Origin of the sequence: Aeromonas sp. 11P (assembly GCF_051920165.1) — a bacterium.
Taxonomy (GTDB): domain Bacteria; phylum Pseudomonadota; class Gammaproteobacteria; order Enterobacterales; family Aeromonadaceae; genus Aeromonas; species Aeromonas veronii.
The window spans coordinates 4,519,823-4,575,325 of the sequence record NZ_JBQBDJ010000004.1; the positions used below are offsets into that span (position 1 = coordinate 4,519,823).

The window sequence follows — 55,503 nt, forward strand, 5'->3', positions numbered from 1 at the left end:
GGGCATGTTCGCCTGCGCCATACACGCTGAAGGTGAAGTCCGGTACCGGTACATCGAAGTGCTGTACTGTGCCTTCCATACGGGGGCTGAGCAGGATCTGGTCATCCGGTTTGGCGACGCAGCGGGTGCATGCCAGCAGCTCCGGCACATCCATGTATTTGGGGGTCAGACCGGCACGCAGCACGTTGTCTGAGTTGGCCATGATCTCGAGGCCAGTGCCGTGGATGTAGGCGTGGGGGGTCTGGGCATCGAGGAACATCGCCTGACCCGGCTCAAGCGTCACCACGTTGAGTAGTAGCGGCGAGAAGAGTCCCACATCCCCCGGGTACTGGTTGGCCAGATTGCTGATGGTGGCGAAGGTCTCTTCATCCTGATGGGCGGCGGCATAGGTCAGCAGGCCAGCCAGCGCCTCGTCCTTGCGCGCACCGCTTAAGATCAGCAACTGGTGGAAGAAGTGCTGCAGGCCAGCTTCATCCTGGGACTGGCGCAGCGCCGCGGTCAGATCGGCCAGCGCGGGAAGTGCCATGCGATCGAACAGGGCTAGGATGGCCGGGATGGCGCGAAAGCCGTTCATCGCCTGATAGCGGGTGAGGGCAAAGACCAGCTCCGGCTTGTGGTTCGGATCCTTGTAGTTGCGGTTGCTCGCCTTGATATCGATGCCAGCGGCCTCTTCTCTGGCAAAACCGGCCTCTGCCTGTGCCTTGCTCGGGTGTACCTGAATGGAGAGCGCCTGCTCGGCGCAGAGCACCTTGAACAGGAAGGGGAGTGAGCCGAAGCGAGCCTGGGTTGCTTCGCCCAGCATGGCGACTGGGTTGGCGTCAATCAGGCTGGAAAGCTTCACGGTCTCGCCTGCCAGGGTCACTTCGGAGCAGCCATTGGGGTGAGCGCCCATCCACAGTTCAGCTTGTGGTTTGCCTTCGGGATTTTTGATGCCAAACAGCGTGGTCAGGGAGTCACGACTGCCCCAGACATAATCCTGGATCGGGTTGCACATTAGAAAAAACGGCGGGTAGCTCATGGATGGCTCCTTGTATCAGAACGATTTTTTGGGAATTTCAGTCTGGCGCGGACTATAGCATGGCAGGGGCAGCGCACCGCAATCGGTTGCTCTCTGCATCTTGATCAGGATCATTCATGAGTATCATCTTTACCCAGCTGTTGGATGGCTTTCTAAGTGAGGGGGAAGGCTTTGAGAAGGTGCTGTTTGCCTCTGACAAAGGGGTACCACCCTGCTTCAGTTATCAGGTCAACTTCCCGCGTCTCGAGCTGGTCTTCAGTGGCCACTATCTCAACCAGATCTGGTCCCCTGAAGGGGATGTACAGTCGGTTCAGATGGGGCAGCGGGAGGCGATGTACATTCCCCCCAACGGCTGGAACAAGCCGGATTGGGACAACGACTGTTCCGTGCTCAGCCTGTTGTTCGGCAAGCGCCAAATCGGGTTCAGTCTGGTGAGCAAGCACAAGGGGGACACCGGCTTCTTCGATGTGCAGAAGCACAGTATTCAGGCCGGTGCCGGACGGGCGCTCGATCATATCCTGCTCTCCCTCAACACCCTTGCGCAGGAGCCGATAAGGGCACCGATGGACAATCACCTGCTGCAGGCGCTGCTCAGTTACTCACGGCAGTTGTTGGTGGAGTCGGAGAGCGGTCGTCCTCGTGGCTCCGATCTTTTTCACGGCATCTGCATCTACATTCAGGAAAATTTCCACCGCCCCATCAGTCGCGAATGCATCGCCGCCCGCTTCAATCTTTCCCCCAGCCACCTCTCACGCCTGTTCCGCCAGCAGGGGCACATGCGGCTAGCGGACTACATCAGCTGGGTGCGGCTGGAGCGGGCCAAGTTCATGCTGAAAAAGTATCGCTTCCGTCTCGAAGAGGTCGCCAATCGCTGCGGGTTTACCGACGTGAACTACTTCTGCCGGGTGTTCAAACAGAAGACCGGCTTGACCCCTTCCCAGTACCGTTCCCTGAGTCAGCCGCAGGCGGTGGCCAGCGAGCTGGAGGGATAACGGGGCTGGGTCGGGAAGGCGTGGTGACGGCGCACTGGCGGGTGGCTACCTCTTTGGTCTGACATGCTTTCTTGTCGTTTTATTATGAAAATGAATGGGCTAAGATGGCCGCGCGCAACAAACAAGTTGATAACAAACGGAAGTTAGGAGATGCCGATGGAAAGCAAAGTAGTAATCCCGACCCAGGGTCAGAAAATCACAGTCGATGCCAACGGCAAGCTGCAGGTTCCCAACCATCCGATCATTCCGTTTATTGAAGGGGATGGCATCGGTGTTGACGTAACCCCGGCCATGTTGAATGTGGTGAATGCTGCGGTCGAGAAAGCCTACAAGGGCGAGCGCAAGATCGCCTGGATGGAGATCTATACCGGCGAGAAATCGACTCATGTCTATGGCGAAGGTGCCTGGTTGCCGGCCGAAACCCTGGATTTCATTCGTGAATATTGCGTGGCCATCAAGGGCCCGCTGACTACTCCGGTCGGTGGCGGTATTCGCTCCCTCAACGTAGCCCTGCGTCAGGAGCTGGATCTCTACATCTGCCTGCGCCCGGTGCGTTACTACGACGGCACCCCGAGCCCGGTGAAACGTCCTGATCTGACCGACATGGTGATCTTCCGCGAAAACGCCGAAGACATCTACGCCGGTATCGAGTGGAAGGCCGACAGCGCCGAAGCGAACAAGGTGATCGCCTTCTTGCAAAACGAGATGGGCGTGAAGAAAATTCGCTTCCCCGAGTCCTGCGGGATCGGCATCAAGCCGATGTCCAAGGCTGGTACCGAGCGTCTGGTGCGTGCCGCCATCGAGTATGCCATCGACAACGATCGCGACTCCGTGACTCTGGTGCACAAGGGCAACATCATGAAGTTCACCGAAGGTGCCTTCAAGGATTGGGGTTATGCTCTGGCCCAGAACGAGTACGGTGCCCAGCTGATTGACGGCGGCCCTTGGTGCTCCTTCAAGAACCCGAAAACCGGCAAGACCATCGTCATCAAGGATGTCATCGCCGATGCCTTCTTGCAGCAGATCCTGCTGCGTCCGGCCGAGTATGACGTCATCGCCTGTATGAACCTCAACGGCGACTACATCTCCGACGCGCTGGCCGCTCAGGTAGGCGGTATCGGCATAGCACCGGGTGCCAACATCGGTGACGGCGTGGCCCTGTTCGAAGCGACCCACGGTACTGCACCTAAGTATGCCGGACAGGACAAGGTCAACCCGGGCTCCCTGATCCTCTCCGCCGAGATGATGCTGCGTCACATGGGTTGGGTCGAAGCGGCCGATCTCATCATCAAGGGGATGGAAGCGGCGATCCGCAACAAGACCGTCACCTATGACTTCGAACGTCTGATGGAACGGGCCACCCTGCGCTCCTGCTCCCAGTTTGCTCAGGACATGATCGACCAGATGTAATCTGCTGCTTGCCAGAAAAGACAAAACCGGCGCCATGAGCGCCGGTTTTTTTATCGCGAAAGAGTGCAGGGGCTTATTGCGCCTGCTCTACGTGTTGCTGATAGCGTTGCTGCCATTTGCTGGTTTCTGCTTCATCACCCTGGGCCTTCCAGAAGGCGCAGATGGTGTTGGCAAGTTCCGAAGCCATCGCGTGATCTCCGTCACGTCGACTCATCAGATAATCTCCCAGCCAGCTTTGATATTGTTTCATTACCCGATCTCCTTATCTCATGTGCCCTTGAGGGTGCCCACCTTGACGGGAGCCTGTCGGCTCATCCTGGGGGGAACATCATCAGGCATGATGGTGCAAAGCCACGACCCGAGCAGAGAGCCAGATGGGCAATCTGGCGGCGAACGTGACGCGAGATGTCAAAAAATGAGCGCCATTTTAGCACAAACTGACCAACTTGGGGAAATTGTCGCCATGGATTGCGACAGAACAGCCCCATCCCCTTGTTCCCAAAACAGAAAACCCGCCGTGATGGCGGGTTGATTTGCAGATAAATGTGGCAAAACAGCCTAGATCTTGGCGCTGGCCAGGTACTTTGCCATCTCTTCGGCGGGCACCATGCCACCGCCGGTGGCCCACACCAGATGGGTGGCCTGTGCCATGGTTGCAGCATCGAAACCGCGCCCGGTGAGCCACTCTGGATTGGCAGCCACCCGCCACGGGCCGGCCATACCTGCCAGAGCGGAGGGCTCGAGTGTGATCTGCTCATCGCGCGCCAGCAGTCCCAGCAGGTCATACATCTCCTGATCGCTCAGGGTGTAGAAGCCATCGAGCAGCCGTTCCATGGCGCGGCCGACGAAGCCGGAGGCGCGTCCTACCGCGAGGCCATCGGCTGCGGTGAGGTTGTCAATGCCCAGATCCTGCACCGCAATGGCATCGTGCAATCCGGTGTGGACCCCCAGCAACATGCAGGGGGAGTGAGTGGGCTCGGCGAAGAAGCAGTGGACGTTATCCCCGAACGCGAGCTTGAGACCAAAGGCCACGCCGCCCGGGCCGCCACCCACGCCGCAAGGCAGGTAGACGAACAGCGGGTGGTCGGCATCCACCTTGATACCCATCTGGTCGAACTGATTTTTCACCCGCTCGCCCGCTACCGAGTAGCCGAGGAACAGGGTGCGGGAGTTCTCATCGTCGATAAAGAAGCAGTTGGGATCGCGCTCGGCCTCTTTGCGCCCCTGTTCCACCGCCACCCCGTAATCTTCGGCATATTCGACCACTATGACGCAGTGTTCGCGCAGCTTGCGCTTCTTCCACTCCCGCGCATCGGCCGACATGTGGACGGTGACGGTAAAGCCGAGCTTGGCGCTCATGATGCCGATGGACATGCCGAGGTTGCCGGTGGAGCCCACCGCAATGCGGTACTGGCTGAAGAACTGGCGAAACTCGTCGCTGAACAGTTTGCGGTAGTCATCTTCTTCTCGCAGCAGACCGGCCTTGATCGCCAGCTGCTCGGCATGGGTCAGCACCTCGTAGATACCGCCGCGAGCCTTGATGGAGCCGGAGATGGGCAGGTGACTGTCTTTTTTCAGCAGCAACTTACCGGTCACTTCGACCCCGTAGCGTTCATTGAGGGTGCGTTGCATCGCCGGAATGGCGGCGATCTCTGACTCCAGAATGCCGTTGCTGGCGCGGGTCTCCGGGAAGGCTTCGCACATGTAGGGGGCAAAGCGGGCCAGGCGGGCTGAGGCATCCGCCACATTGCGGCTATCGAGCCCGACATAGGGCAGACCGACTGCCAGGGTGGTGGCGTTGGGGTTGAACCAGCTGACCGGCTCGAGCGAGATCAGGGATTGTATCAGCGGGAATTGGTTGGTGAGCTGTTGTACGTCGATGTTTTTCATAGTGTTCTCGGTCTTGTTACACGATACAGGAGAGCAGGAAGGTACCGGCCAGTGCCATCAGGGAGGCGACCAAGGTGGCGGTGGTGTAGTACTTGAGCGTTTCGTTCAGGGTGGCGCCGCAATACTGCTTGACTAGCCAGAACAGAGAGTCGGTCACCATGGTGCAACCAATGGCGCCGGAGCCGATGGCCAGGGTCATGATCTCCGGGCTGATATCCGGGTAGTGCACCATGATGGGGGAGACGATGGCAGTGGCGCCCATCATGGCGACGGTGGCGGAGCCCACGGCGGCGTGCAGCACGATGGCCACCAGCCAGGCCAGCAGAATCGGGTGCATATCCAGCTGGGAGAGGATAGTAGCCAGACTATCGCCCAGCCCGCTTGCCTTGAGCACCCCGTTGAAGGCGCCGCCCGCTCCGATAATGAGCAGGATATTGGCGATGGAGGAGAAGCACTCCTCGGTCTTGTTGAGCAGCCCTTCCATCTTCATCTGCTGGCGGATCCCCAGCACGTAGTAGGCGGTGAAGGCGGCGATAAACATGGCGGTGATGGGGTTGCCGATAAACTCCAGCACGGTGTAGAGGTGGCTGGCGTGCTCCATATTGAGCTCGGCGACCGTCTTGGCCAGCATCAGCAGGATGGGCAGCAGCACGGTGAAGAGTGCGGCGCCTAAAGTCGGGAGAGTTGCTTCATCGCGGGCCTTGATGTCGGCAAAGGCAGCGGGCACCTCCTTGAACGGTACCCGTTTGCCCAGTAGTTTCAGGAACAGCGGGCCGCCCACCAGCGAGGCAAACAGCCCCACCGCCAGGCCATAGACGATGACGGAGCCGATGTCGGCACCCAGCTGGTTGGTGACATAGAGCGCCGCCGGGTGGGGTGGCACGATGCAGTGCACGGCCATCAGGGCGGTGCAGAGCGGAATGGCCAGCGTCAGCAGCGAGGTTCTGGTTTTACGGGCGATGGAGAAGGCGAGCGGAATGAGCAGTACCACCCCCACTTCGACAAACAGGGTGATGCCGCACACCAGACCCACCAGCACCATGATGACCTGGGGCGAGAGCCAGCGGCATTGCTGCAGGGCGAGACCGATGCGCTCCGCTGCCCCCGACACCTCCATCATCTTGCCGAGTATGGTGCCAAGGCCGATGACGGCGGCGAGAAAGCCGAGCGTGCCGCCAATCCCCTCTTCCATGGCATTGACCATCTTGAGGGGCTCCATCCCCATCAGGGTGCCCACATAGAAGCTGGCCAGCAGCAGGGCAAGAAAGGGGTGGATCTTGCCCTTCACTATGGTGACCACGATAAGAACGATGCTACTTAGCAAGGTAGTGATGACCCATACCTCTGAACTCATACTGCGCCTCGACATCTGTTGTGTGTGATTGTTTATGCGCTTATTGAATGAAAATGAGACGGGGCTGACAAATGATGAAATCAGTCTCTTGAGTGAGCTGAGGTGATTCAAATACGCTACATTGGTCACAATTTATCGAAATCACACTCTTTGGGTCTTTTGGCTTCATCCTGAAGGTGGCCTACGGGTGTATCATCGGCGGCCATTGCCAAGAGGGGGATGAATGTATAACGGGGATAATTACATATCGCGCAACAAGCTACTGAGTGGTTACCAGCTGGCCAAGCTGCATACCTTCGAGGCGGCCGCCCGTCACGGATCCTTTGCCATGGCGGCCGATGAGCTATCCCTCAGTCCCAGTGCCGTGAGTCACCGGATCAGCGCGCTGGAAGAGGAGCTGGGGTTCAAGCTCTTTGAGCGTTTCCACCGCAAGGTGGTACTGACGGCGGAGGGGCAGCGAGTCTTCTGGGCGCTCAAATCCTCGCTGGAGTTCATCAATCAGGAGATCCTGGAGATCAAGAATCAGGAGCTCTCCGGTATTTTGACTATCTATTCTCGCCCCTCCATCGCCCAGTGCTGGCTGGTACCCAGGCTGGCGGATTTCTCCCGCCTGCATCCGCAGATCGAGCTCAATATCATCACCGGAAACGAGAACATCAACCTGCATGGTTATGGCATCGATTTAACCCTCTATTTCGATGAGAAGAGCCCGGATCGACTCGCCATCCACCCGCTGATGGATGAGTACATGCTGCCGGTCTGCAGCCCGGAATATGCCGAGCAGCACGGGCTTGTCGGTAATCCCGCCAACTTGTCCTTATGCCGTCTGCTCCATGATCGGCAGGCATGGGGATTTGACTCGGATACCGACGAGTGGAGCTGCTGGGCCCGCCAGACGGGGGTTAGCCTTGAGGCATGTAAGCTGAGCATGGGTTTTGATCGTTCGGATCTCGCCATCATCGCCGCCATGAATCACGCCGGGATCGCCATGGGGCGCAAGAATCTGGTGAGCAAGCGGCTGGCGCGCAACGAGTTGGTGGCCCCTTTTGCCGGGCTGGAGGTCAAGTGCGAGCAGCGTTATTACATGGCGACCCTGCCCAACCGCGAGTGCCCCAAGATCCAGGCCTTTATCGACTGGGCGCAGGAAATGGCTGCCGAGATGGAATGAGCTGCGGTTGTCAGGCGAGAGAGCAGGCAACATGCGAGTTAACGGAGGTAGCGGTTTAACATGGCGGGAAAATTGGGGGAGAGAGGTTGGCTGATGGTGGTTGGTCGCGAGTGGCCTTGCTGCCAACACCGGATGGCTGGCAGCAAGGCACGGTCGGGATCAGGTGGTCTTTTCCAGATGGTTCTGGTAAATCTGCTGCCACTTGTCCAGTTCGTTTTCATCCCCCTGCTGTTGCCAGAACTCGCAGATGGAACTCGCCATCTCGCATGCCATGGCGTGGTCACCGTCACGGCGACTCATCAGGTATTGCCCCAGCCAGCTTTGATACTGTTTCATTGCACGATCTCCTTATCTATTTAACCCTTGATACTGCAGCTGTGGGACACCCGTCCGGCAGTGTTGCGCCACACTCCACTTTCGCCGTGCGTTGCTTGTTATCGCCGCGCTTGTTGTCAATCAGGACAGAGAGCGTATGAGAAAAAGGCGAAAGTGTTAAAAAATGGCCACCACCTTATCACAAAATGGTGTGATATGCAGGCTTTGGGGCCAATTGAGTTATAAGCGTGGGCTGAGTGCCTCGACATAACGACAGGGATTGACGGAGGACGTTGGCACGCAACTTGTACTGCGAGCAGGCGTGTGGGCGGTTACTGGGTCACCCGACGTGCCTGCCAGTAGCGACTGTTCCAGTAGACGTTGTCTAGGCGGGAGCGGATCACCCCCTTGCTGGTGGAGGCGTGAATAAACTCGCCAGCACCTGTGTAGACCCCCACATGGTATTGCCGCCAGCCGGTCTTGAAGAAGACCAGATCCCCGTGTTGCAGCCGGTAGCGCTCCACCGGTTTGCCAATGCTGGCCTGAGATTCGGTGGTTCTTGGCAGGTTGAAGCCCAGTACCTGACTGTAGGCGAGCTGGGTGAAGGCGGAGCAGTCTAGCCCGGCGCGGCTGGCGCCGCCCATGCGGTAGGGAACACCGCGCCACTGTTGGTAGAAGCCATCAAAGGCACTGCTCTGCCGGGGGGCCGGAGGTGGCTCCGGCGTGCTGGAGCAGGCGGCCAGCAGCAGAGTCAGCAGGGATAGCAGCAGCTTGCGATACATCGGGCTCTCTCCACGGACGGGTCTACCAAACGAGACATTGATCGAGCGCCATATCCTGCCAAATCGTTCTGGCGGTAGGGGGCGCGACAACTTTTCCATCATAAACAGGGATCTGGCTCCAGACCTAGTCTCCGAGAGGAAAAATGTGGTGGGGAACTGAAAAACGCCAGCCCGAGGGCTGGCGTTTGTTGTCACTCGTTGTGGCTGATCAGCGGTTTAAGCAGCTCGGCCAGCTTGTAGAAGGTCTGTACCCGGGTGGTGCTAGGGCGCCAGACCAGCCCGATCTCTCGATAGGAGGTCTCTCCCGGCAGCGGGATGGCCACCAGATCGGAGTTGGCAAGAATGCCGGCATCGATGGCCATCTGCGGCAGGAAGGTGGTGCCAAGACCCGCTTCCACCATCTGTACCAGGGTGTGCAGGCTGGTGGCGGCGAACGGGTTGATCTTGCTCTTGTCCCGCAGGCGACAGGCGCTCACTGCGTGCTCGGTGAGGCAGTGCTCCCGTTCCAGCAGGAAGATGCTCTGGTTGGGCAGCTCCTTGTAGTCGAACGGGGTATGCAGACTGGCCGCCATGCTGGCGGGCATCACCATGTGGAACGGATCCTGACCGACGGTCTTGCAGTGAAATCCACCGATCTCGATGGGCAGGGCGAGGATCAGCAAGTCGAGCTGACCCTGTTCCAGCTGCTTGAGCAGATTGCTGGTGGTGTCTTCACGCAGCAACAATTCGAGGTCAGGATAGGTTTTGCTGCACTCTTTCAGCAGCTTGCTGAGCAGGAAGGGGGCGATGGTGGGAATGCAGCCCAGACGTACCGTCCCCTGCATCACGCCCCCCTGATGTTGCCCGAGCTCCATCAGATCCCGTGCATCGGAGAGCAAATTGCGAGCGCGCTCGACGATTTCCATGCCGACCGGGGTCATAATGAAGCTCTTGTGGTCCCGCTCCACCAGTTGCAGGTTCATCATGTCCTCCAGCGTCTGGATCCCGGTACTCAGGGTCGACTGGCTGACATGACAGGCCTTGGCGGCGCGGTTGAAGTTCTTGTGCTCATCGAGAGCGACCAGATATTGCAGCTGTTTGAGGCTGGGCCAACGTTGCATAGAAAAAACCGATTAATGCTATCTATTTAATTTGATTTAACTAATCTACCACCGGGTCTATAGTTTGTCGCTTGAATTAGATGGACTTGGCTCTAGGTAGCCCAATCCTCACCGGATTGTTCACTTCACATAAAGAGGAATTGAATATGGTATTGGTAGGCCGTCCCGCACCCGATTTTACCGCCGCAGCTGTTCTGGGTAATGGCGAGATCGTTGATTCATTCAACCTGTCATCCCACATCAAAGGTAAAGCTGCCGTTGTCTTCTTCTACCCGCTCGATTTCACCTTCGTCTGCCCGTCCGAGCTGATTGCCTTCGATCACCGTTATGAAGAGTTCCAGAAGCGTGGCGTGGAAGTGATCGGTGTTTCCATCGATTCCCAGTTCTCCCACAACGCATGGCGTAACACCAAAGTGGAAGATGGCGGTATCGGTCAGGTCAAGTACCCGCTGATCGCCGACGTGAAACACGAAATCTGCAAAGCCTATGACGTTGAGCATCCGGAAGCCGGTGTGGCGTTCCGTGGTTCCTTCCTGATCGACAAGAACGGTGTTGTTCGCCATCAGGTTGTCAACGATCTGCCGCTGGGCCGCAACATCGACGAGATGCTGCGCATGGTCGATGCCCTGCAATTTCACGAAGAGCACGGCGAAGTGTGCCCGGCTCAGTGGGAAAAAGGCAAAAAAGGTATGCAAGCCTCTCCGGACGGCGTTGCCAAGTACCTGTCCGAGAACGCTGACTCCCTGTAATCGGATCGTACTCTCCTTGAAAAACCGGCGTCTTGGCGCCGGTTTTTTTATATCTGAGATTTATCTATCCCCTGAGATAGCGGTCACACTCTTCTCGCTCCATCGCTCCATCGCTCCATCGCTCCATCGCTCCACGCTATCCCAAGCTGCCGTTCGCTGGCGTACTCGTCGTTTCGAAATGAGGTGCTGCCCCTATGGCTGGATGGGGGATATGCCGACAGACAATCGCCATAAAAAAGCGCGCCATAGGCGCGCTTAGTTCACAAGCGAAGAAGTTATTCCTCAAAGATCCCGAAGTGATCCTTGGCGAAATTGACCCGCTGCTCCACGTTCATCTTCACCTGCCCCAGCTTCTCGATGGTCTTGAGGTTGGGCACCAGGCCGCGACCGTTGGCGATCTGGATGGCAAGACCAGGACGGGCGTTGAGCTCCAGCAGCATGGGGCCACGGAACTTGTCCAGCACCATATCGGTACCGATATAGCCCAGACCCGACATCTCGTAGCAGGAGGCGGCCAGAGTTAGCAGGGTATCCCAGTGTGGGACCTTGAGCTCATAGAGATCGAGGCCGGTGTCCGGATGGTGGCGCAGCGGATTGCCAAACTGTACCGCCCGCAGGGCACGACCGGTACGCAGGCACAGACCCACCCCCACGGCGCCCTGGTGCAGGTTCGCCTTGCCATCGGAGGCTGCGGTGGAGAGGCGCATCATCGCCATCACCGGGAACCCTTTGAAGATGATGACTCGGGCATCGGGTACCCCTTCGAAGGAGTAGCCGTCGAACACATCATCAAAGTTGATGAGGCCTTCCACCAGCGCCACGTCGGGCTTGCCGCCGAGCGAATAGAGCCCCGCCAGAATGTTGGAGACATGGCGCTCCAGATCCTGACCGTTGGAGGCGCTGCCGTTGGGTTTATAGAAGAGGCCATCTTCCTGACGCAGGATCACCAGGATCCCCTTGCCGCCCGAGCCACGGGCCGGCTTGATGCAGAAGCCCGGCCAATCTTTTACCAGCTCGGTGATGCGACCCACATCGTGCTGGGCACGGATGGTACCGATCAGCTCAGGCACGGTAACACCTGCATCCAGCGCAATTTGCTTGGTCTGCAGCTTGTCATCCACCAGCGGATAGAGGCTGCGAGGATTGTAGCGGCTGATGTAGGAGTGGTTGCGTTTGTTCATGCCGAGGATGCCTGATTGGGACAGGCTCCACGGGGTGGTGTATTTTTCCCAGAACCACATCGGTTACTTGTCCTTACCTGGGGTGACGCCCGATTTCATCTCGTCCACCAGCGGCTTGAAGCGCTTCAGTTCGCTCAGCTTGTAGCCGGTGTAGTTACCCATCAACAGCACGGTCGCCATCAGCACCAGCTGCAGGCCGAGGAAGTTGAAGGTGAGGTGACGAATAAGCTCGTTATCCATGGCCAGATAGGCGATGACAGCCACCAGCAGAGAGCCACCGCCTTGGCGGAACACCTCTTTCGGGCCCTCTTCTTCCCACAGGATGGACATCCGTTCGATGGTCCAGGAGAGGATGATCATCGGGAAGAAGGTGATCTTCATACCGTCGGTCAGCCCCAGCTTGAAGGCGAACGCGGAGAAGATACCGATCATCGAGATAACCATGATGATGATGGCCGATATTCGGGCGACCAGCAGCAGGTTAAGCCGCGACAGATAGGAGCGGATGATGAGACCGGTACCGACGATCAGCAGGAAGCCGATGAGACCGGTGACCAGCGAGGTCTGGATAAAGGCGACCGCGATCAGCACCGGCATGAAGGTACCTGAGGTCTTGATCCCCACCAGAACCCGCAGGAACACCACCATCAGCACGCCGATTGGGATCAGCAGCAAGCCCTTGAACAGGGTCTGCTCTTCCAGCGGCAGGCTGTGGATGGAGAAGTTCATCATCTCCGATTTTTCGAACTTCTGCGCCAGTGCCACGCTAACCGGCTGCTCCTGCTCGATCATCGAGAAGCTGACACGGGAGTTGTGACCACCGGTTACGTCCAGCAGGGCGCCGGAGTTGTATTCCCACAGCAGCAGGTTGGCCGGACGACCCTGTTCACCGGTTTGCGGGTTGAACAGCTTGTAGTCGGTCGGGCTGTTGAATACCTGCAGGTAATCCACCAGCTCCTGACGACGGCGGCCATCTTCCAGATTCAGGGCATGCACCACGCGGGTGGGGACGTCAGCATTGTTGAGCAGCTCGGCGATCAGGTTGGCGCGGCTCTTGTGCTTTTTCAGCAGCTCGGCGTTCTGCTCCTGCTTCTCGATCTCTTTGATGATCTCGCGAGTCAGGGTGTAGCCGTCGGCAGAGCGCTCCTGGGCCCGCTCGAGGATCTGCTTCATCGCGGTGGCGTAAGGCTCACTCTCGATCTGCTTCTCGATGGCAGGCGGCTGCGGATTGGCGGCCGGTTTGGCATGGGCATCCGCCATCATGTCGACGCGGTAGTAGAGCTCCTGACGGCCAGATGCGGTGCGGATGGACCACTCGGCGCGGGCATCGCCATCTTTCTCGACGAAGGAGAGGCCGTAGCCCGGGCTGGCGGCGTTCTCGTTCATCAGGGTGAAACCGGGCTGGGTGCCCGGAATGGCCAGAGAGGCGATCACCGGCTCACCGGTCGCCTCAAACTCCAGCTTGGCTTCGATGGACCAGATCTGGCGCTTTTCACCGGGCGTCAGGGGTACATCCAACGCGATATGGTGATAGATCGTCATCCCCAGGCCGACAATGTACAGCAGGGCTACCAGCAAATAGAACGGCTTACGGGAAACCATGGATTATTTCACATCCTTGAGCTTGGGTTTGGGTTGGATATATTCGCGGGCCACATCAACCACGGCGATGTCTTTCAAAAATTCGCGACCCAGCAGCACAGGGAAGGTCATGTCGCTACGGTCTTTCAGGGTAAATTCGGCTTTCTCGGTCATGTCGCCAATGCGCACGGCCAGACGCACTACCGGACGGCGGTCCAGATCGTCGGCAGAGGCCTGACGCACCCGCACATGGCGTACCAGCGGCGCTTCGATCTGGATCTTGTCGTCCACTTCCTGATGGCTCAGGAAGAAGCGCACCCAGTTTTTGCCGTTGCGCTCGAAAATGGTGATCTCCTGCGCACTGATGGAGGAGGTGGTCGCCCCGGTATCGACCCGCGCCTGGAAGGCGTCGTTGGCCGCATCAACCCAGATCCACTCGGCTTCACCGACCATCAGTTTGCCATCGATGGTGTGACCCTGATTGGGGGCCGGGCACTTCTCGGTGGGGATGGCCATCGGTTTGGGCGGCTCGGAGGGGAGGGTGGCGAGCTTGTGGTCTACTTGTTTGACGGACTCTTTCATATTGGTGACATCTGTGTTGAGCTGAACCAGCAGGTGCTGTTGCTGCACATACTGCTTCTGTTGCTGTTCCATGGATGTTTGCAGGCGCTGCTCGCTCTGGCTCAGCTCGCTACGAAGCTCGGCCAGCGTCAGAGCAGGGACCTGAGGCGCTTTTTCCATATTGACACACCCGCCGAGACTAAGCAGGGAGAGCAGGGTCATTCCTTTTAATTTGCTTTTCATGTCATTCATTTAACTGTGCTTCCTGGAATTGGGTCAGTGTAACTTCCTGAATCGCCATCGGCTAGTCTTTGGCCTTGCGGGCAATCAGTACGGCACGTTTCGGCGCCGGGTGTCCTTCTACCGTGAGTGCCGGATTGTCTGGATCCAGATAGTCACTCAGGGATTCATTAATCATCCAGTCGGTACGACGCTGTTCGTCGGTGCTGGTCATATTCTCGTCTACTATCCGCACGTCGGTGAAGCCGCAGCGCTCGACCCACAGCTTGAGGGCGCGGCTTGAGGGAATAAACCAGACGTTGCGCATCTTGCCGTAACGGTCGGTGGGCATCAGTACGTCGTTGACCCCGCCATCGATCACCAGGGTCTCCAGCACCAGCTCGCCATCATCTTTCAATTGATTGCGCAGCTGCTCGATGTGCTCGATGGGGGATTTGCGGTGATAGAGCACCCCCATGGAGAAGACGGTGTCAAACGCCCGCAGCTCCGGCAACTCCTGAATACCGAGCGGCAATAGATGGGCACGCTGATCATTGCCCGCGAAGTGGCGAATGGCCTCGAACTGGCAGAGGAACAGTGGGCTTGGGTCGATGCCGACCGCAAGCCGAGCTCCTTCACCGACCATGCGCCAGAGGTGGTAGCCGCTGCCGCAGCCCACATCCAGCACGTAACGGCCTTCGAGCGGGCTGATATGGGGCAGCACCCGATCCCACTTCCAGTCAGAGCGCCACTCGGTATCGATGTGGATGCCGTGCACGGTGAACGGCCCCTTGCGCCAGGGCATGAAGTGGCGCAGCAGGCTCTCGACCTTCTTGCGCTCCCCTTCGCCAAGGCTCTCGGCCGAGCCTATCTCGACCCGGCTTTTCAGCTCGACGTTGCCGGGCGATACCACCGGCAGCTTGTTGAGGGCGCGGTTCCAGCGCGGCAGGTCGCCATGCTGGTTGTCATGTTGCCAGGCGTGCAGCTGGGCAGGCAGGGTATGCAGCCAGTGGCTCAGCCGGTTTTTGGCAATCAGTTGATAGAAATTGGCAAAGTCGATCATGGCTGGGCGTCGCTGGATTTGATGGCAATCATGGAGCCGAAGTTGAAGCACTGGAACCAGAGATCCTGATGGATGAAACCGGCGTCCCGCAGACGGGCCTGATGCACCTGCAGGCTGTCGGTGCGCATCACGTTCTCAAGGGCAGTTCGTTTCTGGCTGATCTCCAGCTCGCTGTAGCCATTGGCCCGCTTGAAGTCGAGATGCAGATCGATGAGCAGCTCGTTGACCGGTTCATCTTCGAAGCGGAACTTTTCGCTCAGGATCAGGATTCCGCCCGGGCGCAGCCCATCGTGAATGCGCTGGATCAGGGCGGCCCGTTTCTCTGGCTCGACAAACTGCAGAGTGAAGTTGAGTACCACCACGGAGGCGTTCTCGATCTCGATGTCGCAGATATCCGCCTCTACCAGCTCCACCGGCACCTCGGATTTGAAACCGGAGAGGTGGGCGCGGGCGCGCTCGATCATCGGATGGGAGAGATCCACCGCGGTGATGCGGCAGCCGGGCTGGCTGACATGGCGACGCATCGCCTGGGTCGCGGCGCCCAGTGAGCAGCCGAGATCATAGAGTCGACTCTCGGGTTGGGCGTAGCGGGCGGCCATCATGCCGATGGCGGAGATGATGTTGCTGTAACCCGGCACCGAGCGCTGGATCATATCGGGAAAAACGTCGACGACCTGTTCGTCAAAACAGAAGTCTCCCAATCGGGCGATCGGGGCGGCAAAAATTTGATCTTTGGTATGCATGCTGGCGCAACCTGACAGTCGGGACATCACCCGGCTGTATTGTTCAATTGAGTCGTTGGGTGACACCCATCAGAGTAGATTTATCACCTGTTTACGAACGGGGTGGCTGGTCGTGAAATCCTTTGGACCTGTCCTGTTCGTACGGGCCATGTTCCGGACCCTTACTTGGGGCGGTAGTGTAGAGGATTGATGGCCGTTTGTCTTGACGCCAGGGCTTGCCACGCCACAAAAAAGCACTTTTTTTGCTGCGAAACGATGGCCGCAGAATGGGTTGGCTAAAAGCGCAGCACTCCCTGCCGTGCGCGATCGTTTTCCCCCGGCCAGGGGGCCATCTCCTGCTCCAGCAAGCGGGTGATCTGGCGGGCCAGCTCAGGTGCCTGGACGTTGTCGGCAGTATGTATATAGAGGTAGAGATCCTTGCCCTCGGAAAGCCACTGGCGCCAGTGGGGGAGCCAGCTGGGCAGGAAGGGGTGATTGGCCGCCGGATCCGGCAGGCCGATAAAGCGCACCATGGGGGCGTTGGCGGTGGCCAGCAGATGCACCGGTAGGCGCGGTTTCTTGCCCTGGGCATCGACAAGGGCTGGTGTGGTTGCTTGCACCGAGAAGAGTGGCCGGCTGTCGAGCATCACCCGGTTCACACCCTGTTCCATCAGCAGCCGGTTTAATGCCCGCTCGGCCTCCCCCTTGGCGAAGAAGTCAGGGTGACGCACTTCAATGGCGTAGCGAAACTCCCGCGGCAGCCGCTCGATAAAGGCCGCCAGTCTGGCCAGCCCCTCTGGCCCGAAACGGGCGGGCAACTGCAGGGTGAGCAGCCCCAGCTTGTCGCGTAGTGGCGCAAGCAGCTTGATAAAGTCGGCAACCTGTTTGTCTGCGCTCACCAGATCGCTCTGGTGGCTGATGGTTTGCGGAAACTTGAAGTTGAAACGAAAGTGATCGGGCACCGCATCGGCCCAGCGCTGTACCGTATCGGGGGTCGGCAGGGCGTAGAAGGTGGTGTTACCCTCCACCGAATTGAACACGGCCGCGTAGTGGGCAAGGTGTTCGGCAGGCTTGGCGCCAAGGCCCAGCAACTGGCCGGGCCAGCTGGGGTGGGACCACTGCGGCAGGCCCAAATAGAGGCTCATGATGGCTATTCTCTTCGCTCTTGGTGCATTCGTGCCGATTTTTTGCCCGCTTTTTGCCATCGAGTGCAAAAAACTGGCGAAAGGAGGCTGCTGGCCATTTTACCCAAAAGGGGGTTTTCCTCTATAATGCCAGCCCTTTTGTTTTTCAATTTCTTGTGACCCATGCCTATCTACGAATATCGTTGCGACGTCTGTGGCCATGAATTGGCAAAACTGCAAAAGCTTTCCGATGCCCCCCTGACCGACTGTCCGGCCTGTAGCAAGCCGAATCTGGTCAAGCTGATATCGGCGGCAGGCTTCCGGCTCAAGGGAACCGGATGGTACGAGACTGATTTCAAACCGGGTAAGAAAAAGAATCTGGCCAGCTGTGAGACAGACGGTGCTTGCCAGTCGTGCCCGGCGGCCCAAGGTTAACCGTCTCTCTACAATTTCGAAGGAAGAAGTCCATGCGCTCTATCTATTGCGGACAGGTCAATGAGGCCCATGCAGGGCAGACCATTACATTGTGCGGTTGGGTTCATCGTCGTCGTGATCTCGGCGGTCTGATCTTTATCGATATGCGCGACCGGGAAGGGATCGTTCAGGTGTTCTTCGATCCGGACAAGCCGGAGGCGTTCGCCCTGGCCTCCGAGCTGCGCGGCGAGTTCTGCATCCAGGTGACCGGTGTGGTGCGTACCCGTCCCGAGTCCCAGCGCAACAGCGACATGGCCACTGGCGCCATCGAAGTGTTCGCCCACGAACTCAACATCATAAACCGTGCCGAGCCGCTGCCGCTGGACTTCAATCAGGTCAACAGCGAAGAGATCAGCCTCAAGTATCGTTACCTGGATCTGCGTCGTCCCGAGATGGCCAAGTACCTGAAGACCCGTGCCAAGGCCAGCGCCTTCGTACGCCGCTTCATGGACGAGCACGGCTTCCTCGATATCGAGACCCCGATGCTGACCAAGGCCACCCCGGAAGGTGCCCGTGACTATCTGGTGCCGAGCCGCGTGCACAAGGGCAAGTTCTACGCCCTGCCGCAATCCCCCCAGCTGTTCAAGCAGCTGCTGATGATGTCCGGCTTCGATCGCTACTACCAGATCGTCAAGTGCTTCCGTGACGAAGACCTGCGTGCCGACCGCCAGCCGGAATTCACCCAGATCGACGTGGAGACCTCCTTCATGACCGCGCCGCAAGTGCGTGAAGTGATGGAAGAGATGATCCGCAAACTGTGGCTGCACATCCTGAACGTGGATCTGGGCGACTTCCCGATCATGACCTTCGACGAAGCCATGCGTCGCTACGGCTCCGACAAGCCGGACCTGCGTCTGCCAATGGAGCTGGTCGATGTGGCTGATCTGCTGACTGCTGTCGAGTTCGCCGTGTTCGCTGGCCCCGCCAACGATCCGAAAGGCCGTGTGGCTGCCCTGAAAGTACCGAGCGGCGCCGAGCTCTCTCGCAAGCAGATCGACGAGTACACCAAGTTCGTCGGCATCTACGGTGCCAAGGGCCTGGCCTGGATGAAGGTCAACGAAGCGGCCAACGGTATCGAAGGCGTGCAGTCTCCGGTTGCCAAGTTCCTCTCTGACGCCATCGTGCGCGAGATCCTGGCCCGTACCGGTGCTGCCGACGGCGACATCATCTTCTTTGGCGCTGACAGCAAGAAAGTGGTCTGCGATGCCATGGGCGCCCTGCGTCTGAAAGTGGGTCGCGATCTGGGCCTGCTGGAGAACAGCTGGAAACCGCTGTGGGTCATCGACTTCCCGATGTTCGAGGAAGATGGTGAAGGTGGTCTGGCCGCCATGCACCACCCGTTCACCGCGCCGAGCAACATGAGCCCGGCCGAGCTGAAAGCCAATCCGGTGGGGGCTTACGCCAACGCCTACGACATGGTGATCAACGGCTACGAAGTGGGTGGCGGCTCTGTCCGTATCCACAACAGCGAGATGCAGTCCACCGTGTTCGACATCCTGGGTATCACCCCGGCCGAGCAGCGCCTGAAGTTCGGCTTCCTGCTGGATGCGCTGAAGTACGGTACCCCGCCGCACGCCGGTCTGGCCTTCGGTCTGGACCGTCTCAGCATGCTGCTGACCGGCACCGAAAACATTCGGGACGTCATCGCCTTCCCGAAAACGACCGCGGCCGCCTGTCTGATGACAGACGCCCCCAGCCTTGCCAACGCCGCCCAACTGGGTGAGCTGGCGATTGCAACCACCGTCAAGGGCGACGAGTAAGCCGATACCGGCACCGGAGGCCGCCGCCGTGCGGCCTCTGTGTTTCCCTTGAGTTAGTCATGATCAGTGTTACTGACATTTAAAAAATAACGGAGAGTCTCTATGGCAGGTCACAGTAAATGGGCCAACATCAAACACCGCAAGGCCGCTCAGGACGCCAAGCGTGGCAAGATCTTCACCAAACTGATCCGCGAAATCACTACCTCCGCGCGTCTGGGTGATGCCGATCCGGCCAACAACCCGCGTCTGCGTGCTGCGGTGACTGCCGCCCTGACCAACAACATGACCCGCGACACCATCAACCGTGCCATTCAGCGTGGCGCCGGTGGTGGCGATGGCGAGCAGCTCGAGACCATCGTATACGAAGGTTACGGCCCGGCTGGCTCTGCCGTGATGGTAGAGTGCCTGACCGACAACCGTAACCGTACCGTAGCCGAAGTGCGTCACGCCTTCAGCAAGTGCGGTGGCAACCTGGGTACCGACGGCTCCGTTGCCTATCTGTTCAGCAAGAAAGGTCTGCTGACCTTCGTTGGCGTAGACGAAGATGCCCTGATGGATGCCGCGCTGGAAGCGGGCGCCGATGACGTGGTCACCGAAGAGGATGGCACCATCGAGGTGTACACCACCCCGAACGACTTCGGTACCGTGCTGGACGGTCTGGAAGCTGCCGGCTTCAAGGCCCAGAGCGCCGAAGTGACCATGATCCCCTCCACCGAAGCTGAGCTGGATGCAGAAACTGCACCCAAGCTGATGCGTCTGATCGACATGCTGGAAGATCTGGACGACGTGCAAGAGGTTTACCACAACGGCTCCATCTCCGATGAAGTCGCTGCGACCCTCTGATCGCTGAATTGTGCTCTCCCGATGGCAGCCTGATGGCTGCCATTTTTTTATCTTTGCATCGTGGCAACTGCTGATGTGTCGGTTGCGCAACTGGTACTGCAACTCTCTTCACTGACAGTCTTTCCCGCTTTCTCTGCGCATTATCATTGCTCTATTCATGCCAGTCGGTTGGCCCTGTACGTACGCCAGTCGGCAGTTCTGCTGCGTTGCGTTAGCGAGGCTCCGCTTATCCTGTTTATCACACCTTTAGCTCTTGAGATGGCGTCGACTGCTCACATCTGCCCGTCAGGGTAATTCGTTGGGGGTAGGGGAGAGGAGGTGATGGAGCGTGCTCTTGTTATCACAGGTGCCCATCAATACAGAGTCACAGGTTGGGATGTTGATAGCGGATTGGCTGGGGCGAGTTGGTTGGTTGGTTGGTTGGTTGGTTGGTTGGTTGGTTGGTTGGTTGGTTGGTTGGTTGGTTGGTTGGGAAGAGAGGGGCTGCACTACCGCAATCGGCAGGGAGATGATGGCTGTGATTAGTGGCAGATAAAAAAGCCCGCGCAGTGCGCGGGCTTGTTATCACAGGACTGGTTATCAGGCCTTGGATTTCTTCTTGCCTTCAACCTTGGCTTCAACCGGGGCAGCAGTTACCGGAGCGGCTTCGGTGAACGGACGACCGTAGTAGGAGTCCAGCAGAACCTGCTTCAGCTCGCTGATCAGCGGGTAGCGCGGGTTGGCGCCGGTGCACTGGTCATCGAAGGCTTCGATAGCCAGCTGGTCAACCTTGGCCAGGAAGTCAGCTTCAGTCACGCCAGCTTCGCGGATAGAGGCCGGAATACCCAAGGTAGCCTTCAGCTCGTCCAGCCAGGTCAGCAGCTTCTCGATCTTGGCTGCGGTGCGGTCACCGGCAGCAGTCAGACCCAGGTGGTCAGCGACTTCGGCGTAACGACGACGAGCCTGCGGACGGTCGTACTGGGAGAACGCAGTCTGCTTGGTCGGGTTGTCGTTCGCGTTGTAGCGGATGACGTTGCTGATCAGCAGGGCGTTAGCCAGACCGTGCGGAATGTGGAACTCGGCACCCAGTTTGTGAGCCATGGAGTGGCACACACCCAGGAAGGCGTTGGCGAACGCTATACCGGCGATGGTGGCAGCATTGTGCACCTTCTCACGAGCGATCGGGTCGTTGGCACCGTTCTGGTAGCTGGATGGCAGGTACTCTTTCAGCATTTTCAGGGCTTGCAGCGCCTGACCGTCGGAGTACTCGTTAGCCAGTACGGAAACATAGGCTTCCATGGCGTGAGTCACGGCGTCGATACCACCGAAGGCGCACAGGGACTTCGGCATACCCATCACCAGGTTGGCATCAACGATGGCCATGTTCGGGGTCAGCTCGTAGTCAGCCAGCGGATACTTCTGACCAGACACTTCATCGGTTACTACCGCAAACGGAGTGACTTCAGAGCCGGTACCGGAAGTGGTGGTGATACAGACCAGTTCGGCCTTCACGCCCATTTTCGGGAACTTGTAGATACGCTTGCGGATATCCATGAAGCGCATGGCCAGATCTTCGAACGCAGTGTTCGGGTGTTCGTACATCACCCACATGATCTTGGCTGCATCCATCGGTGAACCACCGCCCAGCGCCAGGATAACGTCCGGTTTGAAGGAGTTGGCCATCTCGGCACCCTTGCGAACTACAGCCAGGGTCGGGTCAGCTTCTACTTCGTAGAACACTTCCACTTCCATATTCTGTGCTTTCAGCAGGCTGACCAGTTCATCGGCGTAGCCGTTGTTGAACAGGAAGCGGTCAGTTACGACCATGGCACGCTTTTTACCTTCCAGGTCGCTCAGAGCGATCGGCAGGGAACCACGACGGAAGTAGATGGATTTCGGAAGTTTGTGCCACAGCATGTTTTCTGCCCGTTTTGCGACTGTCTTCTTGTTGATCAGGTGCTTCGGACCCACGTTTTCGGAGATGGAGTTACCGCTCCAGGAGCCGCAACCCAGGGTCAGGGACGGAGCCATTGCGAAGTTGTACAGGTCACCGATACCGCCTTGGGTAGACGGAGTGTTGATCAGGATACGCGCGGTCTTCATCTTGTCGCCGAAGCACTTGATGCGGTCAGCGTTGCGGTCCTGGTCGGTGTACAGACCGGAGGTGTGGCCGATACCACCGATGTTGACCATGTCACAGGCCATATCAACGGCGTTTTCGAAGCTGCTAGCACGGAACATACCGAGCAGCGGGGACAATTTCTCGTGAGCAAACTCATCTTCTGCACACAGCTTGACGCCTTCACCGATCAGGATCTTGGTATCAGCCGGCACAGTCACGCCTGCCATCTCGGCAATCTTGGTGGCTGGCTGACCAACGATGTTGGCGTTCAGGGCACCGTTGATCAGGATGACTTTACGTACCTTGTCAGCATCTTCTTTGGAGAGCACGTGGCCCTTGTGGGATGCAAAGCGCTCTTTAACCTGGTCGTAGATGGCATCAACAACGATGACTGCCTGCTCGGAAGCACAGACCACACCGTTATCGAAAGTCTTGGACATCAGGATGGAGGCAACGGCACGCTTCACGTCGGCGGTTTCGTCGATAACGATAGGTACGTTACCGGCACCTACACCGATGGCAGGCTTACCGGAGGAGTAGGCTGCTTTCACCATGCCCGGGCCACCGGTGGCCAGGATCAGGTTGATGTCTTCGTGCTTCATCAGGGCGTTGGAGAGCTCAACAGACGGTTGGTCGATCCAGCCGATGATGTCTTTCGGTGCACCAGCGGCAACAGCTGCATCCAGTACCAGCTTGGCAGCGGTATTGGTGGAGTTCTTGGCACGGGGGTGCGGGGAGAAGATGATGGCGTTGCGGGTCTTGAGCGCGATCATGGATTTGAAGATCGCAGTAGAGGTCGGGTTGGTGGTCGGAACGATACCACAGATGATACCTACCGGCTCGGCGATGGTGATGGTACCCATCTGATCATCTTCGCTCAGAATGCCGCAGGTCTTCTCGTCTTTGTACTTGTTGTAGATATATTCGGAGGCGAAGTGGTTCTTGATAACCTTGTCTTCGATGATACCCATACCGGATTCTTCCACGGCCATCTGGGCCAGGGGGATACGGGCGTTGTTGGCGGCCAGGGCGGCGGCACGGAAGATCTTGTCTACCTGCTCTTGAGAGAAGCTGGCGAATTCACGCTGTGCTTCCTTAACGCGGGCGACCAGTGCATCCAGTTCAGCCAAATTGGTTACTGCCATGTTTATCTCCTGATTATTTGAAAACTGTTTAGTAAGACGTTGGCAATGCCCGGCAATTATAGTCGCCTTGTCAAGACGGTATCGTTGCAACAGCTTTTTCACATGCCTTACTAAATCGCTTTCTGAGTCGATTATAGAGCGGGGCTGACTCAGAAAAACTTGATCTGGATCATGTGTAACAAAAGAACAAAAGAAATTTTATTTCACAATCCTTGTTTGACTGATGTTATCGGAATGTGCATCAAAGGGAAAGGTGAGAGACTTGTTAATGCAGAGTAATAAACCACGTTTATCAAGTGGTTAATTGCACTTCGCCATCAGATAGTAGGGCCGTTTTGGCTGTGCAGGTTAGCAAATATGAGTGAATTGGTTTCAAAATCACCGACAAACGCACTTTATTCCAGCGTTTGTTGCAAAAATGATTGTTGTTTTAATCCATGACTAATCCGCTTTATTCCCCAAGGGGGCCATTTCTGCCCGCTTTCCCGGTTTTTGCATTGTGGCTCTCTTGCCGAGTCAATGAAGTGATGTCTGGCCTGAAATAGTGGGAAGGCAAAGCTTGGATTCTCTCGAGTCGCTTTGTCATTCGGTCAGTCATCGTCGGACTCTCTGGTCATGATTAAGCAGGCTTGCGTTCACTTTTCTGGCGCGTGTCGGGCGGTAGAAAGGGCTTTTGGCATCGGTTTATGCCAGTTAGCGCGGATGCATTAGATGAACTAACTAAAAAACCCTCAAAATGGTGAGATTATTTGATTGGTGCCCGCTCTGGCTATGATGTAAATTTACGCACGAAATTAATGGACTGGCCCGCTGGGCCCGAAACTCTATTGGAAGGCGCCTATGGCAGCAATTGACGTCTCGTTGTATCTGAAGTTTTTTGTCGGTTTGTTCGCAATTATCAATCCGCTTGGTTTGTTGCCGGTGTTTGTCAGCCTGACCAGCCACCATACCCAGGCCGAGCGGATGAAAACCAATACCACCGCCAATATCGCGGTGATGGTGATCCTGCTGGTCTCCATGTATATGGGGCAGCTGATCCTCGATGGCTTTGGCATCTCGCTGGCGTCGTTCCGGATCGCCGGTGGGTCGCTGATTACCCTGATTGCCTGGTCGATGCTGCAGGGCAAGCTGGGCGAAGTGAAGCACAACAAACAGGAGAAGGGTGAACTGGCGGTGCGCGAGTCTATCGCCGTGGTGCCGTTGGCGCTGCCGCTGATGGCGGGTCCCGGTGCCATCTCCTCGGTGATTGTCTACGCCAGCCAGAGCCACTGGCAGCAGCTGCTCGGCATGTCAGTGGTTGTCGTGGTCTTCTCCTTCTGCTCCTGGCTCATCTTCCGTGCCGCGCCGCTGCTGTTCAAGATCATGGGCAACACCGGCATCAACGTGGTGACCCGTATCATGGGTCTTATCATGATGTCGCTGGGTATCGAGATCATGGTGGCCGGTATCAAGGGGGTTTTCCCCAGCCTGATGTGAGCCAGCTCCGCTTTATGAAAGCCGGTCCTCGTGACCGGCTTTTTATTGGTTGCTTTTTGCCCTGTCTTTTCTAGAATCGGTCGTTTGTGTGAAAAATGAGCGCTTTGCTGGTGTTTTAATACTGAAAAAGCGCACGCTAGCTGATTTTTTGACCAGAAAATGACGGTTACCCTGACAATATCTGTTGCATTATCGGAATTGGCAGGGAATTATGCTGGGAGCGGGTTTTAACCCCGTCACTTTAAAAAACGCATGGAATGTTCTTGTTGGAGTAGGGAAATGACTCATAAAAAAACAATGATTAACACATTGCTGGTGGCTGCACTGTTTGGTGGCGTCAATGTGGCTCAGGCTGCCGATGTCCCGGCGGGAACCAAGCTGGCTGAAGTCCAGCAACTGGTAAAGGGCAACGGCTCCGAGCCTGCTACCCTTGACCCGCACAAGACCGAAGGAACGGTCGAATCCAATATCCTGCGCGACCTGTTCGAGGGTCTCGTTGCTTCCGGCCCGAAAGGGGAAATTCTCCCGGCGGTGGCTGAATCCTGGGAAACCAAGGATAACAAGCACTACGTCTTCCACCTGCGCAAAGATGCCAAGTGGTCCAACGGTGACCCGGTCACTGCCCACGATTTCGTTTTTGCTTTCCAGCGTGCCGTTGATCCGAAAACCGCCTCTCCTTACTCCTGGTATCTGGAGATCCCGACCATTGCCAATGCCTCCGAGATCATCGCAGGTAAAAAGCCGGCTGATACGCTGGGCGTGAAGGCGACCGACGACTACACCTTCGAAGTGCAGCTCGAGAAAGCGATCCCTTACTTCGTCAGCATGCTCTCCCACACCACCACCTATCCGGTACCGAAGAAGGTGATCGAGAAGTTCGGTGACAAGTGGACCCAGCCGGAAAATATGGTATCCAACGGTGCCTATACCCTGAAGAACTGGGTGGTGAACGAGCGCGTCGAAGTGGAGCGAAACAAGCACTACTGGAACGATGGCAAGACCGTCATCAACAAGGTGGTCTATCTGCCCATCCAGTCTACCAACGCCGACCTGAGCCGCTATCTGGCGGGCGAAGTGGACATCACCTATCAGATGCCCATCGAGCGCTTCAAGCAGATGAAGAAAGAGAAGCCGGACGAGCTGAAAGTGACCGGTTATGTTGGCACTTACTACTACCAGTACAACGTCAAGAAGAAGCCGTTTGACGATGTGCGTGTCCGTACTGCGCTCTCCTATGCCATCGATCGCGACGTGATCGCCGACAAGGTGATGGGTCAGGGTCAGACGCCGGGTTACACCCTGGTGCCGGACTTCGTCGATGGCTTCAAGCCGGTAGCGCCCGAGTGGTCGAAGATGACCCAGGCCGAGCGTGATGCCAAGGCCAAGGCGCTGCTGCAAGAGGCCGGTTTCGATGCCAGCAAGCCGCTGAAGTTCGAGCTGCTCTACAACACCGACGACAACCACAAGAAAGTGGCTGTGGCTGTGGCCTCCATGTGGAAGAAGCTGGGGGTGCAGGTGAGCCTGGTCAACCAGGAGTGGAAAACTTACCTGGAAACCAAGAAACAGGGTCAGTTTGACGTAGGTCGTGCCGGCTGGATCGCCGACTACAACGAAGCCTCCTCCATGCTGGATCTGATGCAGACCACCCACGGCAACAACGACGGCAAGTACTCCAATCCGGAGTTCGACAAGCTGATGGATTCATCCCGTGATCAGGTCGATGTGGCTGCCCGTAACAAGCTCTACGTCCAGGCTGAAGAGATCCTGGCCAAAGACATGCCGATCGCCCCCATCTACCAGTACGTGACTGCCCGTATGGTCAAACCCTATGTAGGCGGCTACCCGGCCAACCCGCTGGATAACCTCTACAGCAAAGATATGTACATCATTGCTCACTGATTTAAAGCAACAAGTCGCATAACAAGCAGGGCCCGCCGGACGGCGGGCCTTTATTACAACCGCGACCCTTTGGAAGCAGTACAGGACAGGAAATGTCTATGTTGAAATTCATTTTTAAACGGCTATTGGAAGCGATCCCGACTCTGCTGGTCTTGATCACCGTCTCTTTCTTCATGATGCGTTTCGCCCCCGGTAACCCCTTTACCAGCGAGCGTTCACTGCCCCCCGAAGTCATCGCCAATATCGAGGCCAAATATGGGCTCGACAAACCCATTGGCATGCAATATCTCACCTACCTGGGCAACCTGGTGCAGGGTGATTTGGGTCCCTCTTTCAAATACAAGGATTTTACCGTCAATGATCTGGTGAGCCAGGCGCTGCCTGTTTCCGCCAAGATCGGGACCACGGCCTTCTTCTTCGCCGTGTTGCTGGGGGTCACCTTCGGCACCATAGCGGCACTGAAACAGAACACCATCATCGACTATCTACTGATGTCGTCGGCCATGGCCGGGGTGGTGATCCCGGGCTTTGTGCTGGCGCCCTTGCTGGTGCTGTTTTTCAGTATTCATCTGGGTTGGTTCCCTGCCGGTGGATGGCAGGGTGGTGGCATCCAGTTTATGGTGCTGCCGGTGTTCGGCATGATGATGTACTACATCTCCGCCATCTCGCGGATCATGCGGGGCAGCATGATCGAGACCATGAACTCCAACTTCATCCGTACCGCCCGTGCCAAGGGCTTGCCGCTGCGCCATATCATCCTGAAACACGCGCTGCGTCCGGCCATGTTGCCGGTGGTCTCCTATCTGGGCCCGGCCTTTGTCGGCATCATCACAGGTTCCGTGGTGATCGAGACCATCTTCGGTCTGCCGGGGATTGGCCAGCTGTTCGTTAACGGTGCCCTTAACCGTGATTACTCCATGGTGCTCGGTCTGACCATTCTGGTCGGTGCCCTGACCATCACCTTTAACGCTGTGGTCGATATTCTCTACGCCTTTATCGATCCCAAGATCCGTTACTAATTCGGGAGTGCATCATGGTTGTTTCAACTGAAAAACGCGATGCCGTCGAGGCGTTCGCGCAAAAGGTCGAGGTGGTGGAGGGGCGCTCCCTGTGGAAGGATGCCCGTCGCCGTTTCCTGCGCAACAAGGCGGCACTGACCAGCCTGATCATTCTGACCATCATCGGTCTGGCGGTCATCTTTGGCCCCCATTTGTCCCAATACACCTTTGACGATCCGGACTGGGGCGCCATGCAGTCGCCGCCGGATATGGAAGCGGGTCACTACTTCGGAACCGACAGTCTGGGGCGCGATCTGTTCGTACGCACCCTGCTGGGCGGTCGCATCTCCCTGATGGTTGGCATCATGGGCGCCATGGTGGCGGTCATCATCGGCACCCTGTATGGTGCGGCCTCCGGTTTTATCGGCGGGCGGGTCGACAGCCTGATGATGCGGGTACTGGAGATCCTCAACGCCTTCCCCTTCATGTTCTTTGTCATCATGCTGGTCACCTTCTTTGGCCGCAATCTGGCACTCATTTTTATCGCCATCGGGGCGGTGAGCTGGCTCGACATGGCGCGTATCGTGCGGGGCCAGACTCTCAGCCTCAAGAGCAAGGAGTTTATCGAGGCGGCCCACGTCTGTGGCGTCTCCAAGTGGAAGATCATCACCCGTCACATCGTACCGAACGTACTCGGTATCGTGGCCGTCTACGCCACCTTGCTGGTGCCGGGGATGATCATGTTTGAATCCTTCCTGAGTTTCCTGGGCCTTGGGGTTCAGGAACCGATGACCAGCTGGGGTGCCCTGCTGGATGAAGGCTCCAAGTCGATGGAAGTGGCCATCTGGCAACTCCTGTTCCCCGCCTGCTTTATGGTGGTGACCCTGTTTTGCTTCAACTTCCTCGGGGATGGTCTGCGTGACGCCCTCGATCCGAAAGATCGTTAATCGAGCATCGGATCGACAGGAAAGCATCACGAAAGATCGATAAGGAGTTTTTATATGAAGTTACTGGATGTGAAAGATCTGCGGGTCGAGTTCAAGACCCCGGACGGCAATGTGGTGGCGGTCAACGACCTCAACTTTTCTCTCTCTGCGGGTGAAACTCTGGGGATCGTCGGTGAATCCGGCTCCGGCAAATCCCAGACGGCCTTTGCCATCATGGGGCTGCTGGCCAAAAACGGCATTATTACCGGCTCTGCCAAATTTCAGGGGGAGGAGATCCTCAACCTGCCGGAGTCCAAGCTCAACAAGATCCGCTCCGAGAAGATCGCCATGATCTTCCAGGACCCCATGACCTCGCTCAACCCCTACATGAAGGTGCAGGATCAGCTGATGGAAGTGCTGATGCTGCACAAAGGGGTGAGCAAGGCGGAAGCGTTCGAAGAGTCGGTACGGATGCTCGATGCGGTCAAAATTCCTGAAGCACGCAAGCGGATGGGGATGTATCCCCACGAGTTCTCCGGCGGTATGCGTCAGCGGGTGATGATCGCCATGGCGCTGCTCTGCCGGCCGCAACTGCTGATCGCCGACGAGCCGACCACCGCGCTCGACGTGACCGTGCAGGCCCAGATCATGACCCTGATGAACGAGCTCAAGCGCGAGTTCAACACCGCCATCATCATGATCACCCACGACCTTGGCGTGGTCGCCGGTATCTGCAACAAGGTGCTGGTGATGTATGCCGGTCGTACCATGGAGTACGGCAAGGTGGACGATATCTTCTATCGTCCGAGCCACCCCTATACCGAAGGTTTGCTGCGCGCCATTCCCCGCCTCGATACCGAAGGAGAAGTGCTGCCCACCATCCCGGGTAATCCGCCCAACCTGCTGCGTCTGCCGACCGGCTGCCCCTTCCAGGAGCGTTGCCATCGGGTCAGCGAGATTTGCGGCCAGCAGTCACCGATCCTGACCCCGTTCAACGACGGTCGGGAACGTGCTTGTCACTGGATATCCGATGCCATCAACGGCAAGGAGGTAAGCGTATGAATGCTGTTAACTGCGGCCAGCAATCATCCATGCCTCTGAAGCCGTTCAACGACGGTCGGGAGCGGTTTTGCCACTGCCACTGGGTTTCGGATGCCATCAACAAGGGGGGCAACTAAATGGGTGCCGACAAAAAATTGCTGTTGGAAGTGTCTGACCTCAAGGTCCACTTCAGTATCAAGAGTGGCAAGGCGTGGCCTTGGGCCAAACCGTCCGATCTCAAGGCGGTCGATGGTGTTACTCTGCGACTCTACGAAGGTGAAACCCTCGGGGTGGTGGGTGAGTCCGGTTGCGGCAAATCTACCTTTGCCCGCGCCATCATCGGTCTGGTGCCGGCGACGGCGGGCAAGGTGGTGTGGCTGGGTGATGATCTCACCAAGCTCGACCAGAATGCCCTGCGCGAGAAGCGCAAAGAGATCCAGATGATCTTCCAGGATCCGCTGGCCTCCCTGAACCCGCGCATGACCATCGGCGACATCATTGCCGAGCCGCTCATCACCTTCTATCCCAACCTGCCACGGGAAGAGGTGAAGGAGAAGGTGCGCGCCATGATGAGCAAGGTGGGGCTCTTGCCCAACTTGGTCAACCGCTACCCGCACGAGTTTTCTGGCGGCCAGTGCCAGCGGATCGGGATTGCCCGGGCGCTGATCCTCGAGCCCAAGATGATTATCTGCGATGAGCCGGTGTCGGCGCTGGACGTCTCTATTCAGGCGCAGGTGGTCAACCTGCTCAAATCCCTGCAAAAGGAGATGGGGCTGTCGCTCATCTTCATCGCCCACGATCTGTCGGTGGTCAAACACATCTCCGATCGGGTGCTGGTGATGTATCTGGGCAACGCCGTTGAACTGGGGACTCGCAAGGAGATCTTCGCCAATCCGCTGCACCCCTACACCAAGGCGCTGATGTCTGCTGTGCCGATCCCGGATCCTGAGCTGGAGCGCAACAAGGTGATCCAGATCCTGGAGGGGGATTTGCCCTCACCGATGAACCCGCCGTCCGGTTGCGTGTTCCGCACCCGCTGCCCGGTGGCTGGCCCCGAGTGTGCCAAGACCCGCCCTGTGCTGGAGGGGAACTTCGATCACGCTGTCTCCTGCCTCAAGGTCGATCCACTCTGATGGGGATGTGTTGAACCTGTTTGCGGGGCTCCTTGATGGGGCCCCGATTTATTTTTGACGGCAGTGAAGATGCCTCTTGGCGTTATCTTTTAGCGCTGCTACTATCCGCGCAACAAGGGGAGTAACTTCTCGCCGGTTTGTCGTCATTACGGTGCACCCATATCCTGCAGTGCACCCGGCAGCCGGGCAGTCGATGCAAATCAGCTGTAAGTGAGACCTTGCCGAGAGGCAAGGTGTATCTGCTCCAAACGCAAACCCACGCCTCTCGGTCGTGGGTTTTGTCGTTTTTGGGAGAAGTGAAAATGGGTGAATGGTGGATGTGGGCCGGTTTCTTCAGCATAGTGCTGGTCCTGTTATGGATAGACATACGCTTTGTCGGTGGCGGCAAGTCACACAAGGTATCTCTCAAAGAGGCGGGCGTCTGGTCCCTCATCTGGATCAGTGTTGCTCTGCTCTTCAACCTGGCTATCTGGCTCTGGCTGGATCACAGCGCGGGCCGTGAAATCGCCAATCAGAAGGGGCTGGAGTTCCTCACCGGCTACCTCATCGAGAAAGCGCTGGCAGTGGACAACGTCTTCGTCTGGCTGATGCTGTTCGGTTACTTTGCCATTCCGGCCGAGCTGCAGCGCCGGGTGCTGCTCTACGGGGTACTGGGTGCCATCGTGATGCGTGCCGGTATGGTGTTCGCGGGCAGCTGGCTCATCGAACAGTTCCACTGGATCCTCTACCTGTTTGGCGCCTTCCTGCTGCTGACCGGTGCCAAGATGCTGTGGGCGGCCGACAAGGAGCCGGATCTGGCCAACAACCCGCTGCTGGGCTGGATGCGCCGTCGTTTCAAGGTGACCGAGACCCTGGAAGGGGAGAAGTTCTTCGTCTGGCGTGACGGTGTGCGCTATGCCACCCCGCTGCTGCTCATTCTGGTGCTGGTGGAGGTGAGCGACCTCATTTTCGCGGTGGACAGTATCCCGGCCATCTTCGCGGTGACCACGGATCCCTTCATCGTGCTGACCTCCAACATCTTCGCCATCATGGGTCTGCGCGCCATGTACTTCCTGCTGGCCGGTGTGGCTGATCGCTTCGCCCTGCTCAAATACGGTCTGGCGCTGATCCTGATGTTTATCGGGGTCAAGATGCTGCTGCTGGATATCTTCAAAATCCCGACCGGCATTGCGCTTGGTGTAGTCGCGCTGATCCTGCTGGCATCCATGGGGCTGAGTCTGTTTGTGACCCGTAAAAAGGCCGCTTGAGCGCGGCAGACAATGAAGCAATAACAACAAGGGCTCCCGCGGGAGCCCTTTTTCATATCGCGTGATCAGCGTTTGATCTTCTTGGGGTTGGTGTAGCCCCAGATGGTGTACATGTCCGCCAGCAGGGCGCCGTTGTACTCCTCCAGATCCGCCTGTTTCACTTCGGCGTCACCCTGACGGCCAAACAGCACCACCTCGTCGCCGGGTTTCACCCCTTTCAGGTCGGTCACGTCCACCATGATGGTGTTCATGGAGGTCTTGCCGACCACCGGCACCTTCTGACCCTGGATCAGCACATAGGCTTTGTTGCTCAGGGAGCGGCGATAGCCATCGGAGTAGCCCAGCGGCAGGTTGGCGAGCCAGGAGTCACGCTTGAGGGTAAAGGTGCGGTCATAACCGACGGTGTTGCCCGCTGCAAAGTGGTTGACAGAGGCAACCTGGGTCTTGAACGCCATCACCCGCTTGTACTCGGTATGGGAGGGGATCGAGTCGCCGTAGAGCAGGCCACCCGGGCGCACCATGTCGAAGTAGGCGTCCGGCACGGCCAGAGTGGCGAAGGAGTTGGCGGCGTGGATGGTGATCTTGCTGCGATCCAGCTTGCCCGCTTCCAGCAGCCACTGGGAGTCCAGTTTGAACTGGGCCAGCCCCATCTTGACGTCCTCTTTCTCCTCAACCGGGAAGTGGGTCATGATGCCGACCGGAGTGATCCCCTTGAGCTTGAGCATAGCCAGCGCATCCTGCTTGGCATCGGCCAGACGCAGGTCGATGCCGTTGCGGCTCATGCCGGCGGAGTTGAGCGCGATATGCACCGGAATGGTGGTGTGGTGACGCTGGGCGATATCGGCGATACCCTGGGCACTGACCAGACTGCCGACCAGCTCCTCCATCTTGTAGGGAAGGGCCTGCTCTACTTCATCCGGAGTGGCGGCACGCACCCGCATCAGACGGCCGGTAAAGCCCTTCTCGCGGGCGACGCGGGCCTCTTCGTTGCTGGCGATGCCGATGCAGGGGATATTGGCCTTGACCACGGAGGGGACCAGCAGGTCGATGCCATGACCGTAAGCGTCGGCCTTCATGATGGCGCAGATCTGCGGGCCCTTGTCGCCGAGGCGATCCTTGAGGGTCTGGATATTGTGTTCAAAGGCGCCCAGATCCACTTCCAACCAGGCGTTGCTGGCGGTTTGCTCCTGGCCGTTGCGATGATCCGTCGCAAGGGGCAGATAGGGAGCCGCAACGGCTTGGCCCGCGAGCAGGCCGAAGATCAGGGTAGCCAGCAGAGTTTTCTTGTGCATGGTGATTCCTTTTTGTTGTTCGCGTTGGATAGTTTGGACGGGGTCGGCCACATTGGTGGTGGTTTAACCACAACTTGTTGTTATTATTATGATCTTTGTCACTCTCAACAGGCGCTGACTGGTTGGGAGTCTACCGCAACACGGGTTCGGCCGACACTCGTCAGGGGAATAAAATGGTCAATCTTGAGTTACGTTTGCCACCACCGCTGATCTTTCTGCTCTGTGCCGGGGCCATGTGGTGGCTAAGAGGGGAGAGTCAGCCCGGCATCTGGGCAATGGCGCTGATGGCTATGCTGGTCGTGGCGGGGGCCATCATGGGCTTTGGTGCCCTGCAGCGGTTTCGTCACCACCAGACCACTGTCAGCCCCACCAAACCGCAGCACACCAGTCGTCTGGTGACCTGTGGCGTCTATCGCTTCAGCCGCAATCCCATGTATTTGGGGCTGCTCTGCTGGCTGGCCGCCTGGGGCTGTTATCTCGGTGGTATATGGGTCTGGGTTGGGCCAATCGTGCTGGTGGCCTGGCTGACTCGCTTTCAGATCATGCCGGAGGAGCGGCTGCTGCGCGCCCGTTTCGGCGACGAGTATGTGGCGTATTGCCAGCGCGTTCGCCGTTGGTGCTGACTGGCTATGAGCTGCGTGAGCTGAGGGATAAGTCGGGTCAGCCGTGCGGGATAAAGAGAACCCCGGGCTGGCCCGGGGTTCTCGAGGGGCTAGTTAGAAAAAATCGCCCTTCTCGTCCTTGGTGGGTTCGAGGCTCCAGCCGGTGGCATCGCTGCTGCTGGCAATCTGTCCCTTCTCCTTCCACAGCTTGATCTTGAGGCGCAGGTTGTTGGCCGAGTCGGCATTTTTCACCGCCTCCTCCTCCTCGATCACCCCTTCCACCACCAGATCGAACAGGGCGCTGTCGAAGGTGACCATGCCGAGGGCCTTGGATTTTTCCATCACCTCTTTCAGGCCGCCAAATTCGCCGCGCTTGATCATGTCACGGATGGTGTGGGTGCCGAGCATGATCTCCACTGCGGCCCGGCGGCCACCATCGGTGGTTTTCACCAGCCGCTGGGAGACAAAAGCCTTGAGGTTGTTGCCCAGATCGTTGAGCAGCTGTGGGCGGCGCTCCTCGGGGAAGAAGTTGATGATGCGATCCAGCGCCTGGTTGGCGTTGTTGGCGTGCAGGGTGGAAATGGCAAGGTGGCCGGTTTCGGAGAAGGCCAGCGCGTGCTCCATGGTCTCGCGATCGCGGATCTCGCCGATAAGAATGACGTCCGGCGCCTGACGCAGGGTGTTTTTCAGCGCAGCGTGGAAGCTGCGGGTATCCACGCCCACTTCCCGCTGGTTGATGATGCTCTTGCGGTGACGATGAACGAACTCCACCGGATCCTCGATGGTGATGATATGGCCGCCGCTGTTGCGGTTGCGGTGGTCGATAAGCGCCGCCAGCGAAGTGGATTTGCCCGAGCCGGTACCGCCGACAAACAGCACCAGACCACGTTTTTCCATGATGGTGTCGAGCAGCACAGGCGGGAGTTTGAGATCTTCAAAGCGGGGGATGTCGGTCTTGATGTTGCGGGCCACCAGAGAGACTTCGTTGCGCTGCTTGAAGATGTTGACCCGAAAGCGGCCGATCTGGGGCAGGGAGATGGCGAGGTTCATCTCCAGATCCTTCTCGAACTGCTGCTTCTGCTCGCCATCCATGATCTCGGCGGCGATCCGCGCCACTTCCCCTGGCTCCAGCGGCGTTTCGTTGAGGGGGCGCAGGCCGCCGTTAAACTTGGCGCAGGGGGGGGCGCCGGTCGACAGATAGAGGTCTGAGCCATCCTGCTTGGCCAGGATCTGTAACATGTCTCGCAATTCCATTTTTTTGCCTCGTCGATCAATGAGATGCCATGAGCGGGATGATATTGAGTGTACAGCGTCAGGCGCCGGTCAGTTTCTCGCGAAAGACAAAAAAGACCGCACCGAGAATGCAGAGCCCTGCCCAGAGATAGTCCCATTTCAGATCTTCCTTGAGATAGAAGATAGAGAAGGGGACGAATACGGTGAGTGTGATCACTTCTTGCAAGATTTTCAGCTGGCCCACGCTCATCACCGTATGGCCAATGCGGTTGGCGGGCACTTGCAGCAGGTATTCGAACAGGGCGATACCCCAACTCACCAGGGCGGCAATGATCCAGGGTTTGTGGTTCATGCTCTTGAGGTGAGCGTACCAGGCGAAGGTCATAAAGACGTTGCTGCAGAGCAGCAGACTGATACTGGTGAAAATCGGGTTCATAGGGTTCTCCTTGAAAATCCGGCGCATTTTATCCCTGAACCACGGGTTTTCATACGTGGTGCGGGAGGGTATTTTTAACCAACAGGATAAGCCGTGCGAGGTATGCGACGGGATGGGCAAGTTATGCGGGATAGTGTTGTTACTGTTATTTGCCATGCCGGTGCGTGCGGCCCCGACGCTGACGGTTGCCACCGATCTGTGGCCGCCATTTCGCATCCTGCAAGCGGATGGCCGGTTGCAGGGGCTCGACATGGACATCCTGCGCCGGTTGCAACAGGCGAGCGGCATTGAGTTGCAGGTACGGCGGATGCCGTGGGGCAGGGCGCTCAAGCAGATGCAGACCGGTCAGGTCGATCTGATGATTGGCCTCGCCTATACCACCGAGCGGGCGCAGTTTATCGACTATCTGCAGCCTGCCTACTACCAGTGCTGGCCCGCGTTTTATGGTCAGCCGGTCAATGTGGCCCGGATCCACCAATATCGCGATCTGCAGGGGGTTAAGGTGGGCTATGTGCTCAACTCCGCCTACTTTGAGCCCTTCAACAGTGACAGCCGCCTCGACAAGCACGGAGTACCCACCGAAGATCAGCTGCTGCGCATGGTGCAGCGCGGTCACCTGCCGCTGATGATTGGCACCGACTGTCAGGTGGACTATGCCCTGAGTCAGGGAAATGCCAGCCGGATAGGCAAGGCGGACTACCGCCCCGCCACGCCGGTGACCCTCTATCTGGGGATGAGCAAGCACTCACCTCACCAGTCGCTGCGCCAGCCCTTGCTGGTGGCGCTGCAAAATCTGGTGGCCAGCGGCGAGATAAGCGTGATGGCCAAGCGTTACCAGCCTTGACCTTGGGTGGCAAGCCACTGTTATCATGCCCTTTTCCTGCTTCTCCCCGGCGCTGTGACAGGGCCGGGGGGAAGCCTTGTTATTCGGGGATCCTCCTTGTACCTCTCCCTTATCGCCCGCCAGCAGCGCTGGCAGCGGCGCTGGCTCTGTGGCCTGACGCTGCTGACCTTGCTGCTGTTTCTCTTCTCCCTCGTCTGGGGCGAGTTTGTGCTGCTGCCCTGGCAGCCCCTTGGCGATCTCGAACAGCGCATCTTGCTGGAGCTGCGTCTGCCGCGTGCCTTGCTGGCCCTCTTGGCTGGCGCAGCCCTTGCCTGTGGCGGCGCCGTATTGCAGGTGATGCTGCACAACCCGGTGGCCGAACCCGGGCTGCTTGGCGTCTCAAGCGGGGCAGGCCTGGCCGCCATGGTGGCGATGGCGGTGGCCAAGTCCCTCGGCCTCTATCTGCCCGGCTGGGGGCTGTCGCTGGCGGCCTTCGGTGGCGCCCTGCTGGTGACCATGCTGCTCATTCGGCTGGCTCGCCGGGCGCGTCTCGGTCATGCCCGTTTGTTACTGTTTGGCGTCGCCATCGGTATTCTTACCAATGCCGCCATGACCTGGTTGATGTACTTTGCCGACGATGGCTCCTTGCGTGAATTCATGTTCTGGATGATGGGCAGCCTCTCTTACGGCAGCCAGCAGTTCGGCTGGTGGTGGCTGGTGCTGCCGCTCACCTTGGGCTGGCTCTGTTGGCAGGGCCAGGCGTTGCAACAGTTGTTGTTGGGGGAGACTCAGGCCCGCCTGATGGGGATGGATGTGGACAAGATGCGGGTGCGGTTGGTGCTGGCGGTCTGTCTGCTGACCGGTGTGGCGGTGTCGTTGTGCGGTGTTATCGGTTTTGTCGGGTTGGTAGTGCCCCATCTGCTGCGGCTCTGCGGTGGCAGCGATCAGCGCTTTCTGCTGCCTGCCTCGGCGCTTGGCGGCGGGGCCCTGCTGCTGGCGGCCGATCTGGTTGCTCGATCCACCCTGAGCGCGGGGGAGTTGCCTATCGGCGTCATCACCGCCTCGGTGGGGGCGCCGCTCTTTATCTACCTGCTATTGAGGCAAACTGCCGATGATGCGGCATGAATATCTGCATGATTTGGTCGGGGCGCGCAGTCTCCTTATTTACCCGTTGTTGAGGCAAGATGCCGATGTCGCCTGCTGATCCCATCTCTGTTGCTGCTGCGCCGCTGCTGGAGGCGCACTCGCTCGCCATTGCTGGGCGGCTCTCCCCCCTCGATCTGCGCTGGCATGGCGGCCAGCTGGTGGCGCTGCTCGGCCCCAATGGCAGTGGCAAATCAACCCTGCTCGGCGCGTTGGCGGGGATTTTGCCCGCTAAAGGCACAGTACTGCTGAGGGGGAAGTGCTTACTGACCTGAGTTGGCCCGAGCTTGCCAAACGGCGCGCTATGTTGCCCCAGCGTCAGCCCCAGCTGTTTCATATTCCGGTGTTTCAGGTGTTGAGCCTGGGGCTCGATGAGGCGGTTGCGCCCGCCAGGCAGAGCGAGGCGATAAATGCACTGTGCGAGGCATTGGAGCTGGAAGCCTTGTTGGCTCGTGACTTCAGCCGGTTGTCGGGGGGCGAGCAGCAGCGGGTGCTGATTGCCCGCACCCTGCTGCAGGTGTGGCCGAGCATCAATCCGACCGGCAAGGTGTTGCTGCTGGACGAGCCGCTGGCTGGGCTCGACCTGCATCACCAGCTGGCGCTATTGCGATTGCTGAAAACCCTGGCCGGGCAGGGCTTGCTTGTAGTGCTCGCCATCCACGATATCAATCTGGCCATCGACTGGGCCGACCGCATTCTCTGCCTGCAAGGGGGCGCTGTAGTGCGCGAAGGGGGTGTCGAGCTGGTGGATGAGGCTCTGCTGGCGCAGGTGTTCCAGATCCGCACCGACCGCATCGAAGCGGCAGGGCGCGTGTGGTTTATGCCCAGTTTGTAAGTAGGGGGGATAGGAAAGAGGGCGCATGTAGGGCCGATTAGCGAAGCGTCATCGGCTGACAGCAAGAAGAAGGGGCCGGTATCAACAATACCGGCCCCTTGGTTTTTATGTGCAGTTCAAACTTGTTTGCTCTGGCCGAAGGGTGATGTCGCAGTCTTACCGCAGGTTTGCTTTGTTCAATCGCACCAGCGCGGCTTCGGCCAGCATGGCCAGCAGGGTTTCGGTATCGTTCCACGATAGACAAGCATCGGTGATGCTCTGGCCAAAGGTAGCGGCGCAGCCGTTCTCCACATCCTGACGCCCTTCCACCAGGAAGCTTTCGGCCATGATGCCGGCGATGCCGGTACGGCCGCGGCGCAGCTGATCGCAGATATCTTGCGCCACCAGCAGCTGACGGCGGTGATCCTTCATGCTGTTGCCGTGGCTGAAATCGACCACCAGACGCTCCGGCAGGCCCACATCGGCGAGCGCTTCACACGCTTCATCGACACTGGCGGTGTCGTAGTTGGGGCGGTGGCCGCCCCGCAGGATCACATGACCAAAGGGGTTACCGGCGGTGCGGTAGATGGTCATCTTGCCGTCTTTGTCCGGCGAATAGAAGATGTGGCTGTGACGGGCGGCGCGCACAGCATCGATGGCGATGCGGGTATTGCCGTCGGTGCCGTTCTTGAAGCCGACCGGGCAGGAGAGAGCCGAAGCCATCTCGCGGTGTACCTGGGATTCGGTGGTACGTGCGCCGATTGCGCCCCAGGTGATGAGGTCGGCAATATACTGGCCGGTCACCATATCGAGGAATTCGGTGGCGGTGGGCATGCCGATCTCGTTGATGTCGACCAGCAGTTTGCGCGCCAGTTTCAGCCCTTCGTTGACGTCGAAGCTGCCATCGAGGCGCGGATCGTTGATCAGCCCTTTCCAGCCGACGATGGTGCGCGGCTTCTCGAAATAGGTGCGCATCACGATGCAGAGGCTCTCTTTATACTGCTCGCGCAGGGCGTTGAGGCGCTGGGCATACTCGCGAGCAGCAGCGGGATCATGGATAGAGCAGGGGCCGACAATGACCAGCAGGCGCTGATCGTCTCCGGCCAGAATGGCTTCCACTTCGCGACGGGCATCCAGCAGATTCTGGGCAATGGTATCGGTGATCGGAAACGCGTGTGCAAGCTCGCTCGGAGTGATCAGTGACTCCAGGCGACGGGTGCGCAATTCATCTGTGTGAATGGACATACAACTCAAGTCTCGAGTGGGTGGTGTCAGCCGCAAGGGGCGAAAAAGCAAAGAGATAAAATAAAGCAAAAGTCCCCTGATTGAAACCTTGGGGGGCTCTGATAGGATGTGAGGCCAAAATCGATTCCAAATGAGGTAGTTAGCGTGGCAAAGCCAGGGGCAACCGGGGTCACCCGCATCATCAACGCAACCGGTTACAGCATGAAGGGGCTCAAGTCAGCCTGGATTAACGAGGCGGCTTTTCGGCAGGAGCTGATGCTGATCCTGTTGCTGATGCCACTTGCCTTCTGGCTGGGGGATTCTCTCAACCAGATCCTGCTGCTTATCGTCATCAGCTGGCTGGTGGTGATCGTCGAGATCCTCAACTCCGCCATTGAAGCTGTGGTAGACAGGGTTGGCTCCGAGCATCATGAGCTCTCCGGTCGCGCCAAGGATTTGGGCTCCGCCGCCGTCTTTATCGCGTTGGCCCTCAATGCCCTGGTATGGGGGGCACTGGTGGGCCGCAACCTGTTGGGGTGGTGGTAAGCCACTACGCTGCCCTTTAGGTTCTGCTTCATACAAAAGCCCGTCATCACGACGGGCTTTTTGCTGCGCAGATAAGGGTCTATCAGTGGAGGATGCGGGCACGGATGGTGCCGTTGATCTCCTTGAGCTTGGCGAGCGCCTTCTCGCTGTGCTCGGTCTCCACGTCGATCACCACGTAACCGATATGGCTGCTGGTCTGCAGGTATTGACCGGCGATGTTGATCCCCTCTTCGGCGAAGATCTGGTTGATCTGGTTCATCACACCCGGCTGGTTGCGGTGAATGTGCAGCAGACGGCTGGAGCCCTTGTGGCCCGGCAGCGACACTTCCGGGAAGTTGACGGCGGAGAGGGTGGAGCCGTTGTCGGAGTATTTGACCAGCTTGTTGGCCACTTCCAGCCCGATGTTCTCCTGCGCTTCATGGGTGGTGCCACCGATGTGCGGGGTCAGGATGACGTTTTCCAGCCCACGCAGCGGGCTTTGGAACTCCTCGTCATTTGACTTGGGCTCGACCGGGAAGACGTCGATGGCGGCGCCGGCAATATGGCCGCTCTTGATGACGTCAGCCAGCGCATCGATATCCACCACGGTACCGCGGGCGGCGTTGATAAAGATGGCGCCCGGTTTCATCATCCGCAGCTGCTCGGCACCGATCATGTTCTTGGTGGAGGCGGTCTCCGGTACGTGCAGGCTGATGACGTCAGACATATTGAGCAGCTCGACCATGCTCGGCACCTGAATGGCGTTGCCCAGCGAGAGCTTGTTCTCGATATCGTAGTAATAAACTTTCATGCCGATGCTCTCGGCGATGATGCCAAGCTGGGTACCAATGTGGCCGTAGCCGATGATGCCGAGCTTCTTGCCGCGGGCTTCCACCGAGCGGTTGGCCAGTTTTTCCCACACGCCGCGATGGCACTTGGCGTTCTTCTCGGGGATGCCGCGCAGCAGCAGCAGGATCTCGCCCAGAACCAGCTCGGCGACCGAGCGGGTGTTGGAGAAGGGGGCGTTGAAGACCGGAATACCGCGGATCTGGGCCGCTTCCAGCTCGACCTGGTTGGTACCGATGCAGAAGCAGCCGATGGCGACCAGCTTGTTGGCGGCATCGAGTACCTTCTCGGTGATCTGGGTCCGGGAGCGCAGCCCGATGAAATGGACGTCGCGGATCTGCTCGATCAGCTCCTCTTCGGAAAGAGAGGTCTTGAGATACTCCACACTGGTGTAACCTGCGGCACGAAAGGTCTCTACGGTGTTGGGATGGACTCCCTCCAGCAGCAGAACCTTGATTTTATCCTTGTCCAACGAAAACTTGGCAGTCATGACGATCCCTCTGTATGTGCAAACGTAAGTGCAGATTTGGTGTGCGAAGAAAACCGTAAAGTAGCAAAAACGTTTGGGAGAGGGAATATTTGTGACGAAAGTCAAATTCTTTGAAGTTATCAACGAATGTTGTAAACATCTGTATGCAACTTGTTGAGGGATAAATAAAAACGGCGCCATCAGGCGCCGTCATTTATTCACAGTGCAATGTTTGGGTCATATCCCATCATGGGGCTCAATCAACGCCGCTGCTGCGTCAGAGGTTGCAGAGTGGCGCTGGCGTGCGAGGGAGGATGCCGCTGCACTGTGCTGCCGGTGTCGGGATTACTGGGTAATCACGCCGTCCGGCGTACCGATCAGGACCACATCGGCGCCGCGCGCGGCGAACAGGCCGTTGGTGACCACGCCAACAATGGCGTTCAGTCGCACTTCCAACGCCTTGGCGTCGGTAATGGCCATGCCTTTCACATCCAGAATGTGGTTGCCGTTGTCGGTGACTACCCCTTCACGCCACACCGGGTTACCACCCAGTTTGCGAATTTCGCGGGCCACGTATTCGCGGGCCATCGGGATCACTTCCACCGGCAGCGGGAACTGGCCCAGCACGTCGACGGTCTTGGTGTTGTCGATGATGCAGATGAACTTGTCAGCGACGGCGGCAACGATCTTCTCGCGGGTCAGGGCTGCGCCACCGCCCTTGATCATGTCGCGGGTTGCGTTGATCTCGTCGGCGCCATCCACATAGACGGAGAGGGCGTCGATCTCGTTGAGATCATATACGGTGATGCCGAAGCCCTTGAGGCGCTCGGTAGAGGCCACGGAGCTGGATACCGCCCCCTTGATCTCGTCCTTCATGGTCGCCAGCGCGTCGATAAAGTGGTTGACGGTAGAGCCGGTGCCCACCCCGACGATGGTGCCGGGAACCACATACTTGAGCGCAGCCCAACCGGCCGCCTTCTTCATTTCATCTTGAGTCATGATCGTTCCTTAAGAAAAAAGCGGGCGCATTATATCCAACCCGGTACCCCGTCGCGACCTTGTTGCTCACGTTCCGGGGCAAAAAGAGGGACTTTGTAAATCGTTTGCCTGTTTATTCTGCGTTTGCGCGCACAAAGCCGGGGTTACCGGCCAAAAACAGCCTATTCAAAGCGCCAGCAGTGGCTCGGGGTGATGATTTGGGGCAGCGGCACATCCCACTCCTCTTGCGGGATGGCATCTACCTGCTGGCAGTCGTGGGCAATGCCGAGTGGCTTGGGGCCCAGTTTGTGCTCATGCCAGATGGCGAGAGTGCGATCGTAGTAGCCGCCCCCCATGCCAAGGCGATTACCTTGAGCATCGAAGGCGACCAGCGGGGTGTAGATAAGATCGAGCGTGCTGTGGGGCACTACCTGCAGGATATCCAGCTCGGGCTCTTCGATGCCGTAGCGGTTGCGCACCATGGGACTGGTGGCGGTGTAGCGCAAAAAAAGCAGGTGACCCGGGGTAAAGGGGTGGAGCACCGGCAGGTAGACCTCTTTGTGCTGGGCCCACAGCCAATGGATGGTGGGCAAGGGGTTGATCTCCCCGTCATTGGCCAGATAGAGGGCAATGCGTTTGGCGGCGAGGATCTCGGGGTGTTGCTTGAACTGGGCCAGCAGCTCTTGGGCCGCCGCCTGCTGCTCGGCCGGACTCAGATTTTTGCGGCGTTGACGAACCAGTTGGCGCAGGGATTGACGTTCGGGTTGGGACTCATGCATGGGGAACCTCTGGTATAGCTGCGCATCGATGGCTTGAACGCGCTCTACCTTAGCACATTCACTCTTGACGTTAAGGGGGGCAGGGGAACTCCCGCCCCGGACGGCTGATGCCCGGAACGGTGGGATAAATGCTGGCTGATCCGTTAGTGAGTCAACAAGGGCCAGGGTGTGGCCCCTGTTGACAGCATGTCGGCGCGCCAGACTCTGGTCAGTTACTTGTCAGCCTTGCCGCGCATCTGGTGCTTCACAAACACTGCAATGAGTGCCGCTACCGCGAGTGCCATCGGGTAGAAACTCATGCTCACTACCGCCAGCGGTGACAGGGCAAAGATGGAGCCCAGCAGCAGCGCCTGTGCGCCCCAAGGGATCAGACCCTGTACCACGCAGGAGAAGATATCCAGCATGGAGGCGGCGCGGCGCGGGGTGACACCGTGGTGTTCGGCCAGATCCCGGGCCACCTTGCTGGCGACGATAATAGCCACCGTGTTGTTGGCGGTGCAGAGGTTGGTGAGGCTCACCACCCCGGCGATGCCGAGCTCGGCGGCTTTCTCGTTCTGTTCACCATTGTGCTCGCGAGTGAAACGGGCAATCAGGGCGCTGATGCGCTCGCTGATCCAGGCCAGTCCACCCTGACGCTCCATCAGGGCGCCGAGACCGCCGATCAGCATGGAGAGCAGGAAGATCTCCTGCATGCCGGTAAAGCCCTGATAGATATCCTTGCTGAACTGACCGATGGCGTAGCCGTTGATCATGCCCACTGCTCCGGCGGCCAGAATACCGACCCCCAGCACCACAAACACATTCACTCCGGCGAGCGCCAGCCCCAGGATCAGCAGATAAGGCATCACCTTGAACAGCTCGATGGCGCTGCCGCTGGCAGGGGATTCACCCACTGACCCCAGGGTCAGATAGAGCAGGATCACTGCGATGGCGGCAGGGGCGGCAATCTTGAAGTTCTCGCGGAACTTATCCTTCATCTCGCACCCCTGACTGCGGGTGGCCGCTATGGTGGTGTCGGAGATGATGGAGAGGTTATCGCCAAACATGGCGCCGGAGAGAATGGTGCCTGCCATCAGCACCGGATCGATGCCAGCTGCCTGCGCCACGCCCAGCGCCACGGGGGCCACGGCACCTATGGTGCCCATGGAGGTACCCATGGCGGTAGCAATAAAGGCAGAGATGAGGAACAGTCCGGGCAACAGCGCCCAGCCAGGGATGAGCGACAGGCCCAGCGCCACGGTGGCATCAACCCCGCCGGTGGCCTTGGCCACGCTGGCAAAGGCACCCGCCAGCAGATAGATAAGGCACATCGCCATGATATTGCTGTGGCCAACCCCCTTGAAGAAGGTCTCCAGATTGCTGTTGAAGCTCTCTTTGCCAAGCAGCAGGGCGAGCATCACCGCAGGCAGGGCAGCAACCGGAGCGGGCAGCTGATAGAAGGCGAATTCGACCCCCTGCAGGGTCAGCCAGGTACCGGTACCGATAAAGAGTGCGAGAAAAACCAGAAGTGGCAACAAGGCCCTGGCACTGGGTTGGATCTGGATCATGTGTTCCTCTGAAATTGAACAATGACCTCCTGTCATGAACTGCTTTGTACCTGTATCGGATAGGGATAGGGGGAAAACAGGGCGGGCATCCTGCCGCATCGGGGGGCCCACAGTAGTGAGTTAACCTCGCCTGGTCAAGATAGACGTCCAGATGGATAGGTGTTTTTGTTTGGTGATTTCGCTCATGCGATTAAATCCGTTAAATGTTCTGCAATATCAAAAAATTCCGTTTAAATGTCGGTGTGGTTGCTGTCATCAAATGTCTGAGTAGCGTACCAATGGATTGGCTGCTATCTCCGATCCGGATGTCAGGAGGGGCTCGTTTCTGAGGCGACCGTCAGGAGAGCAGCCAGCTCTCCTTCAAGCCAGTCGGCCAATCCCAGCCAGTCATGGCGCTCCTGACAAGCCAGCAGGGCACTCACTATGGTCACGGCATCGCCTTGGTGCTCAGGAGGTAGAGTATGCAAGGCCTGCTCTACCAGAGCCGGTAGCTGCAGCGCACTCTCTACATGAAGGCCAAGACGAAAATTGTGTGCCAGTGCAATGCACTGCTCTGTGATAGTCATTGCATCAGCTCCGGATGATAGTCACAACCGAGTAGGGCGGCGCCGTCGCGGCTGCTGTTCCAGAATTTGACCTCCGGGTGGCTTGCAATATAGCGCTCAAGTTCGATCTGATAGGTGGTGAAATTGGGGTTGGTGCTGACGCGCTGACCATGACCATCCAGCACCCAGCTAAGAGCCTGACTCGCAACTGGGCCTAAAGCACCATCATCCCAGCCGGTATGGGTCTGGCCACCGGGGAAGGCGAAGTCACAGCCGAGCAGAATGATCTCTCGACAACCCATCTTGACGGCGAGATCGACGGTGGGATGGATCACGCTGCCTCCTTGATGGAGTAACCCTTTGGGATGAGTGTGACGAAGTTGTTCATACACGGGGCTGATGGAGTAGGCGGTAAAACGCGGCCCTTGCCAACTTGCGAGCGTCTCATGGGGCACCATGGGGGCATATACCAGAGGAACCGAGGTGAGCCCCAGGCTTGCCAGCCGATCCGGAGTCAGAGCGTCGTCGATAGTTACGACCAGATCCACACTGATGCCGTATTGTCGCAGAGGGGCGAGCGCAGTATCGACACAGAGTACCTTCCACTCGGGATGTCGCTGCAACAAGCCTGCAAGGCGAGGGAGGTGGTGTTGCAGGCTGGGACCGCTGGCGATGACCAGTGCAGTAGCATCCGGGTGTGAGCCAAAAAGCGTGGCAACATCGCCATCTTCACCCACAAGTGGCAGATTCTCGGTCAGTCGCCTGGTAATGCGCGGCAAGTCGGGGACGAAGCGTTGCCTGGTGTAAGTCGCCATCACTTCGCTCACCAGTCGACCACGAATACGGCAGGCCGCATCTTCGGCCAACTCCAGTTCGCTGGGGAGGGCGAAGAAGGGGAGGACAATCTCCTGTTCATCGGCAGCGAGGCTCAGCTCTACCCTGGGGTCTTGCAGCCACTCGTCGTGCTCGAGCAAGGCCAGCACCAGAGTGAAGAGATTGTGGTGCATGATATGGATATGGAGGGTTTCTAACCGAGGGCGTGCCAGCAGCACCTTCTGCAGATCGCCGAGTCCGGTGCCATAAAGATGCAGCACGGGTACATCGGGAAGAGTTGCCGCTTGCAGTTCTGCCTCGGCCACCCGGTCATGGCGGCTGGTAAGCTGGATGCCATTGACCAGCAGTGTGCTGCTGAGGCCTTCACACAACTCCACCTGCAGATCGTCCAGCTGTGCCACCGTGAGGTGGGCTGCAAGCCGTGGCCAACGCTGTTCGATTATGGCCAGATGGTGGCGCAATAGATCTTCATTCATCTTGTGCAATCCACTCCCAGTTGAGAGGCTGATTGGCTGCCATGTCTCGGCTGACCCGCTTGCCGATGAGCCGATCGTAATCGGCGGGGGGCAGGCCGAGGGCGGGGCGCACCGACTTGATGTGCTCTGCGGTGAGCACCTCGCCGGCTACCATCTCCTTGACCAGATAGAGGGAGCGGCGAAACGCACGGTTACCCTGTTCACTGGCGGTGAGCTGGTAATCGGCCACCCCGAGGGCGGCATGGGCGGTATTGACCGAGGTTACCAGTTCGGTAAGTTCCGCCGGCTCCATGGAGAAGGCGCAATCCGGCCCGCCGTCGGCGCGGGCCAGGGTGAAGTGCTTCTCGATCAGAGTTGCCCCGAGCGCAGTGGCGGCGATGGCCGTGGCCGATCCCAGAGTGTGATCGGAGAGCCCCACCTCGACCCCGAAGCGCTGGCGCAACATAGGGATGGTACGCAGGTTGTATTCGGCGGCTGGGGCCGGGTAACCGCTGACACAGTGCAACAGTGCCAGCTGGCCGTTGCCATGCTTGAGCGCCATCTCGACCGCAGCGGCGATCTCGGCCTCGTTCGCCATGCCGGTAGACATGATGAGCGGCTTGCCGGTCTGGGCGGCGTAGCGGATGAGGGGCAAGTCCACCAGCTCGAAGGAGGCGATCTTGTAGGCCGGGCAGTCGAGGGATTCCAGCAGATCCACCGCGCTGAAGTCGAACGGACTGCTAAAGACCGTCAGCCCCAGCTCGCGCCCTTTGGCAAACAGCGCCTGGTGCCACTCCCACGGGGTGTGCGCCCACTCATAAAGGTCATAGAGGCTGTGGCCATCCCACAAACCGCCGTGGATCTGAAATTCCGGTCGATCACTTTTGAGGGTGATGGTATCCGGGCGGTAGGTTTGCAGCTTGACGGCGCTGGCACCCGCTGCTTTGGCTGCGGTCATAATGGCCAGGGCGCGGTCCAGATTGCCATTGTGGTTGGCCGACAGTTCGGCAATCACATAGGGGGCCTGTTCCTGGTTGATGGGGCGATGATCGATCTGCATCTGTGTTCAGATTCCTATGCCAAGTTGCCAGCCTTGCGGCGCCGGCTGCCAAGGGGCAGGGGGCGCTATCTGCGGTGGCTCGGCAAGATAGAGGGGAAATTGGGAGAAAATTGTTTGCAAGCGATGTGCCAGCTCTTGCCACTCAGTTGGTTGAAGTGGCCGGGCGGCCTGCCATGTCAGATGTTGGCCGTCCAGAGTCAGGGTTAGCAGTGGTTTGTCATCATGGCGTAGTTGCCACTGTTGGCAATCTGGTATCAGTTGATAATCGGGTTGTGGTAGCAGCCTGGCGGTGAGGCGATCCAGCCCCAGCCCGTCCACCTGCTGCTGGCCGCGGCGGCGGTAATCGTCTGACTGTTGTTCAAGTCGTTGCAGGGCTGGCAGCAGCCGCTCAGGCTCGGCCAGCTCGCTCAGGGTCAGCCGCTCGGCCAACTGGAAGCTGGCGATCACTTCGTCGTTGAACTGCTGATTGTCGACGATGGGCACCGCCAGGGTCGGCAGGCCGAGACAGGCCCGCTCCCAGGTCATGCCCCCCGCAGCGCCGATGGCGAAGTCGTGCTGGCTCATCAGGTCGGCCATCTGGTCGCTCTGGAGCAGCAGCACCAAATCAAGGTCGGCCAGTTCAGCCACTCTCTGTTCCAGTTCGGGCCAGAAGGGATTGGCGCCGCCCGCCACCAGGGTCCACTGGATAGTGCGGGCCCAAGGCAGTCGAACCAGGCTGTTGAGGGTCGTGAGACAGGCTCCGGCCGGATCGGCACCGCCAAAGCAGATGAGGCCACGTTGCCACCGGCTGACCTTTTGGCGTGCAAGCTGGCGATAGGCAGGGCGCAACAGAGCATAGTCGGTGCCCAGCAGCAGCCGACAGTCGGCAGGAGCGAGTGACTGGTAATCGGCGGCGCTGCGTAGTGGCCCCTGATCCAGCAGTAACTGACCATGATGAGGGCGATCGGCCAGATCGTCGATCACCAGCAACTGACCACAGTGGATTGCCAGTGTCTGCTCGATCTGCCGATCAATCTGGTAGTGATCACACACCAGCCACGCTGGGCGCAAGATGGACAAGGGGCCTGCATCGTCCAGAGCGCAAAGGGGGTGATGCTGGTGGGATTGCAGCAGTGGCAGCAGGTGAGTCGGTAGTTGATAGCAGAGAAAGTGGCACTCGGCGCCAGCCGTTTTCAGCCGATCGGCGATGGCCAGACAGCGCATCAGATGACCCAGCCCAATCTCGGCCCCGGCGTCGAGCCGGAAGGCAACCTTAAACGCCATCTTGGGCCAACACTTGATAGAGCAGTTCGGCCAGATGCCAATCTTCCGGCGTATCGATATCGACCACTCTGTGTCTTGGCAGAATATGGCCGATCCCCTCTCCACCGATGGGGCTGATCCCGCCCAACCAGGCAGCCCGCGTCCCCCAATAGAACTGACCTGCATCCTGATAGGCCGGCTCGAGATCCTGGGAGCGTTTCGCCATCTGCTCCGGCCAGAACGGCGTGACTCGTCCCTGTTCGTCCATGCGCACCGCCCGCTGGATCGGGAAGCCGAATTCGGCCACCGTGTAGACAAATGGAGCATTACTTGCGATCAGTCGCTGATGGGCGGCCTTCAAGTCATCGGCTTGAATAAGCGGGACAGTGGCATAGATGCAGCAGTAGTGCTCTGCCTGGATGCCGAGCTGGTCGAGTCGCTGGATGGTGTCGATCACCACAGGGGTGGTACCTGTGTGATCATCGGCGAGGTTGGCTGGCCGCAGAAATGGCACATCCGCGCCCAGTTGACGAGCTACTGCGGCAATCTCCTCATCATCGGTGGAGACCACCACCTTGCTGAAACAGCCAGATTTTTGCGCCGCCTGGACGGCATAGGCGAGCATGGGCTGACCACAGAAGGGGCGGATATTCTTGCGTGGAATGCGTTTGCTACCACCCCGGGCCGGGATAATGGCGATGGCCATGATGGGCTCTCTCCGTTGGATCAATGACTGGCCAAAGCCAGGATAATCGATGACAACTCTTTGATTATTTTTGATATTATACTGGTTTTTCTGCTTGTATTATCGATTTTTGCTACGGAATGGCAGCAGTGTGGTCGATAAGAGAGACAGATCATGAAAAGTGGATGGCGTTGAAGATGAGCTATGGCGTTGAGTTACGCCCGATAGAGCCGTGGGATCTTCCCGCTTTGCGGCGTTGGCGCAATCAGGATGAGGTGCGAATGCAGATGGTATCTCAGACGCGTATTTCGCCACGGCAGCAGCGCCAATGGTTCACCGCTACCCGTGAGCGGTGGGATCAGCAGCACTGGGTGCTCTGGTGCAAGGGCGTGCGAGCGGGTTACGTCAATCTGAAAGGTGAGTGCCATGGCAAGCTGCAGGGTCAGGCGATTGCCGATGCGGGACTCTATCTGGGCAACTCGACCGTGCGGCATCCCATGTTGGCCGTTGCTGCTGCCTTATCTCAGCTTGATCAGGGGTTTGATGAGTTGCACATCGGTTGTATCCGCACCCTGGTTCGGGAGAACAATCGCTCGGCCCTGCGCTTGAATGAACAACTGGGTTACCGCCAGATAGGGCAAGAGAACGGATTTATTGCATTGGAATTGCAGCCTGCGGATTACTATGCCGCCCGTGAGCGGCTACGGAGATTTTTCAGATGACAATCGCATTGGAACAGGTTTTTGCCGAGGCGCTGGGTCTCGATATCGGCAGCGTCAGCGATGGGCTGGCCTACAACAGTATCCCGCAGTGGGATTCTGTCGCCCACATGGGGCTGATTGCCCAGTTGGAGGATAACTACGGCGTATTGCTTGACACCGATGACATTATCGACATGAGCTCGGTCGGCAAGGCGCGCGAGATCCTGGCCAAATACGGGATCGCTTTCTGATGACGGGGCTGTTGCAGGGCAAGCGGGTGTTGATCACCGGTGCCGGGCGTGGCATCGGTCTTGCCATCGCCCGCCAGTTTGCTTCTCAGGGGGCCGAATTGTGGCTGGGTGGCCGTGATGAGGTTGCGATGAGCCAGCTGGCGACCGAGCTTGGTTCAGAGTTTGGCGTGCCCTGCCAGCCCCTCTGTTTTGATGTGGCTGATCCGTTGGCGGTCAAGCAGGCCTTTCAGCAGTTGTTTGCTCAGACTCGCCAGCTGGACGTGCTGATCAACAATGCTGGCATGCTGGAAGAGGCGTTATTGGGGATGGCGAACCAGACCCATCTGCAAAAGACATTCAGCAACAATACCTTTAGCGTGATCTACTGCAGCCAGTATGCCGCCCGCCTGATGCAGCGCTGCGGTGGCGGCAGCATCATCAATCTCGCCTCCCTGATGGGGCAGGTGGGGGCGGCGGGGCTCAGCAGCTATGCCGGCAGCAAGGCGGCGGTGATTGGCATTACCCAGTCACTTGCCAAGGAGCTGGCCGTCAGCCGGATCCGGGTCAATGCCATTGCTCCCGGTTTTATCGATACCGATATGGCGCATGCCATCCCGCAAGATAAGTTTGCCGAGCGGGTGGCCAGCATCGCCATGGGACGGATTGGCACGCCAGATGAAGTGGCCAAGGTGGCCCTGTTTCTTGCATCCGACTTGTCGAGTTATGTGACCGGGCAGGTGATTGGGGTCGATGGAGGGATGGTGATTTGAGCCAGCCTGATTTGTTGACACATCTGGTTGAAAGTAATGACGAGCCAGCCTGGCGAGACCCGCAAGAGGGGTGGCTTAGTTATAGTGAACTGGCCCGGCGTGTGGCGCAGTTGGCCACCATCTACCCTGCCGGTCGCCATTTGGTCTACCTGCCATTTGTGACATCCACCCTGCATCTGCTTCACTACTTGCTGGCCCTGCGTGATGGCCACGCCATTATGCTGGCCGATCCTGCACAGGATGCCCAGTTGCACCATGAGCAGTGCCAGCGCTTTAGTGTCAGTCTGCGGGTATTGGAGGATGGGGCAGTTGCGCATCTTGGCGATGCGCCCTCGCTTCACCCTGAGCTGGCCATGCTGCTGCCGACATCGGGCAGTACCGGCTCCTGCAAATGGGTGCGATTGTCGCGAACCAATCTTGATGCCAATGCCGCGGCCATCGCCGAATATCTGGTGCTGAACGGGGGTGAGCGAGCCATCACCTCATTGCCACTTTTTTACTCCTTCGGTATGTCGGTGCTCAACAGCCATCTTTTGGCTGGCGCCTCTCTGGTTTCATGCACTGCCAGCCCCCTTGAGCGCCAATTCTGGGATGAGGTCAATCGTCATCAGGTCACCAGCGTGGCGGGGGTACCGTTTACCTTTCAGATGCTAAACCGCTTGCGTTTTGACTGGGCGCGTTATCCCAGTCTGATGACACTGACCCAGGCCGGAGGGCGGCTTGAGCCGGCGCTGGCAAAGCAATTTGCCGAGCAGGCAGTTGCGTTGGGACGCCGTTTTTTCGTGATGTATGGCCAGACTGAAGCTGCACCGCGCATTGCCTGGTTGGCGCACGATGAAGTGATGATTGCCCCCGATGCCATCGGCCGTGCTGTACCGGGCGGGCGTCTCTCTCTGCGTCATGAGCCCGGCTTTCCTGACGGGGAGGGGGAGCTGGTTTACCAAGGGCCAAACGTGATGCTTGGCTATGCCGAGCGCCCTGAAGATCTGGCGCGTGGGCGTGATATGGATGCGCTCTTTACCGGAGATCTGGCTCGTTGTGATGAGGCGGGCCGCTTCTATCTGACCGGGCGACTCAACCGTTTCCTGAAGCTGTTTGGCAAACGGGTGAGCTTGGCTGAAGTGGAAACCTGGTTGCAGGGGAGGGGCTATTCCTGCGCCGCGACCGGCTGCGATGATCACCTGTTGGTGGCCATCGAGGCAGACGCGAACCCCAGTGACGCACTACAGCTTGAGCTGGCCCGCTGGCTGATGGTGCCGCCATCAAGCGTGCGTATCTACCAACATCATTTGCCACGACGCAGCAATATGAAGATTGATTATCCGGCCCTATTGAGAGAGCTGGAGCAACTATGAACAAGCTGTTTGATGCACCGGTTTTCGGGCTGCCCCAACATGAAAAAAGTGGGCTGCTCCTTGCTCGCCTGAATGAATTGACGCTGCGCCATGGGCAGTGTTGCCCAGCATTTGCCAATATTCTGTCGGCGTTTGGCTGGGGTCAGGCTTCGACGTACCAAGAGCTTCCCTATCTGGCCGCTCGCCTGTTCAAATTGGCCCAATGGCAGAGTGTGCCGCAAGAAGAAGTATTCAAGGTGCTCACCTCGTCGGGTACCACGGGGACGCCGTCACGCATTGTGCTGGACAGGGAGACCGCCGCCCTGCAGAGCAAGGTGCTGGTGAAGATCCTGCAAGAGTTTGTCGGCAAGCAACGGTTGCCCATGCTGCTGGTGGAGCAACCTGCCCTTATCCAAAACCGCAGCGGTTTTTCAGCCCGCGGCGCCGGTGCGCTGGGGCTCTCCTTCCTTGGCCGTGACCATACTTATGCCCTCGATGAGCAGATGCTGCCCAACTGGCCTGTCATCGAGGCCTTTTGTGACAAATATGCGGGCCAGCCGGTTCTGTTGTTCGGCTTCACCTTCATGGTGTGGCAATGTCTGCTGGAGCCGCTGCGTGAGCGCGGTCTGCAACTGCCGCTGACGCAGGGCACGCTTTTTCACAGCGGTGGCTGGAAGAAGCTGCAACACCTCGCGGTGGATAATCCAGCTTTCAAGCAGCGTTGCCATGAACATCTGGGGCTGAGTCGGGTGCACAACTTCTATGGCATGGTGGAGCAGGTGGGGTCGGTGTTTGTCGAGTGCGAACATGGCCATCTGCATGCGCCTCTCTTTGCCGATCTGCTGGTGCGGGATCCGTTGACTCACCAGCCGCTCGGGATCGGCCAGCCCGGTCTGTTGCAGGTGCTCTCGGCCATTCCTCAAAGTTATCCCGGTCACAGTCTACTCAGCGAAGATCTTGGTGTCCTAGTGGGTGAGGATGATTGTTCCTGCGGTCGTCGTGGCCGTTATTTTCATGTATCAGGACGTCAGCAAGGCGCCGAGGTGAGGGGATGCAGCGACACTTTCCAGTGAGCCGGTCAGATGCAGAAGATGCCATCTGGCAAGCGGGGCCAGAGGTCGCTTTCGCGGCTCCCGTCAGCGGCTGGCAAGGTTTTGTTACTCGCCCGCTGCCAAGCTTTGCGCCCGTCATAGGTGACTTTGTGGCTGCGCTCTCTGCACGTCTGCAGCTGGAGGGGCGAGAGAACCCGGATCTGGCCGCTTTTGGTTTTTGGTTGCGGCCGCGCCAGATTGAGGTACAGCGTAAACGCATGGCAGGGCGCGCCCCGCTGGGGATGGTTTTTCATCTGGTACCCTCCAACGTGCCGACTGTCGCCTTCTACTCCTGGATCATGGCGCTGCTGATGGGCAATGGTTCCGTAGTTCGCCTCTCAACGCGTATCGATCCGGTGCAAGAGGCCATGTTGACCATCCTGAACGAGCTTTTCTCTCTCTCTGAGTGGCAAGAGATTGCCTCGCGTACCCGCTTTATCCGTTATGACCATGACGAACGCATTACCGCCTGGCTGTCGACCCGATGCCGCCTGCGCATCGTCTGGGGGGGGGATGAAACCATCGGTCGGGTACGGGCTATTCCGCTTTCACCCCGCGCTCAGGAAATCGTGTTTCCGGATCGTCGCTCCATGGCGGTATTTGATAGCCAATGGCTCGCCAGCCTGGATGCTGCCGCGTGGCGGCAATTGGTTGCGGCTTTGCAACAAGACTTTACTCGCTTCAATCAGCAAGCCTGCGCCTCGCCCACCACAATTTGCTGGTTGGGCACTCCCGATAGTGTGTTGCGCCGTCGCTTGCTCGAAGCTGTCTTTGCCCCCTTTGCAGACAGCCCTGCCCTGATGATGGAACGCCTTATCAATAGTCAACAAAATGCCGCTCTCGATGGTCAGATGCAGCTGGAGAGCTTTGCTGGCGTCACCTTATTGACTCCCACCGCCTCTTTGCGGCTTGAACACATCGGAGGAGGTACAGTTGCCGAATTTGTTGCCGATACCCTTGATGAGTTGCTGTTACAGCCTTGGGATATGCAGACCTGTGTCTGGGTTGGGCCAGATAAAACGCGGCTTGAGTGTGCGTTACAGCTGTCGCCTTGCTGCCGTATCGATAGGGTGGCAAGTCCGGGACAGGCGCTGGTATTCGAATGGCTCTGGGACGGCATCGACATGCTGGTGGTCTGCAGCCGTCGGCTTGCTCGCATTGAATAGTGGATGCCAGGTCACATAAATCAAGTCATATCAATGAATTAACTTGGTCAGGCACGGCTCTTGCAATAGATATTGCCATGAAGGGCAGGAAGGGTTGACATAGACCGTGCGGTAGCCTTGTCCATTTTCTCCAATTCGCTTCTTTTTTACTCTACTTCTGGATTCTCTATGAAAGTCAGCGTACTGGTGCCGGTGTATAACCTCGGGCGCTTTATCGAGCCCTGTCTGCTTAGTTTGCTGGAACAGCAAACCAATTTCGATTTTGAGGTCATTGCCATTGATGACGGCTCGAGCGATGACTCCTGGTCCATCATGCAGCGGCTGGCACGGCAGTGGCCGCAACTCAAGGCACTACAGAACTCGCAGAATATGGGGTTGGCCAAGACCCAGAAACGCTTGCTGAGAGA

53 protein-coding genes and 1 pseudogene (2 of these 54 only partly in view) are annotated in these 55,503 nt (G+C 58.3%); 27 read left to right on the forward strand and 27 right to left on the reverse strand.

Annotated elements, in window-relative coordinates; genetic code table 11:
- A protein-coding gene (manA, locus tag ACTG1P_RS20945; protein WP_440002154.1) for a mannose-6-phosphate isomerase, class I crosses the window boundary here: on the reverse strand, positions 1-1,018 show its 5' portion. The gene continues 173 nt to the left of window position 1, outside the view; 1,018 of the gene's 1,191 nt are visible here — the first part of the coding sequence; the start codon lies at positions 1,016-1,018; its stop codon lies beyond the left edge, outside the window.
- A 116-nt stretch (positions 1,019-1,134) separates the two neighbouring features.
- Here manA and ACTG1P_RS20950 point away from each other — a divergent pair, with 116 nt between their 5' ends.
- Positions 1,135-2,010 (forward strand): helix-turn-helix transcriptional regulator, encoded by an 876-nt coding sequence (locus tag ACTG1P_RS20950; RefSeq protein WP_440002155.1) that lies wholly within the window; start codon positions 1,135-1,137, stop codon positions 2,008-2,010.
- Between the two features lie 156 nt (positions 2,011-2,166).
- Positions 2,167-3,420, forward strand: coding sequence for an NADP-dependent isocitrate dehydrogenase (gene icd / locus ACTG1P_RS20955; protein WP_440002156.1), 1,254 nt, complete (start codon positions 2,167-2,169; stop codon positions 3,418-3,420).
- 73 nt (positions 3,421-3,493) lie between these two features.
- Here the strand turns inward: icd and ACTG1P_RS20960 are convergent, their stop codons facing one another.
- The 3 genes from ACTG1P_RS20960 to dsdX all read right to left on the reverse strand — a co-directional run bounded on the left by ACTG1P_RS20960 (position 3,494) and on the right by dsdX (position 6,664).
- Positions 3,494-3,670 (reverse strand): hypothetical protein, encoded by a 177-nt coding sequence (locus tag ACTG1P_RS20960; protein ID WP_005337712.1) that lies wholly within the window; start codon positions 3,668-3,670, stop codon positions 3,494-3,496.
- A gap of 308 nt (positions 3,671-3,978) precedes the next feature.
- On the reverse strand, positions 3,979-5,310 hold the full coding sequence (locus tag ACTG1P_RS20965) for a D-serine ammonia-lyase (protein ID WP_440002157.1): 1,332 nt from the start codon (positions 5,308-5,310) through the stop codon (positions 3,979-3,981).
- A gap of 16 nt (positions 5,311-5,326) precedes the next feature.
- Positions 5,327-6,664 carry a D-serine transporter DsdX gene (gene dsdX / locus ACTG1P_RS20970; RefSeq protein ID WP_440002158.1) on the reverse strand — a complete coding sequence of 446 codons (1,338 nt, stop codon included), beginning with the start codon at positions 6,662-6,664 and terminating at the stop codon, positions 5,327-5,329.
- Positions 6,665-6,887: 223 nt separating this feature from the next.
- On the opposite strand from dsdX, the gene dsdC reads away from it, so the two are divergent.
- A complete protein-coding gene (gene dsdC, locus ACTG1P_RS20975) occupies positions 6,888-7,832 on the forward strand; it encodes a DNA-binding transcriptional regulator DsdC (protein WP_440002159.1) in 945 nt (314 codons plus the stop codon).
- Positions 7,833-7,991: 159 nt separating this feature from the next.
- On the opposite strand, the gene ACTG1P_RS20980 is transcribed toward dsdC, so the two are convergent.
- The 3 genes from ACTG1P_RS20980 to ACTG1P_RS20990 all read right to left on the reverse strand — a co-directional run bounded on the left by ACTG1P_RS20980 (position 7,992) and on the right by ACTG1P_RS20990 (position 10,029).
- Positions 7,992-8,168 (reverse strand): hypothetical protein, encoded by a 177-nt coding sequence (locus ACTG1P_RS20980; RefSeq protein WP_005337704.1) that lies wholly within the window; start codon positions 8,166-8,168, stop codon positions 7,992-7,994.
- A 311-nt stretch (positions 8,169-8,479) separates the two neighbouring features.
- The gene (locus ACTG1P_RS20985) at positions 8,480-8,929 is read right to left on the reverse strand and encodes a C40 family peptidase (RefSeq protein WP_440002160.1); all 450 of its coding nucleotides are present in this window, start codon (positions 8,927-8,929) and stop codon (positions 8,480-8,482) included.
- A gap of 191 nt (positions 8,930-9,120) precedes the next feature.
- Positions 9,121-10,029: a hydrogen peroxide-inducible genes activator gene (locus tag ACTG1P_RS20990; RefSeq protein WP_270658646.1), complete on the reverse strand. Its 909-nt coding sequence runs from the start codon at positions 10,027-10,029 to the stop codon at positions 9,121-9,123.
- Between the two features lie 146 nt (positions 10,030-10,175).
- On the opposite strand from ACTG1P_RS20990, the gene ACTG1P_RS20995 reads away from it, so the two are divergent.
- A complete protein-coding gene (locus tag ACTG1P_RS20995) occupies positions 10,176-10,778 on the forward strand; it encodes a peroxiredoxin C (RefSeq protein ID WP_005337701.1) in 603 nt (200 codons plus the stop codon).
- 275 nt (positions 10,779-11,053) lie between these two features.
- On the opposite strand, the gene ACTG1P_RS21000 is transcribed toward ACTG1P_RS20995, so the two are convergent.
- The 6 genes from ACTG1P_RS21000 to ACTG1P_RS21025 form a co-directional block, all read right to left on the reverse strand.
- A complete protein-coding gene (locus ACTG1P_RS21000; RefSeq protein ID WP_005337700.1) occupies positions 11,054-12,019 on the reverse strand; it encodes an alpha-L-glutamate ligase-like protein in 966 nt (321 codons plus the stop codon).
- A 3-nt stretch (positions 12,020-12,022) separates the two neighbouring features.
- Positions 12,023-13,561 (reverse strand): inactive transglutaminase family protein, encoded by a 1,539-nt coding sequence (locus ACTG1P_RS21005; RefSeq protein WP_005337699.1) that lies wholly within the window; start codon positions 13,559-13,561, stop codon positions 12,023-12,025.
- A 3-nt stretch (positions 13,562-13,564) separates the two neighbouring features.
- Positions 13,565-14,353: an ATP-dependent zinc protease family protein gene (locus ACTG1P_RS21010; RefSeq protein ID WP_005337698.1), complete on the reverse strand. Its 789-nt coding sequence runs from the start codon at positions 14,351-14,353 to the stop codon at positions 13,565-13,567.
- 52 nt (positions 14,354-14,405) lie between these two features.
- Complete coding sequence (gene cmoB, locus ACTG1P_RS21015; RefSeq protein WP_042056497.1) at positions 14,406-15,383, reverse strand: tRNA 5-methoxyuridine(34)/uridine 5-oxyacetic acid(34) synthase CmoB; 978 nt, start codon at positions 15,381-15,383, stop codon at positions 14,406-14,408.
- On the reverse strand, positions 15,380-16,126 hold the full coding sequence (cmoA, locus tag ACTG1P_RS21020; protein WP_278166925.1) for a carboxy-S-adenosyl-L-methionine synthase CmoA: 747 nt from the start codon (positions 16,124-16,126) through the stop codon (positions 15,380-15,382). Before cmoA ends, cmoB begins: the two co-directional genes overlap by 4 nt.
- A 275-nt stretch (positions 16,127-16,401) precedes the next feature.
- Positions 16,402-17,250, reverse strand: coding sequence for a DUF72 domain-containing protein (locus tag ACTG1P_RS21025; RefSeq protein ID WP_440002161.1), 849 nt, complete (start codon positions 17,248-17,250; stop codon positions 16,402-16,404).
- A 162-nt stretch (positions 17,251-17,412) separates the two neighbouring features.
- Between ACTG1P_RS21025 and ACTG1P_RS21030 the strand changes: the two genes are divergently transcribed.
- The 3 genes from ACTG1P_RS21030 (at position 17,413) to ACTG1P_RS21040 (ending at position 20,306) form a co-directional block, all read left to right on the forward strand.
- A complete protein-coding gene (locus ACTG1P_RS21030; protein ID WP_005337686.1) occupies positions 17,413-17,664 on the forward strand; it encodes an FmdB family zinc ribbon protein in 252 nt (83 codons plus the stop codon).
- Positions 17,665-17,696: 32 nt separating this feature from the next.
- On the forward strand, positions 17,697-19,463 hold the full coding sequence (gene aspS / locus ACTG1P_RS21035; protein WP_440002162.1) for an aspartate--tRNA ligase: 1,767 nt from the start codon (positions 17,697-17,699) through the stop codon (positions 19,461-19,463).
- Between the two features lie 102 nt (positions 19,464-19,565).
- Complete coding sequence (locus tag ACTG1P_RS21040; RefSeq protein WP_005337681.1) at positions 19,566-20,306, forward strand: YebC/PmpR family DNA-binding transcriptional regulator; 741 nt, start codon at positions 19,566-19,568, stop codon at positions 20,304-20,306.
- A gap of 579 nt (positions 20,307-20,885) precedes the next feature.
- Here the strand turns inward: ACTG1P_RS21040 and adhE are convergent.
- Entirely contained in the window at positions 20,886-23,552 is a 2,667-nt protein-coding gene (adhE, locus tag ACTG1P_RS21045) for a bifunctional acetaldehyde-CoA/alcohol dehydrogenase (protein ID WP_440002163.1), read from the reverse strand.
- 840 nt (positions 23,553-24,392) lie between these two features.
- Between adhE and ACTG1P_RS21050 the strand changes: the two genes are divergently transcribed.
- From ACTG1P_RS21050 to ACTG1P_RS21085, 8 genes are all read left to right on the forward strand, one after another.
- Positions 24,393-25,028, forward strand: coding sequence for a YchE family NAAT transporter (locus tag ACTG1P_RS21050; RefSeq protein ID WP_005337678.1), 636 nt, complete (start codon positions 24,393-24,395; stop codon positions 25,026-25,028).
- A gap of 279 nt (positions 25,029-25,307) precedes the next feature.
- Positions 25,308-26,927, forward strand: coding sequence for an ABC transporter substrate-binding protein (locus tag ACTG1P_RS21055; RefSeq protein ID WP_005337675.1), 1,620 nt, complete (start codon positions 25,308-25,310; stop codon positions 26,925-26,927).
- Positions 26,928-27,025: 98 nt separating this feature from the next.
- The gene (oppB, locus tag ACTG1P_RS21060; RefSeq protein ID WP_005337672.1) at positions 27,026-27,946 is read left to right on the forward strand and encodes an oligopeptide ABC transporter permease OppB; all 921 of its coding nucleotides are present in this window, start codon (positions 27,026-27,028) and stop codon (positions 27,944-27,946) included.
- A gap of 14 nt (positions 27,947-27,960) precedes the next feature.
- On the forward strand, positions 27,961-28,872 hold the full coding sequence (oppC, locus tag ACTG1P_RS21065; protein ID WP_005337670.1) for an oligopeptide ABC transporter permease OppC: 912 nt from the start codon (positions 27,961-27,963) through the stop codon (positions 28,870-28,872).
- A 54-nt stretch (positions 28,873-28,926) separates the two neighbouring features.
- The gene (locus tag ACTG1P_RS21070; RefSeq protein ID WP_440002164.1) at positions 28,927-29,913 is read left to right on the forward strand and encodes an ABC transporter ATP-binding protein; all 987 of its coding nucleotides are present in this window, start codon (positions 28,927-28,929) and stop codon (positions 29,911-29,913) included.
- Positions 29,910-30,029 (forward strand): oligopeptide transporter ATP-binding component, encoded by a 120-nt coding sequence (locus ACTG1P_RS21075; RefSeq protein WP_440002165.1) that lies wholly within the window; start codon positions 29,910-29,912, stop codon positions 30,027-30,029. Before ACTG1P_RS21070 ends, ACTG1P_RS21075 begins: the two co-directional genes overlap by 4 nt.
- Positions 30,030-31,025, forward strand: a complete 996-nt coding sequence (gene oppF / locus ACTG1P_RS21080; RefSeq protein WP_069529809.1) for a murein tripeptide/oligopeptide ABC transporter ATP binding protein OppF — start codon at positions 30,030-30,032, stop codon at positions 31,023-31,025.
- A 302-nt stretch (positions 31,026-31,327) separates the two neighbouring features.
- On the forward strand, positions 31,328-32,272 hold the full coding sequence (locus tag ACTG1P_RS21085) for a TerC family protein (RefSeq protein WP_440002166.1): 945 nt from the start codon (positions 31,328-31,330) through the stop codon (positions 32,270-32,272).
- Between the two features lie 65 nt (positions 32,273-32,337).
- Here the strand turns inward: ACTG1P_RS21085 and alr are convergent, their stop codons facing one another.
- Positions 32,338-33,564 carry an alanine racemase gene (alr, locus tag ACTG1P_RS21090; protein ID WP_440002167.1) on the reverse strand — a complete coding sequence of 409 codons (1,227 nt, stop codon included), beginning with the start codon at positions 33,562-33,564 and terminating at the stop codon, positions 32,338-32,340.
- A gap of 173 nt (positions 33,565-33,737) precedes the next feature.
- Between alr and ACTG1P_RS21095 the strand changes: the two genes are divergently transcribed.
- The gene (locus tag ACTG1P_RS21095) at positions 33,738-34,187 is read left to right on the forward strand and encodes a methyltransferase family protein (RefSeq protein WP_139477725.1); all 450 of its coding nucleotides are present in this window, start codon (positions 33,738-33,740) and stop codon (positions 34,185-34,187) included.
- Positions 34,188-34,280: 93 nt separating this feature from the next.
- Here ACTG1P_RS21095 and tapW read toward each other — a convergent pair whose 3' ends face one another.
- Both tapW and ACTG1P_RS21105 read right to left on the reverse strand, forming a co-directional pair.
- The gene (gene tapW, locus ACTG1P_RS21100) at positions 34,281-35,420 is read right to left on the reverse strand and encodes a type IVa pilus ATPase TapW (RefSeq protein ID WP_005361600.1); all 1,140 of its coding nucleotides are present in this window, start codon (positions 35,418-35,420) and stop codon (positions 34,281-34,283) included.
- A 58-nt stretch (positions 35,421-35,478) separates the two neighbouring features.
- Positions 35,479-35,835, reverse strand: a complete 357-nt coding sequence (locus ACTG1P_RS21105; protein WP_440002168.1) for a DMT family protein — start codon at positions 35,833-35,835, stop codon at positions 35,479-35,481.
- Between the two features lie 112 nt (positions 35,836-35,947).
- Between ACTG1P_RS21105 and ACTG1P_RS21110 the strand changes: the two genes are divergently transcribed.
- The 3 genes and pseudogenes from ACTG1P_RS21110 (at position 35,948) to ACTG1P_RS21120 (ending at position 38,636) form a co-directional block, all read left to right on the forward strand.
- A complete protein-coding gene (locus ACTG1P_RS21110) occupies positions 35,948-36,679 on the forward strand; it encodes a substrate-binding periplasmic protein (RefSeq protein ID WP_440002169.1) in 732 nt (243 codons plus the stop codon).
- Positions 36,680-36,775: 96 nt separating this feature from the next.
- Positions 36,776-37,783 (forward strand): vitamin B12 ABC transporter permease BtuC, encoded by a 1,008-nt coding sequence (gene btuC, locus ACTG1P_RS21115; RefSeq protein WP_440002170.1) that lies wholly within the window; start codon positions 36,776-36,778, stop codon positions 37,781-37,783.
- Positions 37,784-37,848: 65 nt separating this feature from the next.
- A pseudogene (locus ACTG1P_RS21120) lies at positions 37,849-38,636 on the forward strand (ATP-binding cassette domain-containing protein).
- Positions 38,637-38,792: 156 nt separating this feature from the next.
- On the opposite strand, the gene ACTG1P_RS21125 reads toward ACTG1P_RS21120, so the two are convergent.
- A complete protein-coding gene (locus ACTG1P_RS21125) occupies positions 38,793-39,860 on the reverse strand; it encodes a 3-deoxy-7-phosphoheptulonate synthase (RefSeq protein ID WP_100646204.1) in 1,068 nt (355 codons plus the stop codon).
- Positions 39,861-40,004: 144 nt separating this feature from the next.
- Between ACTG1P_RS21125 and ACTG1P_RS21130 the strand changes: the two genes are divergently transcribed.
- Positions 40,005-40,385: a diacylglycerol kinase gene (locus tag ACTG1P_RS21130; RefSeq protein WP_005337641.1), complete on the forward strand. Its 381-nt coding sequence runs from the start codon at positions 40,005-40,007 to the stop codon at positions 40,383-40,385.
- A gap of 82 nt (positions 40,386-40,467) precedes the next feature.
- On the opposite strand, the gene serA is transcribed toward ACTG1P_RS21130, so the two are convergent.
- The 9 genes from serA to pseF form a co-directional block, all read right to left on the reverse strand.
- Positions 40,468-41,700: a phosphoglycerate dehydrogenase gene (gene serA / locus ACTG1P_RS21135; RefSeq protein ID WP_005337639.1), complete on the reverse strand. Its 1,233-nt coding sequence runs from the start codon at positions 41,698-41,700 to the stop codon at positions 40,468-40,470.
- 324 nt (positions 41,701-42,024) lie between these two features.
- Entirely contained in the window at positions 42,025-42,678 is a 654-nt protein-coding gene (gene rpiA, locus ACTG1P_RS21140) for a ribose-5-phosphate isomerase RpiA (protein WP_005353106.1), read from the reverse strand.
- A 161-nt stretch (positions 42,679-42,839) separates the two neighbouring features.
- Positions 42,840-43,436, reverse strand: coding sequence for a 5-formyltetrahydrofolate cyclo-ligase (locus tag ACTG1P_RS21145; RefSeq protein WP_440002171.1), 597 nt, complete (start codon positions 43,434-43,436; stop codon positions 42,840-42,842).
- 212 nt (positions 43,437-43,648) lie between these two features.
- A complete protein-coding gene (locus ACTG1P_RS21150; protein WP_440002172.1) occupies positions 43,649-44,983 on the reverse strand; it encodes a Na+/H+ antiporter NhaC family protein in 1,335 nt (444 codons plus the stop codon).
- A 308-nt stretch (positions 44,984-45,291) separates the two neighbouring features.
- A complete protein-coding gene (locus ACTG1P_RS21155) occupies positions 45,292-45,549 on the reverse strand; it encodes a hypothetical protein (RefSeq protein WP_440002173.1) in 258 nt (85 codons plus the stop codon).
- Positions 45,546-46,838 (reverse strand): motility associated factor glycosyltransferase family protein, encoded by a 1,293-nt coding sequence (locus ACTG1P_RS21160; protein ID WP_440002174.1) that lies wholly within the window; start codon positions 46,836-46,838, stop codon positions 45,546-45,548. Before ACTG1P_RS21160 ends, ACTG1P_RS21155 begins: the two co-directional genes overlap by 4 nt.
- Positions 46,831-47,877, reverse strand: a complete 1,047-nt coding sequence (gene pseI / locus ACTG1P_RS21165) for a pseudaminic acid synthase (protein ID WP_440002175.1) — start codon at positions 47,875-47,877, stop codon at positions 46,831-46,833. Before pseI ends, ACTG1P_RS21160 begins: the two co-directional genes overlap by 8 nt.
- A 6-nt stretch (positions 47,878-47,883) precedes the next feature.
- On the reverse strand, positions 47,884-49,140 hold the full coding sequence (gene pseG, locus ACTG1P_RS21170) for a UDP-2,4-diacetamido-2,4,6-trideoxy-beta-L-altropyranose hydrolase (protein ID WP_440002176.1): 1,257 nt from the start codon (positions 49,138-49,140) through the stop codon (positions 47,884-47,886).
- A complete protein-coding gene (gene pseF / locus ACTG1P_RS21175) occupies positions 49,130-49,825 on the reverse strand; it encodes a pseudaminic acid cytidylyltransferase (RefSeq protein ID WP_440002177.1) in 696 nt (231 codons plus the stop codon). The genes pseG and pseF overlap by 11 nt, the downstream gene beginning before the upstream one ends.
- Before the next feature lie 164 nt (positions 49,826-49,989).
- Here pseF and ACTG1P_RS21180 point away from each other — a divergent pair, with 164 nt between their 5' ends.
- The 7 genes from ACTG1P_RS21180 to ACTG1P_RS21210 all read left to right on the forward strand — a co-directional run.
- Positions 49,990-50,526 carry a GNAT family N-acetyltransferase gene (locus ACTG1P_RS21180; protein WP_440002178.1) on the forward strand — a complete coding sequence of 179 codons (537 nt, stop codon included), beginning with the start codon at positions 49,990-49,992 and terminating at the stop codon, positions 50,524-50,526.
- Positions 50,523-50,756 (forward strand): acyl carrier protein, encoded by a 234-nt coding sequence (locus ACTG1P_RS21185; protein WP_440002179.1) that lies wholly within the window; start codon positions 50,523-50,525, stop codon positions 50,754-50,756. The genes ACTG1P_RS21180 and ACTG1P_RS21185 overlap by 4 nt, the downstream gene beginning before the upstream one ends.
- Positions 50,756-51,505 (forward strand): SDR family NAD(P)-dependent oxidoreductase, encoded by a 750-nt coding sequence (locus tag ACTG1P_RS21190; protein ID WP_440002180.1) that lies wholly within the window; start codon positions 50,756-50,758, stop codon positions 51,503-51,505. The genes ACTG1P_RS21185 and ACTG1P_RS21190 overlap by 1 nt, the downstream gene beginning before the upstream one ends.
- Positions 51,502-52,860, forward strand: coding sequence for an AMP-binding protein (locus ACTG1P_RS21195; protein ID WP_440002181.1), 1,359 nt, complete (start codon positions 51,502-51,504; stop codon positions 52,858-52,860). Before ACTG1P_RS21190 ends, ACTG1P_RS21195 begins: the two co-directional genes overlap by 4 nt.
- Positions 52,857-53,912 carry a LuxE/PaaK family acyltransferase gene (locus tag ACTG1P_RS21200; RefSeq protein WP_440002182.1) on the forward strand — a complete coding sequence of 352 codons (1,056 nt, stop codon included), beginning with the start codon at positions 52,857-52,859 and terminating at the stop codon, positions 53,910-53,912. Before ACTG1P_RS21195 ends, ACTG1P_RS21200 begins: the two co-directional genes overlap by 4 nt.
- Entirely contained in the window at positions 53,891-55,096 is a 1,206-nt protein-coding gene (locus tag ACTG1P_RS21205) for an acyl-CoA reductase (protein ID WP_440002183.1), read from the forward strand. Before ACTG1P_RS21200 ends, ACTG1P_RS21205 begins: the two co-directional genes overlap by 22 nt.
- A gap of 168 nt (positions 55,097-55,264) precedes the next feature.
- A protein-coding gene (locus ACTG1P_RS21210) for a glycosyltransferase family 2 protein (protein ID WP_440002184.1) crosses the window boundary here: on the forward strand, positions 55,265-55,503 show its start. The gene runs 733 nt beyond the window's last position; only the first 239 of its 972 coding nucleotides appear in the window; it begins with the start codon at positions 55,265-55,267; its stop codon lies off the right edge, out of view.

What these genes read in the sequence shown, in the direction of transcription:
- ACTG1P_RS20950 (WP_440002155.1), top strand. Translation starts at nt 1,135, where the DNA reads ATGAGTATCATCTTTACCCAGCTGTTGGATGGCTTTCTAAGTGAGGGG.
- icd (WP_440002156.1), top strand. Translation starts at nt 2,167, where the DNA reads ATGGAAAGCAAAGTAGTAATCCCGACCCAGGGTCAGAAAATCACAGTC.
- ACTG1P_RS20960 (WP_005337712.1), bottom strand. Translation starts at nt 3,670, where the DNA reads ATGAAACAATATCAAAGCTGGCTGGGAGATTATCTGATGAGTCGACGT.
- ACTG1P_RS20965 (WP_440002157.1), bottom strand. Translation starts at nt 5,310, where the DNA reads ATGAAAAACATCGACGTACAACAGCTCACCAACCAATTCCCGCTGATA.
- dsdX (WP_440002158.1), bottom strand. Translation starts at nt 6,664, where the DNA reads ATGAGTTCAGAGGTATGGGTCATCACTACCTTGCTAAGTAGCATCGTT.
- dsdC (WP_440002159.1), top strand. Translation starts at nt 6,888, where the DNA reads ATGTATAACGGGGATAATTACATATCGCGCAACAAGCTACTGAGTGGT.
- ACTG1P_RS20980 (WP_005337704.1), bottom strand. Translation starts at nt 8,168, where the DNA reads ATGAAACAGTATCAAAGCTGGCTGGGGCAATACCTGATGAGTCGCCGT.
- ACTG1P_RS20985 (WP_440002160.1), bottom strand. Translation starts at nt 8,929, where the DNA reads ATGTATCGCAAGCTGCTGCTATCCCTGCTGACTCTGCTGCTGGCCGCC.
- ACTG1P_RS20990 (WP_270658646.1), bottom strand. Translation starts at nt 10,029, where the DNA reads ATGCAACGTTGGCCCAGCCTCAAACAGCTGCAATATCTGGTCGCTCTC.
- ACTG1P_RS20995 (WP_005337701.1), top strand. Translation starts at nt 10,176, where the DNA reads ATGGTATTGGTAGGCCGTCCCGCACCCGATTTTACCGCCGCAGCTGTT.
- ACTG1P_RS21000 (WP_005337700.1), bottom strand. Translation starts at nt 12,019, where the DNA reads ATGTGGTTCTGGGAAAAATACACCACCCCGTGGAGCCTGTCCCAATCA.
- ACTG1P_RS21005 (WP_005337699.1), bottom strand. Translation starts at nt 13,561, where the DNA reads ATGGTTTCCCGTAAGCCGTTCTATTTGCTGGTAGCCCTGCTGTACATT.
- ACTG1P_RS21010 (WP_005337698.1), bottom strand. Translation starts at nt 14,353, where the DNA reads ATGAATGACATGAAAAGCAAATTAAAAGGAATGACCCTGCTCTCCCTG.
- cmoB (WP_042056497.1), bottom strand. Translation starts at nt 15,383, where the DNA reads ATGATCGACTTTGCCAATTTCTATCAACTGATTGCCAAAAACCGGCTG.
- cmoA (WP_278166925.1), bottom strand. Translation starts at nt 16,126, where the DNA reads ATGCATACCAAAGATCAAATTTTTGCCGCCCCGATCGCCCGATTGGGA.
- ACTG1P_RS21025 (WP_440002161.1), bottom strand. Translation starts at nt 17,250, where the DNA reads ATGAGCCTCTATTTGGGCCTGCCGCAGTGGTCCCACCCCAGCTGGCCC.
- ACTG1P_RS21030 (WP_005337686.1), top strand. Translation starts at nt 17,413, where the DNA reads ATGCCTATCTACGAATATCGTTGCGACGTCTGTGGCCATGAATTGGCA.
- aspS (WP_440002162.1), top strand. Translation starts at nt 17,697, where the DNA reads ATGCGCTCTATCTATTGCGGACAGGTCAATGAGGCCCATGCAGGGCAG.
- ACTG1P_RS21040 (WP_005337681.1), top strand. Translation starts at nt 19,566, where the DNA reads ATGGCAGGTCACAGTAAATGGGCCAACATCAAACACCGCAAGGCCGCT.
- adhE (WP_440002163.1), bottom strand. Translation starts at nt 23,552, where the DNA reads ATGGCAGTAACCAATTTGGCTGAACTGGATGCACTGGTCGCCCGCGTT.
- ACTG1P_RS21050 (WP_005337678.1), top strand. Translation starts at nt 24,393, where the DNA reads ATGGCAGCAATTGACGTCTCGTTGTATCTGAAGTTTTTTGTCGGTTTG.
- ACTG1P_RS21055 (WP_005337675.1), top strand. Translation starts at nt 25,308, where the DNA reads ATGACTCATAAAAAAACAATGATTAACACATTGCTGGTGGCTGCACTG.
- oppB (WP_005337672.1), top strand. Translation starts at nt 27,026, where the DNA reads ATGTTGAAATTCATTTTTAAACGGCTATTGGAAGCGATCCCGACTCTG.
- oppC (WP_005337670.1), top strand. Translation starts at nt 27,961, where the DNA reads ATGGTTGTTTCAACTGAAAAACGCGATGCCGTCGAGGCGTTCGCGCAA.
- ACTG1P_RS21070 (WP_440002164.1), top strand. Translation starts at nt 28,927, where the DNA reads ATGAAGTTACTGGATGTGAAAGATCTGCGGGTCGAGTTCAAGACCCCG.
- ACTG1P_RS21075 (WP_440002165.1), top strand. Translation starts at nt 29,910, where the DNA reads ATGAATGCTGTTAACTGCGGCCAGCAATCATCCATGCCTCTGAAGCCG.
- oppF (WP_069529809.1), top strand. Translation starts at nt 30,030, where the DNA reads ATGGGTGCCGACAAAAAATTGCTGTTGGAAGTGTCTGACCTCAAGGTC.
- ACTG1P_RS21085 (WP_440002166.1), top strand. Translation starts at nt 31,328, where the DNA reads ATGGGTGAATGGTGGATGTGGGCCGGTTTCTTCAGCATAGTGCTGGTC.
- alr (WP_440002167.1), bottom strand. Translation starts at nt 33,564, where the DNA reads ATGCACAAGAAAACTCTGCTGGCTACCCTGATCTTCGGCCTGCTCGCG.
- ACTG1P_RS21095 (WP_139477725.1), top strand. Translation starts at nt 33,738, where the DNA reads ATGGTCAATCTTGAGTTACGTTTGCCACCACCGCTGATCTTTCTGCTC.
- tapW (WP_005361600.1), bottom strand. Translation starts at nt 35,420, where the DNA reads ATGGAATTGCGAGACATGTTACAGATCCTGGCCAAGCAGGATGGCTCA.
- ACTG1P_RS21105 (WP_440002168.1), bottom strand. Translation starts at nt 35,835, where the DNA reads ATGAACCCGATTTTCACCAGTATCAGTCTGCTGCTCTGCAGCAACGTC.
- ACTG1P_RS21110 (WP_440002169.1), top strand. Translation starts at nt 35,948, where the DNA reads ATGGGCAAGTTATGCGGGATAGTGTTGTTACTGTTATTTGCCATGCCG.
- ACTG1P_RS21125 (WP_100646204.1), bottom strand. Translation starts at nt 39,860, where the DNA reads ATGTCCATTCACACAGATGAATTGCGCACCCGTCGCCTGGAGTCACTG.
- serA (WP_005337639.1), bottom strand. Translation starts at nt 41,700, where the DNA reads ATGACTGCCAAGTTTTCGTTGGACAAGGATAAAATCAAGGTTCTGCTG.
- rpiA (WP_005353106.1), bottom strand. Translation starts at nt 42,678, where the DNA reads ATGACTCAAGATGAAATGAAGAAGGCGGCCGGTTGGGCTGCGCTCAAG.
- ACTG1P_RS21145 (WP_440002171.1), bottom strand. Translation starts at nt 43,436, where the DNA reads ATGCATGAGTCCCAACCCGAACGTCAATCCCTGCGCCAACTGGTTCGT.
- ACTG1P_RS21150 (WP_440002172.1), bottom strand. Translation starts at nt 44,983, where the DNA reads ATGATCCAGATCCAACCCAGTGCCAGGGCCTTGTTGCCACTTCTGGTT.
- ACTG1P_RS21155 (WP_440002173.1), bottom strand. Translation starts at nt 45,549, where the DNA reads ATGACTATCACAGAGCAGTGCATTGCACTGGCACACAATTTTCGTCTT.
- ACTG1P_RS21160 (WP_440002174.1), bottom strand. Translation starts at nt 46,838, where the DNA reads ATGAATGAAGATCTATTGCGCCACCATCTGGCCATAATCGAACAGCGT.
- pseI (WP_440002175.1), bottom strand. Translation starts at nt 47,877, where the DNA reads ATGCAGATCGATCATCGCCCCATCAACCAGGAACAGGCCCCCTATGTG.
- pseG (WP_440002176.1), bottom strand. Translation starts at nt 49,140, where the DNA reads ATGGCGTTTAAGGTTGCCTTCCGGCTCGACGCCGGGGCCGAGATTGGG.
- pseF (WP_440002177.1), bottom strand. Translation starts at nt 49,825, where the DNA reads ATGGCCATCGCCATTATCCCGGCCCGGGGTGGTAGCAAACGCATTCCA.
- ACTG1P_RS21180 (WP_440002178.1), top strand. Translation starts at nt 49,990, where the DNA reads ATGGCGTTGAAGATGAGCTATGGCGTTGAGTTACGCCCGATAGAGCCG.
- ACTG1P_RS21185 (WP_440002179.1), top strand. Translation starts at nt 50,523, where the DNA reads ATGACAATCGCATTGGAACAGGTTTTTGCCGAGGCGCTGGGTCTCGAT.
- ACTG1P_RS21190 (WP_440002180.1), top strand. Translation starts at nt 50,756, where the DNA reads ATGACGGGGCTGTTGCAGGGCAAGCGGGTGTTGATCACCGGTGCCGGG.
- ACTG1P_RS21200 (WP_440002182.1), top strand. Translation starts at nt 52,857, where the DNA reads ATGAACAAGCTGTTTGATGCACCGGTTTTCGGGCTGCCCCAACATGAA.
- ACTG1P_RS21205 (WP_440002183.1), top strand. Translation starts at nt 53,891, where the DNA reads ATGCAGCGACACTTTCCAGTGAGCCGGTCAGATGCAGAAGATGCCATC.